Here is a 56559-nt window from a genome sequence, read left to right on the forward strand (position 1 = left end):
GCCGCCGTGGCCCGGCTTGGCGCCCTGGCTGAGCTTGAGCTCGATCATCTTGACCTGGGGGTCACAGGCATTGGCGGCGAACTTGTCGGCGTTGAAACTGCCATCGTCGTTGCGGCAGCCAAAGTAGCCCGAAGCGACCTCCCAAATCAGGTCGCCGCCATGGACGCGGTGGTGCGCCGAGATCGAGCCTTCGCCGGTGTCATGCGCAAAGCCACCGCGCCTGGCGCCCGAATTGAGTGCCAGGATGGCGTTGGCGCTCAAGGCGCCAAAGCTCATGGCGGAGATGTTGAACACGCTTGCGTCGTAGGGCTGTGCGGTGGTGGCGCCAATCGTGACGCGAAAATCATGCGAGGCCAGGCGCGTAGGTGCGATCGAATGGTTCATCCACTCGTAGCCGTCTGCGTACACCGCCAGCTGGGTGCCAAACGGGCGTTTGTCGGAATCGCCCTTGGCGCGCTGGTACACCAGTGAGCGTTGTGCACGCGAGAACGGTGTGGCCTCGCTGTCGCTTTCGATGAAATACTGGCGTATCTCCGGTCGCACAAACTCCATCATGAAGCGCAGGTGGCCAATGATGGGGTAATTGCGCAAAATGGAGCGCTTGCTTTGCCTCAGGTCATAAATGCCGATACCCACCAGGATCAGAGACAGCAGCCCCGTACCCAGCCCGACGCCGAAGCCCACCAGGGTGAAAAGGCTGAGCAGCAAGCTCATGACACTCAGGCCGAAAGCCGTGTAACGGACGGGGAAAATCGAGTTCAGGTGATGCAGCATGGGTAGGTTTCCTCGGGACTGACGATACCAGTCAGCCTGTGTTTTGCACAGGGGCGCGGGCTTGCGCGTTGTACCCGGTGAACGTTGCAGGGCAAAATACGGGTATTCCTCGACCACAACGCCAGGCCGCGACCATGAACCCAACTCCGCCCGCTGACATGACCCCACCTCCTGCCTCAGAGTCCCTGAGTCCTGACGAATTTGACGAAATCGACACCATCCTGGACGATTTGCGGACCCGGTATGACGAGACCCCGCAATGGGAATTCTGCGAGGGCTTCATGGCCGCCCTGATCTGCTGCCGCCGTGTCATTGCGGCCTCGGAGTATCTGCCGGTGTTGCTGGCGATCGGTCCGGATGGGGTGCAGGACGAAGGCTCGTTTGCCGACGCCAATCAGCAAATGCGTTTTTTTGAACTGTGGACTCGGCGCTGGAATGAAGTGGCGCAATCGCTCAATGCGGAAGTAGAGACGCTTGACGACGATGCAGCCTACCAACCCGAGGTCATGGATGTGCGTGGTGCCGTTGCAGCCCTGCCCGAGGACGAGCGTGCCGCCATGGCAGACGAGGACTTGCCTTCATTTGGTCAAGTCTGGGCCCTGGGCTTCATGTTCGCGGTGGAGGCGTGGCCGGATGAATGGGCCGCGCCTCGTGATAAAGAGGCGGTGAAATGGCTGAACGAAGCGCTGGAGGCGATCGTGGCACTGACCGAAGACGATGTCGATCCGCCCACGCTGTCCGTGTTCAGCGATGACGGCCCCCCCAGCATGAGTCTCAATCGTTTGAATGCGTTTGCCGATGGCATCTGGGCAGTCTACGATTTGCGCGAGCTGTGGCGCAATCTGGGCCCCCGTGTGGAAACGGTTCGCAAGGAAGCTACGCCCGGACGCAACGATTTGTGTGCCTGCGGCAGTGGCAAGAAATACAAGAAGTGCCACGGCGCCAACTGAGAAGAGCGTGCCACCCGCAGCGTGGCGCAGCTATGCAGCCAGACGGGAGACACTGCTGCGCAGTTGTCGCTCGCGCTTGCCCTCGCTGCCAATGGCGGTCACCAGCAAGGACAGTTCCTCCGACAGAATGTCCAGTACATCGTCCAGTGTCGCAATACCGATCAATTCATTTTGCGCGCCGACCACGGGAATGCGGCGTACGCCCTTGCGGCGCATAGACCGCACGAGGTCGATCAACGAGTCATCTTCGCGCGCCACAATCAGATCGATGCTCATCACGTCTTCCACGCAAAGCGTGGCGGGGACCAAGTCGGCGGCTACCACGGCGGTCACGATGTCCCGGTCGGTCAGCATGCCCACCACGGTGCGCAGGCCCCCCACCTCATCAACCACAACCAGGCAACCTACATGGTTCTCCCGCATGAGTCGCGCTGCGCCATTGATGGTGGTACGCCTGAAGGCGATGGTCACCTCGCGCGTGCAAATTTCACCCGTGGTCAAACGCTCTCCCATAGTGCTCTCCCGGTTGCATTGACATTGCAGTCCACCTGCTGTTTTGGCCACATCTCACGTGGTGCCATGCTTGCCCATGCTCACACGCTTGGCTTGGCGTCCCTCGCCGCCCAATTCCGGCAGAAACTGCACGGCACTGCCAGTCTGCATGTGTTCAAACGGTGTGCCAGCCACGTTGTCCCTGCTGAAATAGTATTCATCGCCCGCCGGTGTTCGGATGAATCCGAAACCCCCGCTGTCGTCGAGTCGGACCAACTCGCCGTGCAAGGGAGTCGCGTGCAGTTTTTCCTGCCGCTTGCGCCGTCGATTGACTTCCCTGAGTTGGCGCTTCATGCTGTCAAAGGCGTCCCTCAGTGCAACATAAGCATCCTCGTGCTGCACCCGGTTCACCACCAGTTCATGTCCCGGCAGCGTGAGATCAATGCGCACGCCGATCGGGCGGCCCTGGTGCTTGTGTTTTTGCTCCAGATCAATGAGCACGCGACAAGCCATGATGTCGCTGGCAAGCGCCTCCAGCTTGAGCACATGCTCCTGAACATTGGCCGCGAGCGCGTCAGACCCGTCCATGCCATGGAATTGGATTTGCACTGGTAACTTCATTCACACTCCTCTTAAACACCACATCACGGCATTCTTGAGGGCGCCAGAAAAAAGCAGTTGCGTTTTGTCAATGCAGGTCCTCGCCGCAGCGAAGGCGGTGCCGGGCTCACGCCGCTTTTGTCAGGAATTTCTGCAAGTTGGCGTCGGCTTGTGCCCGAACTTTGGTTTGCAGAAAAGGAGTCCAGCCCAGCAGCAAGCCAGGGGCACCCAGGGCCTGGCGTGACCAGCGCCAAAAATTGAAGTGATCACGGTGCACGCGAATGAGGCCTTCGGGGTTGAAGCTGAATTCGGCGTCGATGATGTTGTGCACCAGGCGGCCGGTGGCGCTGAACCGGTAGTGGGCTTCCCAGTGCGCATGCCCTTGCGTGGCGTCCGCTTCTACATCGCGGTATTCGAGTGCCCAGACGTCGCGCCCCTTGGCCTGGGTGACCGCGCACAGCATGCGCCACATGCCGCCGACCTGATGACGTCCCTGCAGCGAAAACGCCGGGTCCTCAAACACCGCATCTTCGGCGTAGCAACTGGCCATGGTGTCAGCGTCCAGCACCGCGAAGGCGGCATAGAACTTGTTCAGGGTCTGGGTGTTGGGGTGCATGCTGTGGTTCTCGCGATGGGGTGGACTGAATACGGAAAACTGTCTTGACAGGCCGCAGGGTAAAGCAAATTTTCAGATCATGTGCGTCAGTGTTTCCGCCAGAAAATCGTAGACCGCGCGAATGCGCCGGTTGGCGCGGATTTCACGATGCACTGCCAGCCACATGGGCAGGGGGTCACATCTTCAGCGCACCCGCAAGAACCTGCATCACATCGGGTTCGTTGTCGGCCATGTAGCTGGCACAAAAGCCCACGCCCAGTCCAGCCTGCACGGCCCTCCACTGGGCGATGAAATCATCCGTGCGCAACACAAAGTTCTCCCGCTTCACGGGGACCCCCATGGCCGAGAAACCCTGCAGAATGGATGTATCTGCATCGCTGCCGATCAGTTCGTGGTGCAGCAGGTCGGCCGGTTTTCGCAAGGCGCCCAGGCGCACATCGCCGATCTTTCTGGCCACCAGCGATGACTGATCGGACCAGACTCCAGTCAAAAACAGGTCCCGAAATGCTATTCATAAATGCATGTTTGTTATTTTTATTCATGCAATTGTGAAGTGAACGGCCCTAATTCTTGGCGCGCTCCGTCGTTTTAGGCAGGCTGCCGCCCGTGCCTTTGCCGATGCCGGTTGGCGGGTGCTGGTTCCGACCGGGCATGTTGTCTACAGATCGCCGGCTACTGAATCCAGCGCTGGTGCGTTGACTGGCAAGCGCAGCGTGAACACAGCGCCCTGGCCGGGATTGCTTCGCACGTCGATCGTGCCGCCCAGCACGCCAGTCACGATGTTGTGCACAATGTGCAGCCCCAGTCCCGAGCCGCCCTGGCCCAGCCGGGTGGTGTAAAACGGTTCGAAGATGCGTTTCAGGTTGGCCGATTCGATGCCCCGGCCTTGGTCGATCACTGCCAGTTCGACCTCGTCGATGCCTGCGGCGCGTGCCTGCATGGTGATGGTGCCGCCCTGCCCGTCGCCGTAGCCGTGAATGATGGCGTTGTTGATCAGGTTGCTCAGAACCTGCCCCAAAGGCCCTGGGTAACTGTCGAACCGGAGATTTGCGCTGATGTCCGTGACCACGGTACAGCCGGAATGGCGGATGGATGGGCTGAGCGTCAGCACGATCTCGGACACCACTTCCTGCAGTTCAAACTCGCGCCGTTTGGAGCTGGTCTGATCCACCGCGACCTGCTTGAAGCTGCGCACCAGATCTGCGGCACGCGTCAGGTTGCTGACCATGATGCTGGAGGCCGACCGGGCATCGGCCACATACTTGTCCAGGGTGGAGCGCGTCAAGCCGCCCGCCATCGACTTCGTGAACTCCGTGGTTTTGAACTCAAGCGAACTGGCCACGGTCAGGCCGTTGCCAATAGGTGTGTTGAGCTCATGTGCAACACCGGCGACGAGCGCGCCCAATGCCGCCAGCTTCTCCGATTGCACCAGTTGGTCCTTGGCCTGGCTCAAGGTGTGGAAGGTTTTTGACAGCTCGGTGTTGGCGTCCTGCAGCTGGCGGGTACGTTCGCTGACCCGGTCTTCCAGTTGGGCGTTGAGATCGAGAATTTCCTGCCGCGCGCGCAGTTGATCGGTAATGTCAATCAGCGTGCTCACCACGATTTTCCGATGGGGCTCCACAATGAAGCACGCGTAAAGAGAGACCCAGCGTCGTGAGCCGTCGCCGCACACCACCTCGACCACCCAGTTGCTCACCGCCTCTTCGTTGAGGCGTATTTGCTGCGCTCTTTCGGCATCCTCGGCGTGGGCCCATATGCCTTGCTTGGGCGGCAGTGTGCCGTGCTGCGCATCGCGCGAATAGCCAAAGGTCTTGTAGAACGCGTCGTTTCGGTGGTTGCTTGTGTAGTTGTCAGTGTCCACCGTATAGGACGTGGGAATTGGCGACTGCTCGAAAAGACTGGCGAATCTCGCCTCGCTTTCGCGGAGGTTTCTTTCTGTCTGAAGGGCATCGGTGATGTCCCGCAACACAACCAGCATGAAGCGTTCACCATGAGTTTTGTACAGGGCAGCGTTGAGCAATGTCACGCGCACCTGACCATCCCTTTTGCGCATTTCCACCGGGAATTCCCGCACCACGTCATGGGTCTTGAAAATATCGAGCACGGCTTGCCGTTGCGAGGCCTTGTTCCAAAGGCCCAACTCCAGTGAAGTTCGCCCAACGACCTCATCTCGTGTGTACCCGGTGAAGCGTTCGAAGGCTTCGTTGACTTCGACATACCGGCCATCGCTCACGCGTGTAATCGACATGAATTCGGGTGTCAGACGGAACGCTGCGACGAATTGCGCCTGAACTGCGTGCTCCCTGGTGACGTCCCGGGCAATCCACACGGCATGTGAATTCTGTTCCCCCTCAAGCGCGATCAGGGTGGCGTTCGCGATGCAGTCCAGCACACTGCCGTCCCGTCTGCGAAGCTGCACCAGCGTGTCGCTGACGGCGCCATCGCGCAAAAGCTTTTCGATGATGGCTGCACGCTGCTCGGGGTGAACCCAGATATCGAAGCTCCCCAGCGGCTGTCCAACGGCCTCACGGAAGTTGTGGCCACTGATGCGTTCAAAGCCCTCGTTCGCTTCCACCACGACACTGTCGCTGAGCCGGGTGATGACGATCCAGTCCGGACTGGCATGAAACACGCGGGCGAATTTTTCCTGGGACGCCGCCAGTTCGGTGATGTCGGTGGAGACCAGACCGACTCCAACAATCTGCTGGTCGGCGCCACGCAGCGGGAATTTGGTGGTTTCCAGTTGGCGCCATTGGCCCTGGCTCTGCACCATCGCCCGATAGGTCATCTTTTCACCACTCTCCAGTACCTTGAGATCGCTGGTGCGAAAGATGCGTGCAGTTTCCGCCGGGTGAACATCCACATCCCGGTTGCCGATGATTTGCTGCCTGGAAAAACCAAATTGCCGCTCGTACTCGCGGTTGATCATTTGGTAGCGGCCGTCCGCATCCTTGATGCCGATCATCAGTGGCGCGTTGTCGACCGCTGCCTGAAGCAAGGACTGCTGATGTTGCAGGTTCTCGCCAGCCTGGTCTGAGAGGTGCATGTGGCGGATGATGCCGTGCTGGTACATCCAGACCGTCAGTCCAATGCCGATCAAGGTGAGCCCCAGAAGCACGCCCCAGCTCGCCGAGAAAAAAATACCCAGACCCGCCAGGAAAAGCGGCGTCAGTCCGATCAACACCATGCGCAGCAGCAGACTCATCGGTAGGCAGGCCTGTGGGAATATTTTTCTATTGTGCGTCCACTTCGGCCGGATCAGCTCAGTAGTTCCACCAGCCGCGTCAACGCGTGTTGCAGGGTGGCCGTCCGAACTGCGGCGCGATCCCCGGGGAAGTGACATTTTTCGGTCACCACCTGGCCGGGCAAGGCGAACCCGAACCAGACCGTACCGACCGGCTTCGACGGGCTGCCGCCAGTCGGCCCGGCCACTCCGGTAACGGCCACCGCCACCTGCGCCTTGGAGTGCGCCAGTGCGCCTTCAGCCATGGCACGTGCGACGGCTTCACAGACCGCGCCAGCCCGACGCAGCACGCGGTCTTCAACGCCCAGCAACTCTGCCTTGGCATCGTTGGAGTAGGTGACGAAGCCACGCTCAAACCAGGCACTGGAGCCCGCCAGATCGGTGCAGGCGGCAGAAATCATGCCCCCGGTACAGCTTTCGGCAGTCACCAGCCGAAGCTGTTTCTTGAGGAGCAAATCGGCCAATTGTCCGCATAAATCATGCGCAGTCAGCGCTGGTTTTGATAGCGTTTCGGTCATTGAAAAAATCTCCATGCGGCGATCACGAACAGGGCGCAGGCGGCAGCCACCACATCGTCCAGCATGATGCCAAAGCCGGCCTTGCGCCAGGCGAAAGGGTCGGTACGGGCGTCCACACCATGAAACAGCGCATCAGCCCAGCCCACGGGGCCGGGCTTGACGGCATCAAAAAAGCGGAACAGGCAAAAGGCTGCAAACTGGGCCCACAGGCCGGCCGGGGTGACCAGCCACAACACCAGCCAGAAGGCGGCGATTTCGTCCCACACCACACTGCTGGGGTCGAGCACGCGCATGTTTTTGGCCGTGACGGTGCTGGCCCACCAACCCACTGGCAATGACGCTGCGATGAGCAAGGCCCAACGTGCATCGTTCATCCAGGGCTGCAGCGCGAGAAAGGCCAGCCACGCCCACAAGGTGCCGGCCGTGCCTGGCGCCACCGGGCTCAGCCCTGAACCAAAACCCATGGCAATGAAGTGAGCCGGATGCGAGAGCATGAAGCGCGCACTCGGACGCACAGGTGCCAGCCCCATGGGGCTGGGTGTCGCCGGACTCTGAAGAGGAAACTCGTTCTGAAGCATGGGGCGATTATCGTGGAGGGGCACTCGAAGCGCTTGAATGCCGCATGCCATTTCCGGCAGGTCACCAAGGCTGGGATCGGGCGTTCAGGCAAAGTGATCGAAAGAACAGAACGTGTTGTTCACCGTGTGACCGTGCTTATCCACCAGATGCAGGCCGCGTTCGGCATGGATGCGTCCGATGCGGGTTACAGGGGTCAGGCTGGCTTGGGCGGCGGCTGAGACGGTTTCGCGGGCCGCTGTCGGCGCGGTGAACAGCAGTTCGTAATCATCCCCCCCCGCCAGGGCCCATGCCAGCCACTGGTCCGGCGCGATCTGACTGAAAAATTGACCTCCGGCCCCCGAATAGTCAGCATGAGACGCTATTAAACCAAGAGCGACATCGGTGTCTACGGTAGCGCCCACGCCGGATTGCTTCAGCACGTGGCCCAAGTCGCCCAGCAGGCCGTCACTGACGTCGATGGCCGCAGTTGCAATGCCGCGCAAGGCCAGCCCCAGCGCCACGCGGGGGGTGGGCGCTTCCAGGCGCAGCCGGGCGGCCGCCAGCACCGGGGCGGGCACCGAGACCGTGCCACGCAAGGCTTCCAGCGCCAGCCGTGCGTCGCCCAGTGTGCCGCTGACGTACAGGTCGTCGCCGGCCCGCGCGCCCGAGCGCAGCAACGCCTGAGATCGGCCGTCCGTCACCGGCACTTCGCCAAACACAGTGATGCAGATAGTGAGCGGCCCCTGAGTGGTGTCGCCACCCACCAGTTCGCAAGCATGTGCGTCGGCCAGGGCCAGCAATCCCTGGGAAAACGGTGCCAGCCAAGCCGCCTCGGCCCGTGGCAGCGCCAATGCCAGGGTGAAGGCCAGTGGCTTGGCGCCGCAGGCCGCCAGGTCGCTCAGGTTCACGGCCAGAGCCTTGTGCCCGAGCAAACAGGGATCCACGTTGGCAAAGAAGTGACGACCCTCGACCAGCATGTCGCTGGAGATCGCCAACTGCGTGCCCGGCGCGGCTTGCAGCAGGGCGCAGTCGTCGCCCACGCCCAGCACAGCTTGCCTGGCCGGGCGTTTGAAATAACGCTCGATCAGGTCAAACTCACCCATTGCTTTCATGGGGCAAGGGTCAATGCAGGGTGCGCGTTCCGCCGCCGGCACTCAGGGCATCGAGCACAAACATGGGGATGTCGGTATCGAACTTTTCACCGTCCTCGGCGACACAAAAAAAGCTGCCGTGCATGGTGCCGGTGGGCGTGCGAAGACGTGTGCCGCTGGTGTATTCAAAGGTTTGCCCAGGCTTGAGCAGCGGTTGCTGCCCCACCACGCCCAGTCCCTTCACTTTTTCCGTGTGGCCGTTGGCGTCATTCACGTTCCATGTGCGGGAGATCAGCTGGGCCGGCACTTCACCGGTATTGGTGATGGAAATGGTGTATGAAAACACATACAAGTCCTGCTCGGGGATTGACTGATCCGCCAGAAATTGGGGCAATACTTCGACGCGAAATTGATACTTGGACATAGTGCAATGCTACCTGCGAAAATACCCATTCTGATGACCTCATCATTTCAATCCTGTTTTCCCCCAGACTTCTTCAATCCACTGCCATGACCTACCGAATTGCGCCTTCCATTCTCTCGGCCGACTTTGCCCGTTTGGGCGAGGAGATCAAAAACGTCATTGCCGCGGGCAGCGACTGGATTCACTTTGACGTGATGGACAACCACTATGTCCCCAACCTCACCTTCGGACCCATGATTTGCAGCGCGCTCAAACCCCACGCCAAAACGGCAGCGGGTGTGGCGATTCCCATTGATGTGCACCTGATGGTGCAACCGGTGGATGCTTTGGCTGCGGCCTTTGCGGATGCCGGTGCTGATTTCATCAGCTTTCACCCCGACGCCTCCGGCCACGTGCATCGCAGCATCCAGGCCATCAAGTCCAAGGGCTGCAAGGCGGGTCTGGTGTTCAACCCGGCGCAGCCGCTGGATGTGCTGGACTGGGTCATTGAGGATATCGACCTGATCCTGATCATGAGCGTCAACCCCGGCTTTGGCGGACAAAGCTTCATTGACTCGGCGCTGCGCAAGATTGAAGATGTGCGCCGGCGCATCACGGCCAGCGGCAAGGACATTCGTCTGGAGGTCGATGGCGGCATCAAGATCGACAACATTCGCCGTGTGGCCGATGCCGGGGCGGACACTTTCGTGGCTGGCAGCGCCATTTTCGGCAAGCCTGACTACAAGTCCGTGGTGGATGCCATGCGGGTGGCTTTGGGATAAGTATTTGCCGGCAGCGGAACAACTGGTTACACTGATTTTGACGTTGGTCAAAAGTGCTTGGCCGACACTTGTCAACGCTCTTGCAGGGAGCATTCCGTATGGTCTTTTGGTTGTCAGATGCGGTGAAGAAAATCCAGGGCGCTTTTGCCCCCGGATGCATCGTCCTTCTGTTGGCGCTGGGTTCAGCGTCCGGTGCGCGGGCCGACACTTCGCATGATGACAATGACGTTCAGGTGGATGCCGGCTTGACGGCTGACGACAATGTGACCCGTGCCAAGGACGGCGCTGACAAGCTCAGCGATTCGGCCGTCAGCGTCAATGTCAGCTTGAGTCGTGTCGTTGCGGTTTCCGAGCAATCCCGTTTGGTGTGGACAGGCTCAATCGGTGCGGAACGCTTTCAGAACTACCGGGGCTTGAGCCGTCTGGGTTTGACGGTGGAGGGTGAATACCAGTACCGTGAGTCGTCAGAGTTTGATGCACCCACTCTGGGCGTTTTTGCCAAATTCACCGCCGAGGACTTTGACTCTGACCTGCGGGATGGATACCGTTACTCGCTGGGCATCTCCATTCGGCAGCCCCTGACCGATCGCATTGGTCTGTTTGCGGCGCTGGCGCATAACCAGCGGTTCGGCCGAAGCGCGGTCTTCGACACCATGGATTCTTCGGTGCGCTTCAATCTCGACTACGCGTTGACTGCCAGGAGCACCCTCTATCTGGGAGCCGAGTATCGGCGTGGCGACATTGTGTCGACCGGCAGGGCGTCGCTCGAAAACGTCACGATTTCCAAAGTTTTTGTGGCGGACGATGCATTCACGGGTGGACAGTTCTTCAGCTACCAGTTGTACGGCACGACCTGGCTCGCCAACGTGGGCTACAACATTTCGCTCGGGCCGCGTTCAGGACTTGATTTTTCGTGGCGACGCGTGGAGTCCACGCCCGACCTGCGACCGAGTTGGGCGACATCGCCGAAAAGCTATGTCGCCAATCAGTTGTTCGCCAACTACCTGCTGCGTTTTTGAGAGGGGGAGAACCATGCACTGGCGCCGTCTGCTCAACCTGATTGGCTTGCTGGCCTCGACGCTGATCGTGACCGCGTGCGGTGGCGGCGGTGGTTCCACCGATGTTTTTCCCGGGGCGCCCCGAGTCTTCACGCCAACCAGCGGACCTGACAGTTTCTTGCTGTTTCCTAACCCGCAGAAGCAGGATGACGGTACGCTGCAGGTGGCCTCACTGGCTTATGCAACGGCATATTACGAGGCCATTGATCCCAATAACGACAGGGACACGCTGGCCAAGTTCAAGGCCTTCAACGGATTCGGGACGGCTGGCGGACCACTGGGCGAAGAAATGGTCATCGTGGGCGATCAGCGCGATTTGGGCTACGGTCGAAAAATGACAGCACGGCAGAACGCCGATGGCACCCTCGCGTTTGTGGTGGAGAACTATCTGGTGGGGGCCTACGGTGCTTATTCGTCGCTCAATCTGGATGCCGCCATCGTTTCAGAGTCCCGATGGCACCTGGGCACCAACGGCATTGAGTTCAGCCCCGGTCCGGGCGGCACGATCAAGTTTGTCAAGTTTTACACCTTCGATCCCGTCACCGGTACCCGCCTGATGATGGGCAATCTGGATGGCCGCGGCGCCAAGGCCCTGCCCACGGTCTGTGCGTCCTGTCACGGCGGTCGGGGCGACCCGCTGACACCCGCCACCGGCTCAGCGACAGGCAAGGCATTGTTTGCACGGTTGATGAATGCCGCATCCGCCACCGACGTGGTGCTGCCTGCGCAGGGGGGTGTGCGCGGCGATCTGGGCGCCCAGCTGCATCCCCTGGAGCCGGCGTCCTTTGATTTTTCAAGCACGCCGGGCTTTACCCGCGTCATGCTGGAGTCCAAGATCAAGACCATCAACAAGATGGTGCTGTGCTCCTTGCCCAATCCCGGGGCGGCTACCGGGGATGATGCCTGCCGGCGCACCGCCATCAATGACGAATACCAGGGTACTGTGGCCGCCCACCTGAAGGATATGTACGGTGGTGGGGCAGACACCCTGCAGAACGCCGCTGCCAACACCACGGATACCTATGTGCCAGCGGGCTGGGCTGCTCAGTCGGCGTTGTATCTGAATACCCAGGCCCAGGCTTGTCGGGTGTGCCACTTGCTGCGGGGTACGGGCAACCAGTCGGATATTGACTTTGAATCTTTTGCCAAGTTTGATGGCTATTCGGCCCGCATCAAGGCGCATGTGCTGGACCGTGGCAACATGCCGCTGGCCAAGCTGATCTACGACAAGTACTGGAGCACCCCCGGCATCTACGGCCCCATGGCCACCTACCTGAGCAGCAAGGGCTTTACCAGTACCAGCACCCAGCCCGGAGCCCCCGTGGCAGACCCCGGGCCTGACCGGGTGGTCAAGCAGCTTGGCACCACTTTGTCGGCGGCGATGAGCCTGTATTCCAGCACCTACCAGTGGTCGATTACATCGGGGCCGGTTGGCGCAACCTTGACCAATGCGACCACCTCCGCGCCGCTCTTCACGGCGCCAGGCAGCGGCACGTATGTCCTGCAGCTCATCACGGGCAATGGCACCACACAGAGTGCGCCCGCATCCCTCACCGTAGTGGTTGATGCCGCCCTGGCTTATGACCCGACAGCATTGCGTTTCTCACATATCAAGGCAATTTTGCAGGGTGCGCCGGGTTTTTGCAGCGGGTGCCACACGGCAGGCGGCGGTCCACCTATCTGGTATACCGACTTTGATCGCAATGCCGATGGTGTTGTGAATGCCACCGATGACAGCTGGTTCTACAGGGAACTCAGGGGGCGCATCAACTTTGCGGACATTGCAGGCAGCGCCCTGCTTCGCAAACCGACGGGTAACCACCATGGTGGGGCAACGGTGTTGAATATTGCGGGCTTGCCACCCGGCGACCCTGCACCCGATCGGGTGGCTTACGACAAGATTCTGGGCTGGATTCTGAACGGCGCACCGGAATAGCGTGCTGCAGGTGTGGGGTTGTTGCGGCTCCATTCCACGACCGCAGCGGGGCGCCGCAATCAGTAGCTGCGTCGCGGGCCGCTGTAAGCGTCTTTTGAAAAGATAAACGGGGTCTTGCGTCCGACCAAGGTCTCGATCAGGGACAGCTCCTGATCGGTGTGGTTAATGAACGGCGCGTTGCGGATTTTTTTGCCGGCATCACCCTCGGCCACGATATAAACCGGGCGATCGTGGTGCGTGGCATTGATGGTTTCCTTGCTGGCCGGGTCCTTGTTGGATTGAACCTCGGTGGAGCCATAGCAGGTGCAAAAATAGGTGAGGTCCGGCTCGGCTTCAATATAGAAGCCCGTGCCACGGATGCCTACCGTGGCTGTGGGCGTGTTGACCCGCATCGGCGTGTTGCGAGACACTGACAATAATTTCCCCGTCACCATGCGCAGTCCGGCAATGATGAGTGAACTGGCGGAGTTGTCCGGCGGCTCGATCACCAGTTTGCTGTCTGCACGCAGGATCATGGCATTGCTGTTGACCACGAAAACAATCTCGCTGTTTTTGGCCGTCTGCACGGTATCGCCCGGCTTGATGGGGGTGGCCAAAGTGGCGTCCTGGTTGTTGACCTTGACGTCACCGGAAAGGCCATAGATCGATTGTCCCGGGGGTAATTTACTTGGCTTGTTGCCGAAAATGCTGAAGCCAATCGCATGAGCATTGCCCAACCCGGAGGCAAACAGGCCGGCAGAGAGCGCCTGGATGAGCCAGAGGCGGCGCGGATCGTCGATGTCGTCGGTGTACTTCATGTTCGCTCCTCGCGTTGGGTATCGGCAAGCCTGGAATCAGCGGCGCCAAATTCCGCAATCATGCTATCACGGCTGAGCCAAAACGGGCAGTTCCAGATTGACAGATGCGGGTGCATCCAGACGGGTGGCCAAGGCGGCACTGCGGGTCGACACAGACTTCAGCACCAGGTTTTCATTCACCTGGGCACCCACCCGATAAGGCTTGGCCGGTTGGCCGTCGACGGAGATCAATGCGTGCCCGCTGTGGGTGCGATCCGCGACCACCCCCATCAGCTTGAACCGGTTGGCCGCGTTGTCGGGCGCAGGACCCGCGTCCACGGGCGTCGTTCCCGCGCTGGCTTGGCCACCGCCCAGCAGGCGTGCCACCACTTGCGGGTCGGACTGAACCGGCTCCGCAAAGACGACCGGTGCGATGGAGCCCGCAGGAGCTATGGCGACCCATTTCATGACCCAATACGCGGCACTGCCAGCGGCGATGGCGGCCAGCGAAAAAGTGGCGATTTTGGGCCACCACGTGCGATGTGCTTGAGTCTGCATGGCTCGATTATCATTGAACGGATCAAGATTGAAAGTGGTGCCTCCCCCCATGAAAGCAAACCCCGCAACTTCACGTCGTCGTTTTCACATCGGCTTTACGCTGATCGAACTGATGGTGGTTCTGTTGATCATCGGTGTGCTGGCCGCGCTGATCGTGCCCAATGTGCTGGACCGGGCCGACGACGCACGGGTGACCGCCGCCAGAACCGACGCCAATAACCTGATGCAGGCGCTCAAGCTCTACAAACTGGATAACCAGCGCTACCCCACCGCCGAGCAGGGTCTGCAGGCCCTGTTGACCAAGCCCGCGGCGGGCCCGGTGCCGCCCAACTGGAAGCCCTATGTCGACAAGTTGCCCAACGATCCCTGGGGCCGTGCCTATCTGTACCTGAATCCCGGCATCAAGGGCGAAGTCGATGTGATGTCTTTCGGCGCCGATGGCCAAGCTGGCGGCGAGGGTAAAAATGCAGACCTCGGCAGCTGGCAATAGCCCGGGACTTTCGGCCGGCTTCACTTTGCTGGAGGTGCTGGTGGTGGTGGCCATCATTGCCATGGCCTCGGCGGGCGTGGGCTTAGCCATGCGTGACTCATCCCAGGTGCAGCTGGACCGCGAGGCGCAGCGACTTGGCGCCCTGTTTGAATCGGCACGCGCCCGCTCCCGTGTGACAGGTGTACCGGTGCGTTGGCATGCTGCTCCTGACGGGTTTCGTTTTGAAGGCCTGGCGTCATCCGTGCTGCCGCAGCAATGGCTTGACAAGGACACAGGTGTGATGGGCTCTGCTGACGTTCTCCTGGGCCCCGAGCCCATCATCGGGCCACAAGAGGTGGTGCTGGTGTCGCTGAGTCAGCCGGGACGAAGCGTGCGTCTCGCCACGGACGGCCTTCGTCCGTTTGCCGTGCAGTCTGCCCCGCCGTGAGGCCTGCCGCCATGGCGTCAAGACGGATCGCAAAGGCAAGAGGGGAGGCGAAAGGCTTCACCCTGGTCGAGGTGCTGGTCGCGCTGGGCATTGTGGCCACAGCGCTGCTGGCGGGCTTGCAGGCCACATCCGCCCTGACCCGCCATGCCCAGCGCCAGGTGGATGTGCTGCTGGCACAGGTTTGCGCGGAAAACGAACTGATCAAGCTGCGTCTGTCCCGGCAGATGCCGGGTGTGGGTGACGCCAGCATGACTTGCGAACAGGCAGGGCGGGTGTTTTCGGTGGTTCTGGCCGTGCGGCCCACACCCAACACCAACTTTCGTCGCGTTGATGCGCAGGTGCTGGATGGCGAGACTTCGGTGCTGCGCCTGTCAACCGTCGTGGGGCGTTTCTGATGCCGGGCCGTCGCATCCTGATGGGCCGCAGCAAGGGCTTTACCTTGGTAGAGCTGCTGGTGGCACTGGCCCTGATGGCCTTGATGGCTACCCTGGCTTGGCGCGGCCTGGACGCCATGACGCGGACGCAAACCCAGACGCAAAAGCATGCGGACGATGTGCTCTCATTGCAGGCCGGTCTGGCGCAGTGGAGCGCTGACCTGGATGCTCTGGCGCAGCAGCCCTCATTGCCGGGTCTGGACTGGGATGGTCGTGCCCTGCGCATGTTGCGCCACAGCGCAGCGACACCTGCCGAGGGTTTGCGTGTCGTGGCCTGGTCGCAGCGCAACATTGGCGGGGCGGGCCAGTGGTTGCGCTGGCAGTCACCCCCCTTGCGAACACGAGTCGAGCTGCAGCAGGCCTGGGACAAGGCCGCCTTGTGGGCCCAGAATCCCGGCGATGAAGAGCGAAAGCGCGAGGTGCGCATTGTGCCGCTGGACCGTTGGCAAATCTACTACTACCGAGGCGGCGCGTGGAGCAATCCGCTGTCCAGCCAGGGCGCCGCCGCCGATGCCAGGACGGGGGCTGAATCCGCTGTGCCCGATGGCGTGCGCGTGGTACTGTCCCTGACACCCGGCCAGGCGATCAGCGGCACCTTGACGCGTGATTGGTTGCATCCCGGCTTGGGAGGCGGCAAATGAAGCAAGGCCGCTGGCGCAAACAAGGCGGCGCCGCCATTCTGCTGGCCATGCTCACCGTCGTGCTGGTCGCCACCCTGGCGTCGGCAGTGTTGTGGCAGCAGTGGCGTGGCGTGGAGGTTGAAACGGCAGAGCGCTCCCGCACCCAATCGTCGTGGGTACTGATAGGCGCGCTCGATTGGGCTCGACTGATCCTGCGCGAAGACGCGCGCAAGGGTGGCGCCGATCATCTGGCGGAACCCTGGGCGGTGCCGCTTGCCCAAGCCCGCTTGTCTTCTTTCCTGGCGGCCGACCGCAATGACGCGCCAGGTGCTGACGAAGCCCTGGACGCGTTCCTCTCGGGACAGATCGTGGATTTGCAGTCGCGCCTGAATGTATTCAATCTGGTGCAGGACGCCAAGATCCATGAACCCAGTCGCCTCGTGTTTTCCCGGCTGTTTGAGCTGCTGGATTTGCCTGAGCGCGAGTTGGCGCTCATGGCTGAAAATTTGCGTCTTGCGCAAGATACCGGCGAACAAGGCCGAGTCAACCCGGCGATGCCCTTGCTGCCCAACACGATCGAGCAGCTTGTCTGGCTCGGTCTGTCCCCTCAAACCCTGGCCGCGATCCGCCCCTACATCACATGGCTCCCGGTGCCAACGCCGGTCAATCTTAATACCGCTTCGGCAGAAGTGATTTATGCCAGCGTCGAGGCCTACAAGCTGGTCGATGCCCACCGGATGGTGCGTGTGCGCAATGCTGCCCATCTGACCTCCTTTGGCGATGCCAGCAAGGCTGGCGGCAATGCGGCGGCGCAATTCAATGATTCGCAGCACAGCGTGGCGTCACGCTTTTTTGAAATACGCGGAAGCCTGCGGGTGGGTGACACCACGGTGCAGGAGCGCTTCGTGGTCCAACGAGAGGGGCTTGATGTGAAAACCCTGTCGCGGCAGCGCGGGGTGGCGCAAGCGGCCACCCCCCTACAATGATCGAAGAGACCTGCGCATGACCACTCTTATCGTCACCCTTTCGCAAGCCCCCTGGGATGCGGCCACCTTGTACGACTATGTGCTGACACCCGATGGCAGCACGGTCGCTGAGCACTCGCGCGTGCCACTGGCGCTGTTGCCGCAGCTCGAGCGTGCGGGCGGTGTCGTGGTTGCCCTGGTGCCGATTCGCCAGTTGTCGTGGCATCAGGTGCAGTTGCCGGTGGGAGCACTGAGCCGCAGTTTTCTGCAGGAAGGTGGCGAACCCCGTTTGCGCGCCGTGCTGGAAGGTCTGCTGGAGGATCGCCTGCTGGATGAAACCGCCCAACTGCACTTTGCCATGGAACCCGCCGCGTCGGCCGATGGACCGGTGTGGGTCGCTGTGTGCGACCGTGCGTGGTTGCGTGGCGCGCTGCATGTGTTGGAGCAATCCGGGCGACCCGTCAGCCGTATCGTGCCGGAGTTCACGCCGCAGGCGCTGGCAGACGAGTTCCATGTGATTGGCGAACCGGGTGATGCCAGTGTGGTCTGCGCCAGCCGCGGCAGTGTGGTGGCATGGCCTTTGTCAGTGGTCAGTGTGGGGTTGCTGAATCCGCCCGATACCGCTGCCGTGGTGGCCGAGCCGGTCATGGCCGCTCTGGCGGAGCAGTTGTTCAAGCGACCGGTAACCCTGCAGCAGAGTGCGCAGCGGTGCGTGCAGGCACTGCAGTCCTCCTGGGATCTGGCGCAATTTGATCTGGTGAATTCGGGCCGCGCCAGAACTTGGAAGCGCCTGTCGGCCGGGATGCTCGGCTTTGCGCGTTCGTCGCGCTGGCGGCCTGCCCGTGTGGCCCTGCTGTCCTTGCTGGTGGTCAATCTGGTAGGCCTGAATGCATGGGCCTGGAAAGAGCAGTCCCGGATCAATGCCAAGCGCGCTGCCATCAACGAGGTATTGACGAGTACCTTCCCGAGCGTGCGGGTGGTGGTGGATGCCCCCATCCAGATGGCCAGGGAAGTGGCGCTGGTGCAGCGTGGCACCGGCGCGCCATCACGTCATGACCTGGACGTGATGCTGGATGCATTTGGCTCCATTGCCCCCGAAAACAGTGCTGTAAATGCTGTTGAATTTGTAGCTGGCGAATTGCGGCTGAAGGGCATCCAACTGGCACCTGAGTATGTGACGCAGGCGTCGTTCAAGCTTCAGCCTCTGGGGTACCGCCTCACGGTGGAGAAAGAGAGCCTTCTTCTCAAGCAGGAGGCCGTGCCATGAAGCTGCTGCCAGGCCTGCGGGCGCGCTGGGACGAGATTTCGGTTCGGGAGCGACGGCTCGTGCTGGGTGCGGTCGCGCTCATGCTGGGCGCCTTGCTGTGGTGGGTGGCCGTGGCACCCGCATTGGCCACCCTGCGCGGGGCCGAGGGTCAGCACCGGTTGCTGGATGCCCGGCTGCAGCAGATGCTGCGCCTGCAGGCGCAGGCCAAAGCGCTGCAAGCCCAGCCCCGGATGTCTTATGACGACACGCGACGCGCCATCGAAGCATCGGTCCAGTCCCTGGGGCCGGTGGCGCAACTGACGGTGGCGGGGGACCGCGCCACGGTGACGCTCAAAGCCATTGCACCGGACGCCATGGCGCAGTGGCTGATGCAGGCGCGTCTGAATGCACGCGTGGTTCCCGGCGAAGCGCGCCTGGTGCGCAATGCCACCGGCAACTGGGACGGTACGCTGGTGCTAAGTCTTGGCGCGCAGTAGCCCGGTCAACGCGTTACAACGGCTGCCCATGTCCCGCATCAAATTGTCTGCACCCATGTCGCCACCCTGGGCGTGGGCCGCTGCCGGAGCCCTGCTGGGGCTGTTGTTGATGACCCTGCTCAATCTGCCAGCGCGTTGGGTGACCGAGGCGTGTCAGGAATTCACGCAAGGACGCCTGATTTTCAAGGATGCGCGTGGCACCGCCTGGAATGGATCGGCCCAGCTCACGTTGGCTGGCGGTGCGGGAAGCACTGACGCCAGCACCCTGCCCGGACGCCTCGCCTGGCGCATTCGGCCGGCCTGGGGCGCCATACTGGCCGAGGTGAGCGCGGACTGCTGCATGCAGACGCCCTGGGGTGTCAGCCTGTTGCCGCACTGGGGTGGCGCCACCCTGTTGTTGAACGACAGCCAGTCGCAGTGGCCCGCCCAATGGCTCGCCGGATTGGGCACCCCATGGAACACGGTGCAGCTGGAGGGTACCCTCATGCTGGTCACGCAAGGCTTGTCAGTCCAGTGGGCGGCGGGACGCATGTCCGTGACCGGGCGTGCCCGGCTGGATGCCGAACGAATGGTCTCACGCCTGTCGACCCTGCGACCCATGGGAAGCTACCGCCTGACACTCCATGGAGGTGCCGCGCCAACGCTTGCACTGGAAACGCTGGAAGGCAGTCTCCAGTTGTCCGGCCGTGGCCAATGGGCAGGATCACGTTGGCGCTTTGAGGGCGAGGCCAGCGCCGCTCCAAACCGCCTGGAGGCCTTGTCAAATCTTCTGAACATCATTGGGCGGCGCGACGGTGCGCGTGCCATCATTAAAGTAGGTTGAACCCGTATGACACATCGTATCTTTCTGTCTCGTCAACATGCTCTTGGTTTGACGGCTGTCCATGTTCTGTTGACGCTGGTGCTGGGGGTTTTTGCCTCCATCTCGATGGCGCAGACTCCTGCGGAGTCGAGAAAGCCGGGTCAGCCCGTGACCCTGAATTTCAACAACGCCGACATTGAGGCCGTGGCGCGGACCATGGCCAGCATCACTGGCTTCAATGTGGTGGTGGACCCGCGCGTGAAAGGCACGCTGACCCTGGTAACCGAGAAGCCGGTGAGCAGCCGCATGGCCATGAACCAGTTCCTGGCTGCCCTGCGACTGCAGGGCTTTACCATGGTGGAGTCTGCCGGTCTTTACAAAGTGGTGCCCGAGGCTGACGCGAAATTGCAAAGCGGTGCCGTGGCCGTGGATGATGCCGGCGCCGGCAATCAGATCTCCACCCAGATTTTCCGGCTCAACTTCGAGTCGGCCAACAACCTGGTGCCCATTCTTCGTCCGTTGATCAGCCCCAATAACACCATCAACGCCAACCCGGCCAACAACTCGCTGGTGATCACCGACTATGGCGACAATTTGCGCCGCATCGCCCGCATCATTGCCGCCATGGATGTCTCCAATGCCACCGATGTGGAGGTCTTGCCGCTCAAGCACGCCATTGCGTCAGATCTGGCGCCACTGGTGTTGCGTCTGATGGATTCCGCAGGCACTGGCATCGGCGCGGTGGCGGGCCAGATTGATTCGTCATTCAAGACCCTGCTGGTGGCCGAGCCCCGCAGCAACACGCTCATACTGCGTGCGGCCAACCAGGCGCGGGTGGCGTTGGTGAAGTCTCTGGTGGACAAGCTGGACCAGCCGCCAGCGCAGGGCAGCAATGGCGCGGCAGGCAACATCTATGTGGTCTACCTGAAGAATGCCGATGCCACCAAGCTCGCTGCCACCCTGCGTGCCGCAATGGCCGGCGAGGCGCGCCCTGCAAGCGCAGCCACGGGTGCATCACCCGCCATGGCCCTGCCGGGGGCCAGCGCCACCACCGCGGGCGGACAAGTCCAGGCCGACCCCGCAACCAATGCGCTCATCATCACTGCGCCAGAACCCCAATACCGTCAGTTGCGTGCTGTCATTGACAAGCTCGATGCGCGGCGTGCCCAGGTGTTTGTCGAGAGCTTGATTGCCGAAGTCAGCGTCGATCGGGCCGCTGAATTTGGCATCCAGTGGCAAGGTGCCCTGGGTAAAAACGGCGATGGCGTCATTGGCCTGCTGGGCACCAACTTTGGTGCTGGCGCCAAGAACATCGTGAACCTCGCCACGCAGGGTGCCACCGGCACGGTGACGCCTGCCCGCGGACTGAACCTGGGCGCTGCCCAGCAGACCAATGGCGTTTATGTGCTCGGTTTTCTGGCGCGCTTTCTGGAGGAAAGTGGCAGCGGCAATGTCCTGTCCACACCCAACCTGCTCACGCTGGACAACGAGGAGGCCAAAATCGTTATTGGCCAGAACGTGCCCTTTGTCACCGGACAGTTCACCAACACGGGGAGCGGTGCCAACAACGGCACGGTCAACCCGTTCCAGACCATTGAACGCAAGGACGTTGGCCTGACCCTCAAGGTCAAACCGCAGATCAGCGAGAACGGCACCGTCAAGCTGGCCATTTACCAGGAGGTGTCCAGCGTGCTGGCCGCCACCGCCAATGCGGCCAATGGCCCCACCACCAACAAACGCACCATCGAATCCAATGTGCTGGTGGAAGATGGTGCCGTGGTGGTGCTGGGGGGCTTGCTGCAGGACGAGTATTCCGGCAACCAGGAGAAGGTGCCGGGCTTGGGCGACATCCCGTTTTTTGGCAACCTCTTTAAGAGCGAGGCGCGTGCCCGCAAGAAGACCAACCTGATGGTGTTCTTGCGCCCGGTGGTGGTGCGTGATGCCCAGTCCACCGAGCGGCTGTCCGTGGACCGCTATGACCTCATGCGCTCCGGACTCAAGGATGCGCAGCCCGTGCCGAGCACGATGGTGCCGATCAACGAGGCGCCGCAGTTGCCCGCTTTGCCTGTGGCCCGGCCGGCCTCGGCACCGGTTGCACCGGCTGCGAAACCCCAGCCTTGAGTCGGGGACAAGCCGCCATGCGTTACCCGCTACCTTACGCATTCGCCCGAACCAACCAGTTGCTGCTGGAGGACGAGTCGGGTGAGCTCACCCTGTGTGTGCATCCCGAATCGCTTGCCAGCGCGGTGAGCGAGGTCTTGCGCAAATACCCGGTTCAGGGGCTGCAGGTGCAGACGCCTGAACTGCTGATCCAACGCATCAGCACGGCCTATGCACAGGGCGAATCCAGTGCCGCTGCCGTGGTGAGCGAGGTGGAGAGCGATGTTGATTTGTCGCGCATGATGCAGGAACTGCCCGCCATCGAAGACCTGCTGGAAACCTCGGACGACGCGCCCATCATCCGCATGCTCAATGCGCTGCTTACGCAAGCCGCGCGAGATGGTGCCAGCGACATTCACATCGAGCCCTATGAACGCCACTCCAGCGTGCGGTTCCGGGTCGATGGCAACCTGCGCGAAGTGGTCCGGCCCAACCGGGCCTTGCATGCCGCGTTGATTTCTCGCCTCAAGATCATGGCCGAGCTTGACATTGCCGAACGACGTCTGCCGCAAGACGGGCGCATCTCACTGCGCATCGGCACGCGGGCCGTGGACGTGCGCGTCAGTACCCTGCCCAGCGCCCACGGCGAGCGCGCGGTGCTGCGTCTGCTCGACAAGAGCGAGAGCAAGCTGAGCCTGGAGTCGGTCGGCATGCAGGGCGCCGTGCTCAAGCGGTTCGAGCACCTGATTGCGCAACCGCACGGCATCATCCTCGTCACCGGGCCCACGGGCTCGGGCAAGACCACCACGCTGTACGCGGCCTTGCAACGGCTTGATGCCCGCGCCAGCAACATCATGACGGTGGAAGACCCCATCGAGTACGAACTGGCGGGTATCGGGCAGACCCAGGTGAACGCCAAGATTGATCTGACCTTTGCCAAAGCCTTGCGCGCCATTTTGCGGCAGGACCCGGACGTGATCATGATCGGTGAGATACGCGATTTCGAGACCGCCCAGATCGCCATACAAGCCTCGCTCACCGGCCATCTGGTGCTGGCCACGCTGCACACCAACGATGCGTCGAGTGCTGTGACGCGTCTGACCGACATGGGTGTCGAGCCGTTCTTGCTCAGCTCCTCGTTGCTGGGGGTCTTGGCGCAGCGCCTGGTGCGCAAACTGTGTACCCAGTGCCACGGGCCGGGTTGCGAACACTGCGGCCACACCGGGTACGCAGGGCGTACCGGCGTGTTTGAGCTGTTGGTTGCAGACGACGCCATCCGCGCGCAAATTCACAACCGCGCCTCCGAGGCCGACATCCGTGCCGCAGCCCTGGCCGGTGGCATGACCTTGATGCGCGACGATGGCACGCGGCTGGTACACAGTGGTGTGACCTCGCGCGAAGAGCTGGTGCGCGTGACGCGCGACTAGCCGCTACCACTGGAGCAGCGCCATGCCCGTTTATTCGTTTGAAGCCTTGACCGCGCTGGGGGAAACCCGCAAAGGCGTGATGGAGGCTGACTCCGCCAAGGCGGCCCGCAGCCTGCTGCGCGGCCAGGCGCTGGTGCCCATGAAGGTGGAAGCCGTTGGGGCCGGCACCGATCCGGCTTCAAACCAGGGCGCTGCAGCGCAGGGTTCACGCATCATGCGCCGCCGTGTCTTCAGCCCCACAGGGCTCGGTGTCTGGACGCGGCAATTGGCTGGACTGGTGTCCTCGGGGCTGCCCCTGGAGCGCGCGTTGACCTCGCTGGCCGATGAGTCCGAGGGGGAGGCCGAACATCATCTGGTGGCCACGCTGCGAGCCGAGGTGAACGGTGGCTCGACCTTTGCCAAGGCGCTGGCACAACATCCGCGCGAGTTCTCGCCGATCTTCATTGCGGTGATTGGCGCGGGCGAGCAAAGCGGCAACCTGGGGCTGGTGCTTGAACGCCTGGCGGACGACCTGGAGGAGCAGCAGGCGCTCAAAGCCAAACTCATTGGCGCAGCGCTTTATCCGGCCATCGTGACGGTGGTGGCCATCCTGATCGTGCTGTTTCTGGTCACTTATGTCGTACCGCAGGTAGCCCATGTGTTTGCCGGCAGCAAGCGCGCCTTGCCGCTGTTGACCGTGCTCATGATCGCCACCAGCGACTTCTTGCGGAGTTACGCCTGGGTCTTGCTGGGTGCTATTGCTTGCATCGCTGTCGGGGCAAGAATAGCGTGGTCTAGCGCCCTGTTTCGTGAAAAATTTGACGCAACCTGGTTGCGCCTGCCGATTCTGGGCAAGTTGTCACGCAGCTACAACACCGCGCGTTTTGCCAGCACCCTTGCCATGCTGTCGGCGGCGGGTGTCCCGATTCTTAAAGCGCTTCAATCGGCTGCCGAAACATTGTCCAACCGCGCCATGCGCACCGATGCGCTGGACGCGCTGGTGTTGGTGCGTGAGGGGGCTCCCCTGGCCTCTGCACTGGCGCAGAAGAAGCGCTTTCCCGGCCTGCTGGCCATGTTCGCCCGCCTGGGTGAGCAGACCGGTCAGCTGCCGGTGATGCTGGCACGTGCCGCCCGGCAACTCAGCACCGAAGTGGCCCGCCGCGCCATGCAGTTGGCCACCGTGCTGGAGCCGCTGCTGATTGTGGCTATGGGCGTGGTGGTGATGCTGATCGTGCTGGCCGTTCTGTTGCCCATTATTCAACTCAACCAGCTTGTGAAGTAGGGCCGGGCGCTTGATGTGCCGGTTGGTTCGATAGGCAGTTGATTTGCATGCGGGAGAGGAAATCGAGAGTTCGGTTCAGGCGTCTCTTTTAGGCCCAGAGCTGTCTTTGATCCATAACCCCATCGGACGCCTCGGCCTCTCGCTATCAATAAGCGCCCATGTAATCACGCTTGCCGATTTCCAGACCGTTATGTCGCAGGATGGCGTAAGCGGTGGTGATATGGAAGAAAAATTGTGGCAAACCGTAGTTCGATAGATAGACCTGACCACTGAGTTTTTTCTCTTTCGGCGTACCAGGTCGCAGCACAATCTCTTTGGACTCGCTGCCGTCGAAGGACGCGCTGTCCAAGCCATCCAGAAATGCCAAGGTCTTTGCCAGTAGCACGTCCAGATCGGCAAAGCTCTGCTCCTTGCCCTCAAAGGCAGGAACATCGGCACCGGACAGTCGAGCCGATATGCCACGCGCGAAGTCGGCCGCGATCTGCACTTGCTTGACCAGCGGGAACATATCCAGATACAGGCGTGCTTGCAACAACGCGTCCGGATCAATGGCCTTCCCGCCAAGGTGTGCATCGGCCTGGCCAAGAATGGTCTTGAGAGCTGTCAGCATTTGCTTGAAGACAGGAACGGAATTCGTATACATCGGGCTGGTCATGAGTACTTCTCTATTTGGTGAAATGGCGAGGATAAGTTGAAAGCGCTGCCACTGCACATGCCAGGGTCAATTCGGACCACAGATTCCGTAGTTGAATCACTGTCCAGGCTAGGTCAAAAGAAGGCGAATAGACCAGTACACGCCAATGCTCAGTTGCACGGCAAATGCCGAAAACCGAAGACTAACGGCGAAAGCCGACAGAGAACTGAGATGAATGATGGACTGAGCCATGCGCGCAGAGAGCAAGACGTAGGCTAAAGGGTCGGTGATGGAGGTTTTTCCTGCTACCACGGCAATGAGCATGAGACCTCCGAAGATGGGTAAGCCTTCGATGCAGTTGGCATGTGCCCGCGCCAGGCGCTGCATGAAAGGTGACAGGTTGGAGTTGTCCGGGTTGAACCCGTTTGCCGGCACGATTTTGGTGACGACCAGCTTGGAGCGAATGACTTCCATGAGCACCAAGAGGAAGAGGGACCAGGCAATGAAGCCCGTCAGGGCGGTGATGGTTGAGTTCATGTTTAATCCTGACGACTCATGAATGGATGGCGGTGGAACACTATAGCCCCGAAGTCAGACACATGACTGTTTGTTGGAGCTTGGGGCACTCTTGACCCAGCCTTGGTTGTAGACTGCAAATTTCCCGGAAATCTATGAAGTTGAACCAGTTTGATATTGACGCTGTGATGGTGGATTTGGACGGCACCATGGTTGACACACTCGGTGATTTTGTGGTGGCGCTCAACCTCATGCTGGGTGATTTGCCACCGCCGTACCGCCATGCCCGCATGGAGCGCGCCACAGTCGCCCGGCTGGTGGGCAAAGGGTCTGAGCACCTGATCAAGAGCGTGTTGTCGGCAGTCGATGCCGATGATCAGGAGCCCTTGTTTCAGCTCGCATGGACGAGCTACCAGCGCCATTACCTGGCGATCAATGGTCAGCATGCCTTGGTTTACCCCGGTGTCAACGCTGGCTTGGAGCAGCTCAAGGCGCGTGGCCTGAAGCTGGCCTGCCTGACCAACAAGCCCACTGCGTTTGCACGGGCTTTGCTGGAACTGAAAGGTCTGGACAAATTCTTTGCTGTGACCTATGGCGGTGACGCTTTTGAGCGAAAAAAGCCTGACCCTTTGCCTCTGCTGAAAGCGTGCGAGGCCTTGGGCAGCTTGCCGCACAGAACCCTGATGATTGGCGACTCCAGCAACGACGCCTCTGCTGCGCGCGCGGCAGGCTGCCCCGTGCTGCTGGTGACCTATGGCTACAACCATGGTCAGCCCATTCATGCTGTGGATGCGGATGGCTACGCCGACTCGCTGGAAGACTTGATCGCGCTCTAGCTCGCGCCGTTCCGCTGCGTGGCTTTAACCTTGCCCGGCGTCAGAACAGAAATTTCAGGCCAAGGCTGAAAAGCGTGTCAGTGCCGACGCGGCCCACCGTGCCATCTAGCTGCAGGTTCTTGTTCAACTGGGTGCGCAGCCCGATTTGAAACGTAGGGATGGACTGCTCCTGTCCGAAATATTCCAGGTGGGGCGTCAGAGCGCCGAATTCCCGCTCGATCGCCAGACCCCAGGTCAACAGCGTGGGACTGTCGGGCGGACGGTTGGCCCCCAAGTTGATGTGCAGCGAGCCTGCTTCGCCATTGCAACTGAGCAAACCATTGAGGTAGGTGGTGTTGGTTGTGTCGTTGTTGGGCTGCGATGCGCCGATCACGGCACCAACATTGCAGCCATCCTTACGCGAGGGTGTGAGGCGGAACTTGGCCTGCAGTGCGCTGGTGTTGACCTTGTTGGTGGCGTCGCGTGCGAGTGAGCCACCAATTTCCACACCTTCAATCAATCCGTAGGCTGGCGCCACCGTCCACACATTCACGCCGCCGGCAGTGCGCGCGTACCAGGCCTCCACATGACCCGCACCGACGTCGTTGACATTGGCATCGTCCACTGCCAGGGGCCGACCCGCCAGGCAGGCGCCGCCGGCAAGGGCTCCTGTGATAAGGACCAGGGGTGCGGTAAGCCGCTGTATGAAATTCAAAAGGTTTCCCAGTCGTCATCGCCACCTTTGGGTGTGACGGCCTTGGTCGTTGCGGTGGCCACGGTGGATTCCGCGGCCGTGGCGGGCTTTGGAGGTGCTGCCGCCGGCTTGGGTGGTGCACCTGCAGGGGAGCGGGCTGCCGCTCCCTGTGGTATGCCGCCGCCGCGTCGTTCAATTCCCTTGAACGGCGCAGCGCCTGGTTTATGGGACCGCACTGCGGCGGGCGATGCCGTGCCATGCAGGGCATCATTGGCGCTCAGCTTAAAGGCCACTACCACCTGCACCAGTTCCTGGGCCTGTGACTTCAGGCTGCTCGCTGCGGCAGCCATCTCTTCCACCAAGGCTGCATTTTGTTGCGTGGCCTGGTCCATCTGCGACACGGCCTCACCCACCTGGGCCACGCCGGAGGCCTGCTCGTTGCTGGCCGCGCTGATTTCACCCATGATGTCGGTCACGCGGCGGATGCTGCTCACCACTTCAGTCATGGTGGCACCAGCTTCATCCACCAGCGTGGTGCCCTGTTCCACCCGCTCCACACTGGCATTGATCAATGTTTTGATTTCCCTGGCAGCTTCAGCCGAGCGACCGGCCAGCGAGCGTACTTCACTGGCCACCACGGCAAATCCTCGGCCCTGCTCGCCGGCGCGGGCTGCTTCGACGGCAGCATTGAGTGCCAGAATATTGGTTTGAAAGGCAATCCCGTCAATCACGCTGATGATGTCGGATATCTTGCGCGAGGCGTCGTTGATGCCCCGCATGGTGTCGACCACCTGGCTGACCACTTCGCCGCCCTTGATGGCCACCGTCGAAGCACTCATGGCGAGCTGGTTGGCCTGGCGGGCACTGTCGGCGTTTTGCTTGACGGTAGAACTGAGCTGCTCCATTGATGCAGCGGTTTGCTCCAGAGCGCTGGCTTGGCTCTCGGTTCGTGCAGACAGGTCGTGGTTGCCAGAGGCGATCTCGGCACTGGCAGTGGCCACGCTTTCAGACCCCTGCCGTACGTTGGCGACCAGCCTGATCAGGCTGGCCTGCATATCCTTGAGCGCCATCAGTAACTGCGCGGTTTCATTTTTACCTTCGGCATTGATCTGCACACTCAGGTCACCCGCCGCCACAGAACGCGTGATGGCCACTGCCTGGTTGATGGGGCCTGTGATGGCGCGAATGATCCACAGGGCCGTCAGCACCGCTACCGCCAGGGCAATCAGAACGGCTGTGACCATAATCAGCTTCATGCCGTTGACCTCGCCGGTGGCCTCGTCCGCAGCGCTGCCCATCAGCTTCTCCTGGTACTTGATCATCGCGTCGATGGCGTCGAAGTAGGCCAGTTGTACGCCCAGCACCTCGCTCATCAGCACGGTTTTGGCTTCGTCAACCCTGGAGCCATCCACGAGTTCCATGAATTTATTTTGCTGCGCCACGTATTTGGTCCGCACGTCGAGAACCTTGGCCAGGCCGGCCTTGCCTTCGGTTGATTTGATTTGCTGGCCGAGTTTTTCCAGACGTTCAAGAATTCGCTTGCGCGTTGCCTCGATACGGGCAGCCTCCTTTTTGATGTCCGCCGGATCAGTCAGGATGACCATGTTGCCCAGCGATCGGGCGATCAGGTTGATGTCGCCTTTGACCTCAAAAAGGCTCACCACAATCGGGACGTTGCCATGAACCACCTTGTCGACACCATCGCTGACGGTATCGGTTTTGACGGCCGCGATGCCGCCCATGAGCATGATCAAAAAAGCCAGAACGCCGAAACCGAGCATGAGTCGGAGGGAAATTTTCATATCGCGGAGGTTCATGATGAACGCCTTTTCCAAATTGAATCTGGGCAGCAGTCTATCCTAGACTTTGTGCATCACCAGCTCCCTCAAATTCCCCGATGCAGGCGGTTTTTCCCTGTCATTGATGGCATCACGCTGACCGCGCATCCCGAACCTATTTGATATTCAGCAACGCGTCCTTGAGTTTCCAGTCTGCGGGTGACGGACCGAGCCAGATCGACATCAAGGCCATAAAGAATTCAGGTTCCTTGAAGGGCTCACCCTGGGCTTTGCCCTTGACGGTGATCACGCTGCCAGCCCCCGGAATCCACTCGATCATGAAGTTGTCCCCCGCCGCCAGCTTCTTTTGGTCCGAGAAGATCTGGCTCATGCGCATCAGACCCGGAATCAGTTTGGACATGGCCGCCTTGCCCATGTTGTCTTCCATGCCCCGGGTGAGCAGCTTGCCCAGCTCATTGGCGTCAAATTCCCGCAGCAGGGTGATGGTCATGCGTTTGGGGCCGGGTTGGTTGACAACTTCCTCCAAGCTACTGGCTTTCTTGCTCGAATACAGTCCAGCGACGTAGCCTTTGAAGGGCCCTTTGTAGCGTGTCCCTGCGCCGTTGAGTCCCAGTTTGACCCCGTTAACCGTTGCCGTATCTTCCACCTTGACGCCATTGATTTCCAGGGTGGCTGCCAGTGTGTTGAAGGCGAGCAGGCCGGTAATCACCGCAAAGGCCAGGCGTTTGATGTATTTCATGCTGTCTCCTGTTAATGGAACGATCGTGCTATTTAAACGAGGTGCCCATTTTGGGGTGGTTTCCACTTGCCCGCAAGAGGGTTTCCGATCAGCAGTTTGCTACACTGGCGCCATGTTCATTCACCGTATCAGCATCACAGGTTGTAGCGACCGGGGAGCCTGGCCCTGGCGTACGCTGCAAGAATCGATGGCTCGCGCCTGATTTCTCTCTCGTCTGAATGACCCGCAGCCCCGTGGGCTGCCCGCCAAACCTGCTGCATGCCTGGGGTGATAGCCCTGGCCACATGCCCAGGGTATGGCACTGAACTGAAAGAACATCCCTGTGATCTCTGAACTCGAATTCAAAAGCCTGAGTATCCAAGGCTACAACCGCATTCCGCTCATGGCGGAGGCCTTTGCCGATCTGGAAACCCCCTTGTCGCTGTACCTGAAGCTGGCGCACGCCAAGAACGGCGGCAAGTACAGCTTCCTGCTGGAGTCCGTGGTGGGCGGTGAACGCTTTGGACGCTACAGCTTCATCGGCCTGCCGGCGCGAACCCTGGTTCGCTCCAGCGGCTTTGGCGCCGATGTGCGCACCGAGGTCGTGACTGACGACGTGGTGCTGGAAACCTCCAGTGTCAATCCACTGGATTTCATTTCCGATTATCAGAAGCGGTTCAAGGTCGCCTTGCGCCCGGGCCTGCCCCGCTTTTGTGGCGGACTGGCGGGGTACTTCGGCTACGACGCCGTTCGTTACATCGAGAAGAAGCTGGCCAACTCCTGCCCGCCGGACACCCTGGGCTGCCCGGACATCTTGTTGTTGCAATGCGAAGAACTGGCTGTGATCGACAACTTGTCGGGCAAGCTGTACCTGATTGTGTACGCAGACCCGTCACGACCCGAAGCGTATGCCAACGCCAAGAAGCGCCTGCGTGAGTTGAAAGATCAGCTCAAATACTCGGTCAGCGCCCCGGTGGTCAAGCCCACGCAAGGCTACCCGGCCGAGCGGGAATTCGCCAAGGCGGACTACATCGCCGCCGTGGAGCGTGCCAAGGAGTTGATTGCCGGCGGGGATTTCATGCAAGTGCAGGTGGGCCAGCGCATCAAGAAGCGCTACACCGAGTCACCGCTCAGTTTGTACCGGGCCTTGCGGGCGCTGAACCCCAGCCCCTACATGTATTACTACCACTTTGGCGATTTCCACGTGGTCGGTGCCTCGCCAGAGATTCTGGTGCGCCAGGAACAGGTCACGCTGGAGGGCAAGACCGAGCAGAAAGTCACCATCCGTCCTCTGGCCGGTACCCGGCCGCGCGGTGCCAGTCCCGAGTTGGACAAGGCGGCCGAAGTGGAATTGATCAACGACCCCAAAGAGCGCGCCGAGCATGTGATGCTGATTGACCTGGCACGCAATGACATCGGTCGAATTGCCAAAATTGGCAGCGTGAAAGTGACAGAGGCCTTCAGCGTGGAGCGTTACAGCCATGTGATGCACATCGTGAGCAACGTCGAAGGCACCCTCCTTGATGGCATGACCAGCATGGATGTGCTCAAGGCAACCTTCCCTGCGGGCACGCTCACCGGTGCGCCCAAGGTGCATGCCATGGAGCTGATTGACCGCCTGGAGCCGAGCAAGCGCGGCCTGTACGGCGGCGCTTGTGGGTACCTGAGTTACGCAGGTGATATGGACGTGGCGATTGCCATCCGCACCGGCATCATCAAGGACCAGATGCTCTACGTGCAGGCGGCGGCCGGTGTGGTCGCCGACTCGGTGCCCGAGCTGGAGTGGAAGGAAACCGAAGCGAAGGCCCGGGCTTTGTTGCGGGCATCCGAATTGGTTGAAGAAGGGCTGGAGTGAGCACCATGAGTCAAAAAATCAAACTCCTGATGATCGACAACTACGACTCGTTCACCTACAACATCGTCCAGTACCTGGGCGAACTTGGTGCCGAGGTTGAGGTCTTTCGCAATGACGAAATCACGTTGGACGAGATGGATGCACGTCTGAAAGCCGGGCAACTGGACCGCCTGGTGATCTCGCCCGGCCCCTGCTCTCCTGCCGAGGCTGGCATTTCGGTGGCCGCCATCCAGCATTTCGCCGGCAAACTGCCGATTCTGGGTGTGTGCCTGGGACATCAGTCGATTGGCGCGGCCTTTGGCGGCAAAATCATTCGCGCGCAGCAGTTGATGCATGGCAAAACCAGTGTCATCACTACGACGCAAGAGGGCGTGTTTGCCGGTTTGCCGGCGCAGTTCACGGTCAACCGCTACCATTCGCTGGCGATCGACCGCCCGAGCTGCCCGTCCTGCCTCAAGGTAACGGCCTGGACGGACGATGGCGAAATCATGGGTGTGAAGCACACCACGCTGGACATCGAAGGCGTGCAGTTCCACCCCGAGAGCATCCTCACCGAGCATGGCCACGCCATGCTGAAGAACTTCCTGAAGCAAGACCGTCGCCATGCCCCACTCTAAAACCATTACCCCGCAGGAAGCCCTGCTGCGCACCATCGAACACCGTGAGATCTTTCACGATGAAATGCTGCACATCGTGCGTCAGATCATGAAGGGCGAATGGTCCCCCGTGATGATCGCCGCCTTCATCACCGGACTGCGCGTCAAGAAAGAGACGATCGGAGAAATCACGGCGGCCGCCCAGGTGATGCGCGAGTTTTCCACCAAGGTGCAGGTGGCTGACAAAACCCATCTGGTGGACATCGTGGGCACGGGTGGCGATGGCTCGCATACTTTCAATATTTCGACCTGCGCCATGTTCGTGGCGGCAGCGGCCGGGGCCAAGGTGAGCAAGCACGGTGGCCGCAGCGTCAGCAGCAAGAGTGGCAGCGCCGATGTGATGGAGTCGCTTGGTGTCAGTATCAATCTCGCGCCCGAAGCCATTGCGAAATGCATCGAGCAGGTTGGCGTAGGTTTCATGTTCGCCCCCAATCACCATCCGGCCATGAAGAACGTGGCGCCGGTGCGCAAAGAGTTGGGTATCAAGACCATTTTCAATCTGCTGGGCCCGCTGACCAATCCCGCCAACGCGCCCAACATTTTGATGGGTGTGTTTCACCCCGATCTGGTGGGTATTCAGGTGCGTGCGCTGCAGCGCCTGGGTGCCGAGCATGCGGTGGTGGTCTACGGGAAGGACGGCATGGATGAGGTCAGCCTGGGTGCCGCAACGCTGGTGGGGGAGCTCAAGCATGGCGAAGTGACCGAGTACGAAATTCATCCCGAAGATTTCGGCATGGTCATGGCCAGCAACCGCGCGCTCAAGGTGGAGACGCCAGAGCAGTCCAAAGCCATGCTGATCGGGGTGCTGGACAACGTGCCTGGTGCACCACGCGACATCGTGATCCTCAATGCCGGTGTGGCACTGTATGCCGCTAATGTGGCGGATTCGATGAAGGCCGGCGTGGATCTGGCGCGACATGCTATCGAATCAGGAGCGGCGAGGGCCAAGCTGGCGCAATTGGTGGTTGCCGCGCAAGCCTTGAGCGTCGCCTGATATGGCCGCACTGCTGCAAGGTGAAGGTGCCTGGATCGCTTTGGGTGTCTCGGCCTTGTTTATCGTGGTGGGTCTGGTGATGCACCGCATTTTTATCAACATTTTGAAAAATGGCTCCCAGGAGTCGCCCAAGCATGACTGATATTCTGGACAAAATTGTTGTTGTTAAACGCGAGGAAGTCGCGGCGGCCAGCAAGCGAAAGTCCCTGGACTTGGTGCGTGCAGATGCCGAATCTCGCGTGTTGACGCGAGATTTCCTGGCTGCCATGCGCGCCAGGATCGCTGCGGGGCAGCCCGCCGTGATTGCCGAAATCAAGAAGGCCAGCCCCTCCAAGGGCGTGCTGCGGGCTGACTTCATTCCAGCCGACATTGCGCAAAGCTATGCGGAGCACGGGGCCGCCTGTTTGTCGGTGCTGACTGATGTGCAGTTTTTCCAGGGCAGCATCGATTACCTCAAGCAGGCGCGTGCCTCCTGCCAGTTGCCGGTGTTGCGCAAGGATTTCATTGTTGACGCCTACCAGGTCTATGAATCCCGCGCCATGGGGGCCGATGCGATTTTGCTGATTGCGGCCATTCTGGATGATGGACAGATGAAGGACTTTGAGGCGATTGCCCGTAGCCTGGATATGGCTGTGCTGGTGGAAGTTCACGATGCCGCCGAACTGGCGCGCGCGCTGAAACTCAAAACCCCCTTGGTGGGCATCAATAACCGCAATCTCAAGACCTTCGAGGTGTCGCTGGATACCACGCTGGCCCTGATGCGTGATGTGCCCAAGGACCGTCTGCTGGTGACCGAGAGTGGCATTCATACCCGCGAAGATGTGCTTCGCATGGGGGCGGCTGGCGTCAACGCCTTCCTGGTCGGCGAAGCCTTCATGCGTGCTGCTGACCCGGGCATGGCGCTGGCGGAATTGTTTGGCGCTGCGTGAGCGTTGTCGATTGATCGATTAGCGGATGCGCTATCCATTTCATAGTAAATAATGCCGACTGCACGAGGGTTTCAGGCTGATTTCGGGTTTGCTTTGCCGGAAGGTACGCCCCCGGCCGGTGTATCGCGGCATTTGACCGAGTGGGCACCCGAGAGGTGGTCGGTCGCGCAGGACTGGCGTCTTGTTGTCGATCGCTTTTTGGCCAGCGACCCGGCGCAGCGATTAGGGGCGTTCCTGCGCAGCCGTCTCAGTGACGGTGCCATCATCTACCCCCCCGAGCCATTTCGCGCCCTGGCATTGACGCCCCTGACCCAGGTCAAGGTGCTGATCCTGGGACAGGACCCTTATCATGGACCGGGTCAGGCCGAGGGCCTGGCTTTTTCTGTGGCGCCGGGCGTCAAGCCGCCGCCGTCCTTGCGCAATATTTTCAAGGAAATTGCTCGGGATCCCGAATTGGGATGCCGGCCATTTGTGGCGAGCGGCAATGGCTCTCTGGCATCCTGGGCGACTCAGGGCGTTTTGCTGCTCAATACCTGCTTGACGGTTGAAGATGGAAAGCCAGCCAGTCATGCGCAGCGCGGTTGGGAAGCGCTTACTGATGAGATAGTCAAGGCCGTAGGGGTAAAAAATAGTCCGGTCGTGTTTATGTTGTGGGGCGCCCATGCCCAAGCCAAGCAGGGCCTGATTAGGGCAGAAGGTCAGAAGGACGAAGCTGCAAAGGCGGGCCATCTGGTGCTGACGGCCAACCATCCATCGCCTTTGTCGGCGATGCGGCCACCAAAGCCATTCCTGGGGTGCGGTCATTTCGGACAGGCAAATGCCTATTTACGCCAGCACGGATGCGCGCCGATTGACTGGTGACGACAAGTTACGCATTCAAATTGTTCACTGGTCATATTTTCATGGCATAATCCGGGGTTCACCAAGGAGAGGTGGCCGAGTGGTTAATGGCAGCAGACTGTAAATCTGCCCTCTTACGAGTACGCTGGTTCGAATCCAGCCCTCTCCACCAGTGAATAGTTAGATGGCCGTTGAGGCATTGTGAAGATGTATGCGAAACGGCTCATGGTTGCTTGCAATGCAGGCCTGTGCGGGGTTCGTATAGTGGTAATACCTTAGCCTTCCAAGCTAAAGCGAGGAGTTCGATTCTCCTACCCCGCTCCACAGTTGATGTGCATGGTCGGTTGGTTGTAAAAGTTTTTGCTTGATCTGCCGGTTGGCAGGTTGGGTTGGCCCATTTGGCTCAGTGGCAGAGCACTCCCTTGGTAAGGGAGAGGTCCCGGGTCCGATTCCCGGAATGGGCACCAGTTTGGGTGTATTGATTGGGTGTGCTGGCTGGATGTTGGTGCTGATTGATACGCGATGATTTTGATTTGATGGTCCTTTACTTTTCGGAGTCTGAAAATGGGAAAAGAAAAATTCACACGTACCAAGCCCCACGTCAATGTGGGCACGATTGGTCACGTCGACCACGGTAAAACGACGCTGACAGCGGCCATCACCACGATCCTGGCGGCCAAGTTCGGCGGTCAGGCCAAGGCCTATGACCAGATCGACGCGGCTCCTGAAGAAAAAGCACGCGGCATTACCATCAACACCGCCCACGTCGAGTACGAAACGGCCAACCGCCACTACGCTCACGTCGACTGCCCCGGGCACGCCGACTATGTGAAGAACATGATCACCGGCGCAGCCCAGATGGACGGCGCCATTCTGGTCTGCTCCGCAGCTGACGGCCCCATGCCCCAGACCCGCGAGCACATCCTGCTGGCGCGCCAGGTCGGCGTGCCTTACATCATCGTGTTCCTGAACAAGTGCGACATGGTGGACGACGCCGAACTGCTCGAACTCGTTGAAATGGAAGTGCGCGAGCTCCTCGACAAATACGATTTCCCTGGTGACGACACCCCCATCATCCATGGCTCCGCCAAACTCGCCCTCGAAGGCGACAAAGGTCCCCTGGGTGAAGAAGCCATCATGAAGCTGGCGGATGCCCTGGACACCTACATCCCCCTGCCCGAGCGTGCAGTGGACGGTGCCTTCCTGATGCCTGTGGAAGACGTCTTCTCCATCTCTGGTCGTGGTACCGTGGTGACCGGTCGCGTTGAGCGCGGCATCGTCAAAGTCGGCGAAGAAATCGAAATCGTCGGTATCGCTGACACCCAGAAGACCACCTGCACCGGCGTGGAAATGTTCCGCAAGCTGCTGGACCAAGGTCAAGCGGGCGACAACGTCGGCATCCTGCTGCGCGGCACCAAGCGCGAAGACGTGCAGCGCGGCCAAGTGCTGTGCAAGCCCGGCTCCATCAAGCCCCACACCCACTTCACCGGTGAGATCTACGTTTTGTCGAAAGACGAAGGCGGCCGTCACACCCCGTTCTTCAACAACTACCGTCCCCAGTTCTACTTCCGTACCACGGACGTGACCGGAGCGATCGAGTTGCCAGAAGGCAAAGAGATGGTGATGCCTGGTGACAACGTGTCGATCACTGTGAAGCTGATCAACCCGATCGCCATGGAAGAAGGTCTGCGCTTCGCGATCCGCGAAGGCGGCAAGACTGTCGGCGCTGGTGTGGTTGCCAAAATCATCGCGTAATTGTTTTTTGTAGGGGCGTAGCTCAATTGGCAGAGCGTCGGTCTCCAAAACCGAAGGTTGATGGTTCGATTCCTTCCGCCCCTGCCACCTGATTCAGCCAAAAGGTGGATTTCCGGCCCGTCATGAGAATGACGGGCTTCAGCGTCTAAAGAGCGCTGTGTTTGATTTGAAGTAGAGAAAGCGCGAGATAGAGAAAATGGCAACCTCACAAGTTCAAACAGTCAGTACCGGTGCCGACAAGGCCAAGCTCGCAGCTGCTGCGGTATTGGTGGTTGTGGCGTTGGCGGCCTTTTATTTGCTGGGTAAGCAGGGGCAGCTTGTTCAGTGGGCTGCATTGCTGCTGGGTTTGACTGCGGCTGTGGCGCTGTTTTTTACGGCGGAGTCTGGAAAGGCGCTGTTTGCATTTGGTCGCGATTCGTGGCGAGAGGTCAAAAAAGTTGTTTGGCCGGCGCGAAAAGAGGCGATCCAGATGACGGCGTACGTGTTCGTCTTCGTGTTGGTGATGGCCCTGTTCCTCTGGCTGACTGACAAGACGCTTGAGTGGCTGTTTTATGACTTGATTCTGGGGTGGAAAAAATAATGAATGATGTTGTAGAAACCCCTTCGTCTGATACGCCTCCTGCCCCTGCGCAGGTTTTGGCGACTGCGCCGAGCAATCCTGATTTGCGTTGGTATGTTGTTCACGCCTACTCGGGTATGGAGAAGGCGGTTGAGCGGAACATCATTGAGCGCATCAATCGTGCTGGTATGCAGGACAAGTTTGGCCGAATTCTGGTTCCGATGGAGGAAGTTGTCGAAATCAAGAATGGCCAGAAGAAGACGACCGAGCGAAAGTTTTTCCCGGGTTATGTGCTGGTCGAAATGATCATGGACGATGACACCTGGCACCTAGTCAAGCACACCAACAAGGTGACTGGTTTTGTTGGTGGGGCGAAAAATCGCCCGGCTCCGATTTCGGAGGCGGAGGTCATGAAGATCGTCAACCAGATGCAGGAAGGCACCGAGAAGCCGCGTCACAAAGTTGAGTTTGTGGTGGGTGAGTTTGTTCGCGTCAAGGAAGGCCCGTTCACTGATTTCAATGGATCGGTGGAAGACGTCAATTACGAAAAGAGCAAGGTTCGTGTGGCGGTCACCATTTTTGGTCGTTCCACGCCTGTGGAGTTGGAGTTTTCTCAGATCGAGAAAACCTGATTTAGGTTTTTGGTATTCCGCGCTTTTCGACTCGGCGCGGAATTGGATAGTGAGTCGTTAACCCCGGGGAGCCTGGGCCTGTTTATTTGAAAGCAGGATCCGGGCGCTATCACCCGTAAGGAGAAAAAAGCATGGCGAAAAAAATCGTCGGTTTTGTCAAGCTGCAAGTGCCAGCTGGTAAGGCCAACCCATCCCCCCCCATCGGTCCCGCATTGGGTCAACGTGGCTTGAATATCATGGAGTTCTGCAAGGCGTTTAACGCGCAGACCCAGGGTATTGAGCCAGGTCTGCCTTTGCCGGTGGTTATCACCGCCTTTGCGGACAAGAGCTTTACCTTCATCATCAAATCGCCCCCATCGTCGATTCTGATCAAGAAGGCTGTGAAGATCGACAAGGGTTCGGCGACGCCGCACACCGCCAAGGTTGGCAAGATCACGCGTGCCCAGCTCGAAGAGATCGCCAAGACCAAAATGAAAGATTTGACCGCCGCCGATATGGATGCGGCCGTTCGTACCATCGCCGGCTCTGCCCGCTCGATGGGCGTGAATGTGGAGGGTGTTTAAATGACCCAGCTCACCAAAAAACAAAAGTCCTTCCAAGGCAAGGTTGATAGCAACAAGCTGTACCCCCTGGCAGATGCTCTCGGTATCGTCAAAGAATGTGCCAATGCCAAATTTGATGAATCCATCGATGTGGCTGTGCAACTTGGCATTGACCCGAAGAAATCGGATCAGGTAGTGCGGGGTGCCGTGGTGTTGCCCAATGGCACAGGCAAGACCAAGCGCGTCGCCGTGTTTGCGCAAGGTGCCAAGGCGGAAGAAGCCAAGGCTGCTGGTGCGGACGTGGTTGGTATGGATGATCTGGCTGCCATGATCAAGGCTGGCGATATGCCCTTTGACATCGTGATCGCCGCCCCTGACGCCATGCGTATTGTGGGTACCCTGGGCCAGATTCTGGGTCCACGCGGTTTGATGCCTAACCCCAAGGTTGGTACTGTGACGCCTGACGTTGCGACAGCAGTGAAGAATGCCAAGGCGGGTCAGGTTCAGTTCCGCGTCGACAAGGCCGGCATCGTGCACTCCACGATTGGTCGTCGTTCGTTCGATACCGACAAGTTGCAGGGTAACCTGGCTGTTCTCGTGGATGCCTTGACCAAGGCCAAGCCAGCGACCAGCAAGGGTCTGTATTTGCGCAAAGTAGCAGTTTCGTCAACGATGGGTGTGGGTGTCCGTGTGGACATGCAAACCATCGGCGCGTAATTGTAGAAATTCCGGTCATCTGAGAGGATGACCTGATGTGGTGGGCTGTTCACGCAGAAATGTGCGAGCAGGCCATCCAAGACCGTTGGTGTGCAAGCTGCAGCGATGCGGTCAAGCACTTAATCATCGGGTATCGGGCCTGTCCCGGCACCCCGCCAACGCAGATGGCGATCCCGCTGCAGATGGAATCAGTTCCGAAACAGTTGGTCGCTGCAATGTGGCGTGTTTGAAGGCAATTTGCCGACGAGCACATTTTGAAGGAGTAGACCTTGAGTCTTAATCGCAGTGAGAAAGAAGCGGTCATCAGTGATGTGACTGGCCTCGCCGCAAAAGCTCAAACGCTCGTGATGGCGGAATACCGCGGAATCACGGTCGCTGATATGACCAAATTGCGTTCCACCGCACGCAGCAATGGTGTGAGTCTGAGTGTGTTGAAAAACACCCTGGCTCGCCGTGCTGTCAGTGGTAGCGGATTTGAAGTTGTGTCCGACCTGATGACCGGTCCGCTGATCTATAGCTTCTCTGAAGATGCAGTGGCTGCCGCGCGAGTGGTGGCTGACTTTGCGAAAACCAACGACAAGCTGGTGATTCGCGGTGGTGCATACGGTGGAAAAGCTCTGGACGTGAACGGCGTGAAGCAATTGGCAAGTATCCCTTCCAAGGAAGTGTTGCTGGCGCAGTTGCTGGGCTTGATGCAATCCCCGATTTCCCGCACGGCACGTGTGCTTGCGGCAATCGCAGAGAAAAAAGGCGCAGGCGCGACAGAAGCACCCGCTGAGGCAGTCGCGGCCTGATCGCCCGCTGCTTGTTGTAACCAATATTGTTAGGAAATAAAAATGGCATTCGATAAAGACGCATTTTTGACCGCGCTGGACAGCATGACGGTCATGGAACTCAACGACCTGGTGAAAGCCATCGAAGAGAAATTTGGCGTGAGCGCTGCAGCGATGTCTGCACCTGCAGCGGGTGGCGCTGCCGCCGCTGTGGCTGAAGAGAAGACCGAATTCAACGTGGTTCTGCTTGACGCAGGTGCCGCCAAGGTCTCCGTCATCAAGGCCGTGCGCGAAATCACGGGTCTGGGCCTCAAAGAAGCCAAGGACCTGGTTGACGGCGCTCCGAAGAACGTCAAGGAAGGCATCTCCAAGGCTGACGCCGATGCTGCCTTGAAGAAGCTGATTGAAGCCGGTGCAAAGGCCGAACTCAAGTAATTGAGTTCGTCAAAAAGGCTGGGTGCTCCCAAAGAGCTCCCAGCCTTTGGCGCTTGTAAGAGCGCACTGAAAAACGACCCTTTGGACGTTTTCGGGTGGCCCGAAGTGCCACCCAAAAGCCTAAAGGGGTTTTTCAGTGTCTTCTGACCCCGACTGCAGAAGATGCCTTGGTTCGGGTCACACGCAATGTGTGACCGTCCGCCAATGATTGGTAGTGGCCAATCACCAAGAAATGACACACCAGTCGCCTAGGACCCCCAGGATTCCTTAGTCTTTGCCCGGAGATCTCATGGCTTACACATACACAGAACGCAAGCGAATTCGCAAAAATTTCGGCAATCGCGACAGCGTGCTCGAAATTCCTTACCTGCTTCAGATGCAAAAAGATGCCTACACGGCGTTCTTGCAGGCAGATGTCGCGCCGAAGAAGCGGACCATAGAGGGCCTTCAAGCTGCTTTTGACGCGGCTTTCCCCATTGTTTCCCACAATGGCTTTGTCGAGATGAAGTATCTCGAATACAGCTTGGCCAAGCCTGCTTTTGATGTACGCGAATGCCAGACACGTGGCTTGACGTTTGCCTCGGCTGTTCGTGCCAAGGTGCAACTGATCATTTATGACCGCGAATCTTCGACCTCGCAGAACAAGGTGGTCAAGGAAGTCAAAGAGCAGGAAGTCTATATGGGCGAAGTGCCCCTGATGACCGGCAAGGGCTCCTTCATCATCAATGGCACTGAGCGCGTGATCGTCTCCCAGTTGCACCGTTCGCCCGGTGTGTTCTTTGAACACGACAAGGGCAAGACGCACAGTTCGGGCAAGTTGCTGTTCTCGGCTCGAATCATTCCTTACCGTGGTTCATGGCTCGACTTCGAGTTCGACCCCAAGGACATCTTGTATTTCCGCGTGGACCGTCGTCGCAAGATGCCCGTCACGATTCTGCTCAAGGCCATTGGTCTGAACCACGAGTCCATTCTCGCCAACTTCTTCGTCAATGACAATTTCCGTCTGATGGACAGTGGCGCCCAGATGGAGTTTGTGGCGGAGCGCCTGCGCGGTGAAGTGGCTCGTTTCGATGTCACCGACAAGAGCGGCAAGGTTGTTGTGGCCAAGGACAAGCGCGTGACAGCACGCCATACCCGTGAGCTGGAGCAGTCCGGAACCACCCATATCACCGTGCCGGAAGATTTTCTGGTTGGCCGCGTCGTTGCCCGCAACATTGTTGAAGCCGATACCGGTGAAATCATTGCCAAAGCCAATGAAGAGCTTACCGAGGCACTGCTCAAGAAGTTGCGCTTGGCCGGTGTGCAAGACCTGCCTTGCATTTACACCAATGAACTCGATCAGGGTGCGTACATTTCGCAAACATTGCGCAGTGACGAAACCGTGGACGAGTTCGCAGCGCGTGTGGCCATCTACCGCATGATGCGCCCCGGTGAGCCACCCACAGAAGATGCCGTGCAGGCACTGTTCCAGCGCTTGTTCTACAACCCTGACACCTACGACCTGTCGCGTGTCGGCCGCATGAAGTTCAATGCCAAGATGGGGCGTGCCGAATCGACCGGTCCCATGGTGCTGACCAATGAAGACATCCTGGCTGTGGTCAAGATCCTAGTCGACCTGCGCAATGGCCGCGGCGAAGTGGACGACATTGATCACCTAGGTAACCGCCGTGTGCGCTGTGTGGGTGAGTTGGCCGAGAACCAGTACCGTACTGGTTTGGCTCGTATCGAGAAGGCTGTGAAAGAGCGTCTGGGTCAGGCCGAGCAGGACCCATTGATGCCACACGACTTGATCAACAGCAAGCCCATTTCCGCTGCGTTGAAAGAGTTCTTCGGCGCATCGCAGTTGTCGCAGTTCATGGATCAGACCAATCCTCTGTCCGAGATCACCCACAAGCGCCGTGTTTCGGCACTTGGCCCAGGTGGTTTGACGCGTGAGCGCGCCGGCTTTGAGGTGCGTGACGTGCACGTGACCCATTACGGTCGTGTTTGCCCGATTGAGACGCCCGAGGGTCCAAACATCGGTCTGATCAACTCCCTGGCTTTGTATGCCCGCCTCAACGAATACGGTTTCATTGAAACGCCGTACCGTCGCGTGGTCGACAGCAAGGTGACGATGGACATCGACTACCTGTCTGCGATTGAAGAAGGCAAGTACGTCATTGCGCAGGCGAATGCGGCACTCGACAAAGAAGGCAAACTCACCGGTGAGTTGATTTCTGCGCGTGAAGCGGGCGAATCGATCATGGTCGGTGCCGAGCGTATCCAGTACATGGACGTGTCTCCGGCGCAGATCGTTTCGGTGGCTGCCTCTTTGGTGCCGTTCCTGGAGCACGATGACGCCAACCGCGCCTTGATGGGCGCCAACATGCAGCGTCAGGCGGTCCCGATCCTGCGTCCTGAAAAGGCGTTCGTTGGAACCGGTATCGAGCGCGTTTCCGCAGTCGACTCCGGAACCGTGGTTACCGCCACCCGTGGCGGTATCGTTGACTATGTGGATGCGACCCGTGTTGTGATCCGCGTCAACGATGCAGAAGCGCAGGCCGGCGAAGTCGGTGTAGATATCTACAACCTGATCAAGTACCAGCGTTCCAACCAGAACACCAACATTCACCAGCGCCCCATCATCAAGCGCGGCGACAAGCTGGCCAAGGGTGATGTGATCGCCGACGGCGCATCCACTGACTTGGGCGAACTCGCCTTGGGCCAGAATATGCTGGTGGCGTTCATGCCCTGGAATGGTTACAACTTCGAAGACTCGATTTTGATCAGTGAGCGCGTGGTTGCAGAAGACCGCTACACCTCCATTCACATCGAAGAACTGGTTGTGATGGCGCGTGACACCAAGCTGGGGTCTGAAGAAATCACCCGTGATATCCCGAACCTGAGCGAGCAGCAACTCAACCGTCTGGACGAGTCCGGCATCATTTACGTGGGTGCCGAAGTACAACCTGGCGATACGCTGGTGGGCAAAGTCACGCCTAAAGGCGAAACTACCCTGACGCCTGAAGAGAAACTGTTGCGCGCCATCTTCGGCGAAAAAGCCAGCGACGTGAAAGACACCTCCTTGCGTGTGGATCAGGGCTCGCAAGGGACCGTGATCGACGTGCAGGTGTTCACACGCGAAGGCATCGTGCGCGATCGCCGCGCCCAGCAGATCATTGACGACGAACTCAAGCGTTTCCGTCTGGATTTGAACGATCAGCTGCGCATTGTGGAAGCCGATGCGTTTGACCGGATCGAGAAACTATTGCTTGGCAAGGTTGCCAACGGTGGCCCGCAAAAGCTTGCCAAAGGCACCAAAATCGACAAGGCCTACCTGGCAGCGGTGGAAAAATTCCATTGGTTCGACATTCGTCCTGCTGAAGACGAAGTCGCGACTCAACTGGAGAGCATCAAGAATTCGCTGGAGCAGACCCGTCACAGCTTCGATCTCGCTTTTGAAGAAAAGCGCAAGAAGTTGACACAAGGTGACGAGTTGCCGGCTGGCGTGCTGAAGATGGTCAAGGTTTACCTGGCCGTCAAGCGCCGCCTGCAACCGGGTGACAAAATGGCCGGTCGTCACGGTAACAAGGGTGTGGTCTCCAAGATCGTTCCGGTTGAAGACATGCCTTATATGGCTGACGGCACACCGTGCGATATCGTGCTTAACCCACTGGGCGTGCCTTCGCGGATGAACGTCGGACAGGTGCTTGAAGTGCACTTGGGCTGGGCTGCCAAAGGCATTGGCCAGCGGATCGGCGATATGTTGCAGGCCGAATCGAAATTGGCTGACCTGCGCAAATTCCTCGACACGCTGTACAACGGCTCGGGCCGCAAGGAAGACATGTCCAAGCTGAGCGACGACGAAATCCTTGAGATGGCCGGCAATCTGGCCGCTGGTGCCACGTTTGCGACGCCCGTGTTCGATGGCGCTTCGGAAGAAGAGATCCGCGGCATGCTGAAACTGGCGTACCCGGACGATATCGTCAAGGCCAAGGGTCTGACGGCGGCACGTACACAGGCCAATCTGTTTGACGGTCGCAGCGGTGATCCGTTCGAACGTCCGACAACGGTCGGTTACATGCACGTGCTCAAACTTCACCACTTGGTTGACGACAAGATGCATGCCCGTTCCACCGGTCCCTACAGCCTCGTTACCCAGCAACCGCTGGGCGGCAAGGCTCAGTTCGGTGGCCAGCGTTTCGGCGAGATGGAGGTCTGGGCACTCGAGGCTTATGGCGCTGCCTACACGTTGCAGGAAATGCTCACCGTCAAGTCAGACGACGTGCAAGGCCGCACCAAGGTGTACGAAAGCATCGTCAAGGGCGAGCACTCGATCGAAGCCGGCATGCCGGAATCGTTCAATGTGCTGGTCAAGGAAATCCGCTCACTCGGTATTGATATCGAGCTGGAACGCAGCTAAGCACGGACAAGAAAAGGATTTAACATGAAATCATTACTCGACCTGTTCAAGCAGTTCACACCCGATGAGCATTTCGATGCCATCAAGATCGGTATGGCTTCTCCCGAGAAGATCCGTTCCTGGTCTTTCGGCGAAGTGAAGAAGCCGGAAACCATCAACTACCGTACTTTCAAGCCAGAGCGCGACGGTCTGTTTTGCGCCAAGATTTTTGGCCCTATCAAGGACTATGAATGCTTGTGCGGCAAGTACAAGCGTCTCAAGCATCGCGGTGTTATTTGCGAGAAGTGCGGCGTTGAAGTGACCCAGACCAAAGTGCGTCGTGAGCGCATGGGGCATATCGACCTGGCTGCGCCCTGCGCGCACATCTGGTTCCTGAAGTCGTTGCCGTCACGTTTGGGCCTGGTGCTCGACATGACTCTGCGTGACATCGAACGCGTGCTGTACTTTGAAGCCTATGTCGTCACTGATCCTGGCATGACGCCGCTGAAGAAATTCAGCATCATGTCGGAAGATGACTTCGATGCCAAGTTCAAGGAATACGGCGATGAGTTCCAGGCCAAGATGGGCGCGGAAGGCATCAAGGATTTGCTGCAAAGCATTGATATCGACGGATCGATCGAGAAACTCCGCAATGACCCAAGTGGTTCAGAGCTGAAGATCAAGAAGAACACCAAGCGTCTCAAGTTGCTTGAGGCATTCAAGAAATCCGGCATCAAGCCGGAGTGGATGGTGTTGGAGGTTCTGCCGGTATTGCCACCAGACCTGCGCCCACTGGTGCCGCTGGATGGCGGTCGTTTTGCCACCTCGGACCTGAACGATCTGTACCGTCGTGTGATCAACCGCAACAGCCGCCTGCGCCGTTTGCTGGAGTTGAAGGCGCCTGAAATCATTGCGCGCAATGAAAAGCGCATGCTGCAAGAAGCCGTGGACAGCTTGCTGGACAATGGTCGTCGCGGCAAAGCCATGACCGGCGCCAACAAGCGCGCGCTCAAGTCATTGGCCGACATGATCAAGGGTAAGAGTGGTCGTTTCCGCCAGAACTTGTTGGGCAAGCGCGTAGATTATTCTGGTCGCTCCGTGATTGTGGTGGGCCCAACGCTCAAGCTGCATCAGTGCGGTTTGCCCAAGCTGATGGCGCTTGAGTTGTTCAAGCCCTTCATCTTCGCGCGCCTCGAAGCCATGGGCATTGCCACCACCATCAAAGCCGCCAAGAAGGAAGTTGAATCCGGTACCCCGGTGGTGTGGGACATTCTTGAGGAGGTGATCAAAGAGCACCCCGTGATGCTGAACCGTGCGCCTACGCTGCACCGCCTGGGCATCCAGGCGTTCGAGCCCATCCTCATTGAAGGTAAAGCCATTCAGCTTCACCCGCTGGTTTGCGCTGCGTTCAACGCCGACTTTGACGGTGACCAGATGGCGGTTCACGTGCCTTTGTCTGTCGAAGCGCAGGTGGAATGCCGCACACTGATGCTGGCGTCCAACAATGTGCTGTTCCCATCCAATGGCGAGCCTTCTATCGTGCCGTCGCAAGACGTGGTGCTGGGCTTGTACTACACAACCCGCGATCGCATCAACGGCAAGGGTGAAGGACTGATTTTCTCCGACATCGGTGAAGTGCAGCGTGCGTTCGATGCGGGCGAGGTCGAGCTGACCGCGCGCATCAATGTGCGTCTGACGGAGTACACGAAAAACAAGGAGACCGGTGAATTGGTCCCTTCGACCAAGCTGTGGGAAACCACCGCAGGTCGTGCCCTGCTGTCAGAAATTTTGCCCAAGGGATTGCCCTTCTCGAACATCAACAAGGCGCTGAAGAAGAAGGAAATCTCCAAGCTCATCAACGTCTCGTTCCGCAAATGCGGTCTGAAAGAGACCGTGGTGTTTGCCGACAAACTCTTGCAGTATGGTTTCCGTCTGGCCACCAAGGCCGGTATCTCGATCTGTATCGACGACATGCTGGTGCCGACAGAAAAAGTCGGCATCATTGAGCGCGCCGAAAAAGAGGTCAAGGAAATTGCACAGCAGTACACCTCGGGTCTGGTGACTTCTGGCGAGCGCTACAACAAGGTGGTTGATATCTGGGGCAAGGCTGGCGACGAGGTCTCCAAGGTCATGATGGCCCAGCTGTCCAAAGAAACGGTCACTGATCGCCATGGCAAGCAGGTTCAGCAAGAGTCGTTCAATTCCATCTACATGATGGCCGACTCCGGCGCCCGTGGTTCTGCAGCGCAGATTCGCCAGGTGGCTGGTATGCGGGGTCTGATGGCCAAGCCCGATGGCTCCATCATTGAGACGCCTATCACGGCGAACTTCCGTGAAGGTCTGAACGTGTTGGAGTACTTCATTTCCACCCACGGTGCTCGTAAGGGTCTCGCGGATACGGCTTTGAAGACCGCCAACTCGGGTTACCTGACACGACGCCTGGTTGATGTGACGCAGGATCTGGTTGTCACCGAGCAGGACTGCGGTACGCACGGTGGCTACCTGATGCGCGCTATTGTTGAGGGCGGTGAGGTCATTGAATCCTTGCGTGACCGTATCCTGGGCCGCACCGCAGCGGACGACATTTTGCAGCCGGAAAATCGTTCTGTGCTGGCGAAGGCCGGCGAGTTGCTCGACGAAGACCTGATTGACGAACTCGAAGCCGCTGGCGTCGATGAAGTCAAGGTCCGTACTGCACTGACTTGCGAAACACGCTTCGGTATTTGCGCCAAGTGCTACGGCCGCGATCTGGGCCGCGGTGGTCTGGTGAACGGTGGTGAGGCTGTGGGTGTGATTGCTGCGCAGTCCATCGGTGAACCCGGCACGCAGCTGACCATGCGCACCTTCCACATCGGTGGTGCCGCATCGCGTGCCGCCATCGCCTCCAGCGTGGAAGCCAAGTCCAACGGTAACATCGGCTTCAACGCCACCATGCGTTATGTGACCAATGGCAAGAAGGAACTGGTGGTGATTTCCCGCTCCGGTGAAATCGTCATTCATGACGAGCATGGCCGTGAGCGCGAACGCCACAAGGTGCCTTACGGTGCCGTATTGGCAGTGAAGGCGGATCAGACCATCAAGTCGGGTGCCATCCTTGCCAACTGGGATCCGTTGACACGCCCCATCATTACCGAGTTTGCCGGTAAGGCCCACTTCGAAAATGTCGAAGAAGGTTTGACCGTGGCCAAGCAGGTGGACGAGGTGACGGGTCTGTCGACACTGGTCGTGATCGATCCGAAGCGCCGTGGTTCTGCCAAGGTCATTCGTCCTCAGGTCAAACTGATCGATGCTTCCGGCAACGAAGTGAAGATCCCTGGCACTGACCACTCGGTGACCATCGGCTTCCCGGTGGGTGCATTGGTTCAGGTGCGCGACGGACAGGATGTGGGCCCAGGCGAGGTGCTGGCCCGTATCCCCATCGAAGGTCAGAAGACCCGCGACATTACCGGCGGTTTGCCACGTGTTGCCGAGTTGTTCGAAGCCCGTTCACCCAAGGACAAGGGTGTGCTGGCCGAGATGACCGGTACCGTGTCGTTCGGCAAGGAAACCAAAGGCAAGATTCGTCTGCAAATCACGGATCCCGAAGGCGCCGTCTGGGAAGAGCTCGTGCCCAAGGAAAAGAACATCCTGGTGCACGAAGGCCAGGTCGTCAACAAGGGCGAGAGCGTGGTGGACGGCCCAGCCGATCCGCAGGACATCCTGCGTTTGCTCGGCTCGGAAGAGTTGGCTCGTTACATCGTTGACGAAGTGCAGGACGTGTACCGCTTGCAAGGCGTGAAGATCAACGACAAGCACATCGAAGTGATTGTTCGTCAGATGCTGCGCCGCGTGGTGGTGGAAAGCGCTGGCGATTCCCGTTACATCAATGGGGAACAAGTCGAGCGTTCAGAGATGCTCAACACCAACGACGCATTGCGTGCCGAAGGCAAGATTGCAGCGACTTACACCAATTTGTTGCTCGGTATCACCAAGGCTTCCTTGTCGACAGACAGCTTCATCAGCGCGGCCTCCTTCCAGGAGACTACCCGTGTTCTGACCGAGGCTGCCATCATGGGCAAGCGCGACGAATTGCGTGGTTTGAAGGAAAACGTGATTGTGGGCCGATTGATTCCTGCCGGTACCGGTCTGGCGTATCACGAAGCTCGCAAGGTCCGCGAGAACATGGACGATGCAGAGCGCCGGGCCATTGCCGAAGCCGAGGCCGTCGAATTGGCGGGTGACGCTGATGCCAGCCAGGCGAGCGAAGGAGCAGCAACCGAGTAATACTCGGCTTGCTATCTAATGAATAGCGCCCCAAAGCCTTTGCAAGAGGGCTTGGGGCGTTTTTCATTGTGAATATGGATAACTTCTGTTCATCTGATCCTGGAGAATTCTGGCAATGAGTGACTCCCTCATCGTTTGGTTTGCCATCGCACTGGCGCTGTTCTGGTCAGTGGGTGCCTACAACCGCCTCATGCGCCTTCGCTCCCAGAGCATTCTTGCGTTTGCGACCCTGGAGAATTTTTTCAACCAGTACGTCTCGTTGGTCAAGACCCATTTTGAGCAGGCCGATGCCGTTCATTTCGTGCCCGACCCCGACCGCGGAGATGATGAATTTGTGACGGCGTGGGCCGGACTTGCCGCTGCGGCTGAGCAATTCAATGCTTCTTTGAAAGTGGCCCACGTCCAGCCTTTGAATGGACCGACCATGAGTGCCCTGAAGACCGCGTATGAAACTCTGCATTTGTCATGGGTACGCCTTCGCGATCTGCCGCACGATCTTGCAGGCTCCGCGCTGCCGGTAGCGCTGCAATCGGAATGGGAGCATGTGGCGATGCAGGAAAAAGCAGCCCGTGCGGAATTCAACCGCCTGGTGGCGAGCTACAACGAAGGGATTGAACAGTTTCCGGCCATGTGGCTGGCGTGGGTCTTTGGATTCAAGCCGGCGCTGCCACTGTAGAGATGACGATGAATACCCACGAACCGCAAATTCCCTTGTGGCGACAGCTTCAGGCCGTCGCCGCCGTATTGATGGCCATCCGTTCGGGCGTATCGGGTACGGCCGCCCTGGCCAATGTGTCCGCTGATCTGCGACCCGGCGTTCAGGCGCTGGTCTTTCATGTTCTGCGTTCCTTGGGACGGGCCGAGGCCTTGCGCCAACTGCTTGCCGGTCGCGTTCCGCCGCCGCCCGCTGACGCCCTGTTGTGCGTCGCACTGGCGCTGGCGTGGCATGAGCAAGACGCACCTTATGAAGTGTTCACCCTCGTCAATCAGACCGTGGAGGCAGCCAAGAGAGGTTCTGCAACCAAGGCCCAGGCCAGCTTCATCAACGCGTGCTTGCGCCGCTTCCTGCGCGAGCGGGACGCGCTGGTTGCTTCGACTGACCCCAAGCCGGTTGCATTCTGGAATCATCCGAAGTGGTGGATTGACAGACTGCAGCGAGATTGGCCGCAACAGTGGCAGGCCATTCTGGCCGCCAACAACCGCCATGCTCCGATGACCTTGCGGGTGAACGCGCGGCGTTCCGGCGTATTGCCGTATCTGGGCCTTCTCCGGGAGGCGGGGCTCATGGCCGTTGCCGCGGGCGAGTGGGGCCTTACTTTGGCAAAGCCCCAGCCTGTGCAAGCCCTACCTGGTTTTGATGATGGTGTGGTCTCGGTGCAGGATGCCGCCGCGCAACTTGCCGCTCCGTTGTTGCTGTCGGGTTTACCGTCGGATGAGCCGCTGCGTGTGCTGGACGCCTGTGCCGCGCCAGGCGGCAAGACAGCGCATTTGCTGGAGTTGGCAAACTGCGAGGTCACTGCGCTGGACGTGGACCCATTGCGCTGCGAACGTATTCTCCAAACCCTCGCTCGGCTGGACCTGCAGGCCCGGGTGCTGACGGCTGATGCGGCCGACGTGTCCGTCTGGTGGGATGGGCGGCTTTTTGACGCTGTCTTGCTGGATGCGCCGTGTTCTGCATCGGGTATTGTGCGGCGCCATCCGGATGTGCGTTGGCTGCGCAGGGAAACCGATATCGCCCAGTTGGCACGGATTCAGGCGAAACTGCTCAAGGCCTTGTGGCCCGTGCTCCGCTCGGGTGGGCGGCTGTTGTATTGCACGTGCTCGGTTTTCAAGGCGGAGGGGGCAGATCAGATACAAACGTTTCTTGCGCACAACAAAGATGCCGTATTACTGCCTTCACCCGGCCATTTATTGCCCATTGGCGAGGCAAATGATGGCTGTGTCCCGGACAATTCAGTCGGTGACCATGACGGCTTTTATTACGCATTGCTTGAGAAACGCGCGGCTTGACCTGATCGGGCTGTTGGCCTGCGCCTGCTGGCTGGGGGTGCACCCCGAACTCGCGCATGCCGAAGCGTCCGTGACGGAGGTCTCCCAAGCGCAACTTGAGCGCACGGGCGACGCCATACTGTTGTCAGCAACCGTCAAATTTGAACTGTCGGCTGTGGTTGAGGATGCTCTGCTCAAGGGCATTCCCATGATTTTCGTGGCCGAAGCGGACGTGTTTCGCGAACGCTGGTACTGGACCAACAAGAAGGTGCTCAGCGCTGAGCGCCATATGCGGTTGGCCTACCAGCCGCTGACCCGTCGCTGGCGGCTCAATGTCGCGTCGGGGCTGATTACCAATGCCGCCATGGGTGTGGCCCTGAATCAGAATTTCGAGAACCTGTCGGATGCCTTGGCGGCCCTGAGGCGCATTTCGCGCTGGAAAATCGCTGATGCGTCGGACATCGAACCTGGACAACGTCACTTCGTTGAGTTTCGTTTCCGTCTTGACGTGGCGCAACTGCCGCGTCCCTTGCAGATTGGCACGCTGGGCCAGACTGACTGGAACATCGTGGCCTCCTCCAGCCAGCCTCTGTTGCTGGAGAGTGGCAAGTGAGTCTGGCGAAGGCCGCCGCTGAAGCGGCAATCCGTGGCGCTTCCAGCAACTCCCGTGCCCTGCGCTGGACGGTAGGTGCCGGGCTTGCTGCCATGGTGGCTGTCGGGCTGGTGTTGCTGTTCCTGCTGACGCAAGCCACCACCAACCGCGAGATGTATGAGCGTAACTACGCCCGCCTATTCGTGGTCAACGTCGTGGTGGCCGGTCTGCTGATGATTGTGATTGGCTGGATTGCCTATCGACTGATGATGCGGCTGCGGCAGGGTAAATTTGGCAGTCGCCTGTTGGTCAAGCTGGCCGCGATTTTTGCGCTGGCAGGCTTTGCTCCGGGGGTTTTGATCTATGTGGTGTCCTACCAGTTCGTCTCGCGCTCTATCGAAAGCTGGTTTGACGTCAAGGTGGAAGGGGCTTTGGAGGCCGGCCTCAATCTGGGGCGCGTCACGCTGGAGACCCTGTCGAAGGATCTGGCCAGCAATGCGCGTGCTGCGGCCTCGCAGTTGGCTGATGCGCAGGATGTCAGTGCCGCAGTGCCGCTGGAGCGGGTCCGTGAACAATTGGGTGCCACCGACCTGTTGTTGTGGAGTGCTTCTGGGCAACTGATCGCCGCGACAGGTCAATCCCGGTATCAACTCAATCCGGAGCGGCCAAGCCAGCAGCAGTTTCGCAGTGCGCGGTCGCAACGCTACGTCACCTGGATCGAAGGGCTTGATGATGCCGTGCCTGGCGTGGCCACGACTGCGCGAATCAAAGCGCTCGTCCTGGTGTCCAGCAACAGTCTGGGCTTACTCGGTGAGTCGCGTTTTTTGCTGGTGACGCAGGCATTGCCGCCCACGCTGGTGGCCAATGCCCTGGCCGTGACAGAGGCCAATCGCGAGTACCAGGAGCGGGCCCTGGCGCGTCAGGGCCTTCGCCGCATGTATATCGGTACCCTGACGCTTTGCCTGTTCCTGGCGGTGTTTGGCGCTGTGCTGCTGGCGGTGATACTGGGCAACCAGATTGTGCGTCCGCTGTTGCTGCTGGCCGATGGTGTGAGTCAGGTCGCCGCAGGTGATCTGACGCCCAAAGCATCTCTGCAGGGTAAGGACGAACTGGGCGGTTTGACCCGGTCGTTTGCCCAGATGACGCAGCAACTGGCCGATGCGCGTCATGCCGTGCAGACCAGCATGGAGCAAGTCAATGCGGCGCGTGCCAATTTGCAGACCATCCTTGATAACCTTACGGCTGGCGTCATGGTGCTGGATGCACAGGGCGTCATTCTGTCGTCCAATCCAGGTGCTACCCGCATTCTTCGTGTGCCCCTGGCGGCCCACGAAGGCCATCGCCTCGCCGAGATTGAAGGTTTGCAGACATTTGGCGAAAACGTCCAGAAACAATTCGATTCATTTTTTACTGCACGCGACGAACACGGCCTGGAGCATTGGCAACAATCCTTCGAGCTTGGCAATGCTGCTTCAGGGCTGGCGGGCAGGCAGGCAGAGAATGTGGTGAGTCTGGTGGCGCGTGGGGCGGAACTGCCGGGTGCGGCGCGACTTCTGGTGTTTGATGACATCTCTGAAATCGTCTCCGCACAGCGCTCACAGGCCTGGGGTGAGGTTGCCCGACGGCTGGCGCATGAGATCAAGAATCCTTTGACGCCCATCCAGCTGTCAGCCGAACGGCTGGAGATGAAGCTCACAGGCAAGGTGGCACCACCCGAGCAGGCCATCCTGACCAAATCGGTCAAGACGATTGTGGACCAGGTGGACGCCATGAAGCGTCTTGTCAATGAATTCCGGGATTACGCCCGACTGCCGGCGGCCGAGCTGAAGCCGGTTGATTTGAATGCACTGGTTGTGGAAGTTATGCAGCTGTATGCGAGCGAAACTGCCGACGTACCCGTGCAGATGGAGTTGGACCCGCGCTGCCCCAATGTCATGGGAGATGCCCAGCAGTTGCGCCAGGTCATGCACAACCTGCTCCAGAATGCGCAGGATGCAACGGAGGCCGCATGCGCCAGTGATGATGAGCGAGGGGTAACGATCAAGACCCAGTGGCAGGAGGCCTCCCGGCGAGTTCGCCTGAGTGTGCTGGATTGCGGTGCTGGCTTCCCCGAACACATACTCAAACGAGCGTTTGAACCTTATGTCACAACCAAAGTGAAGGGTACAGGGCTTGGATTGGCCGTTGTCAAAAAGATTGCCGACGAGCATGGTTCCCGGGTTGATATTGCCAACCGTCTGGCAGACGGCAAAGTGGTCGGTGCGCAAGTGTCGTTATCATTCGCCATTGAGAACGTTGTGCCGGTTTAGCCGGGCAACACAGCATACCCGAGGGACGAGACAAATCATGGCAAACATTTTGGTGGTCGACGACGAGCTGGGCATCCGCGACCTGTTGTGGGAAATTTTGAATGACGAAGGCCACAACGTTGAAGTAGCTGAAAACGCCGCGCAAGCCCGCGCCGCCCGTCTGCGTGATCGCCCGGACCTGGTTTTGCTGGATATCTGGATGCCGGATACCGATGGGGTGACACTTCTCAAGGAATGGTCGACCACCGGCGCATTGACCATGCCCGTCATCATGATGAGCGGGCACGCCACCATTGACACAGCCGTCGAAGCCACAAAAATTGGAGCGCTGGCGTTTCTTGAAAAGCCGATTACGCTGCAAAAGTTGCTCAAAGCCGTCGAGCAGGCCTTGGCACGGGGCACCCAACGCAAGGCTGTGGCACCCTTGATGGCGTCGATTGCCGCGACAGAGGTGGATATAGCTGTCACCGTGGCCCCGTCGGGTGCGGTCGTGGTCGAGACGGGTCCTTTGTCCCAGCAAAGCTTCATGCTGGACAAGCCTTTGCGCGAGTCCCGGGACGAGTTTGAAAAGGCGTATTTTGAATACCACCTGGCCAAAGAAAACGGCTCCATGACCCGCGTGGCAGAGAAGACGGGGCTTGAGCGCACGCACCTCTACCGCAAGTTGAAACAACTGGGGGTTGACTTGACAAGAGGCAAACGCGGCTTGACCTGACAGTGCGTTTTCGAAAGCCCAAGAGATGCTGCTATAATTTGCGGCTCAGGCCCGGTAGCTCAGTCGGTAGAGCAGAGGATTGAAAATCCTTGTGTCGGTGGTTCGATTCCGCCCCAGGCCACCATCTTTTCTTCTCAAACGATCCCAAGTTAGCTCAGAGTCCTTGTAAATCAAGGACTTAGCCTGAAAAGGCGGCTCAAGCGGTATCGTTTGATTCCACAACGTCCCGTTCTTGCGTGTACCCAACGGTGTACCCCAGACTGCTGTTTTTCATCAGTCTATTTTGGGTACACCATGGGACAACTCAACGATCTCCAGATCAGGGCGGCGCAGTCGCTCGATAAAGAATATTTGCTTGCGGACGGAGAGGGTTTGTACCTTCGCGTGCGACCAACCGCCAAGGTCTGGGTTTACCGTTACAAGCAGCAGGGCAAGGAAGCCAAGCTGAGCCTTGGACACTATCCTGTCGTATCACTGGTGACGGCGCGCAAGAAGGCGCGTGCTGAAGCTGAAAAGCGAGCTGGTGGCGTTGACCCAAGGGAAGCGCGCCGTGAGGACGAGGAGCGTGATCGTGTCGCCCGGCTTAACACCTTTGAACTCTTGGCGCGTGCATGGCATGGCCAGGCGAAAAAAGACCGGCAGTGGTCTGCCGGTTATGCTGAAAAGGTGATCCGGCATCTGGAACTGCACATTTTTCCCTGGATTGGTCACTTGGCGGTGGAAGCCATCAAGCCCACCGAACTTGTTCGCTGCCTGCACCGCATCAAGGAGCGTGGCAACCTTGAGACCGCACAGCGCGTGCGCGAGGCCGTACAGCACGTGTACCAGTATTCTGTCGATAACGGAACGCTGGAGCCCGCCCGGAATTTCGTCAATGCCCGTACAGCGGGCCTCCCGTCGCCGCGCAGCCGACATTACGCGGCCATTACTGATCCCAAGCAACTGGGACAGCTACTGCGCGATATCCAGGCTTACAAGGGCAATGTTCTGACGCGCGCCGCGCTGCAACTGTCCCCCATGCTGTTCCAGCGGCCCGGGCAACTGCGGCTGGCCCATTGGGAAGACATCAGCTTTGAGCATGAGATATGGCGCTGCCCGCCTGAGAAGATGAAGCTGCGGGAGTGGCAGAAGCGTGACAGCCGGACACCGACCCATCTGGTGCCGCTGCCACGGCAAGCGTTGGAGATTCTTCAGGACATTCAGCCGCTGACGGGGCCGACCGGCCCGATTTTTCGCAGCATGGCGAAGCGCTCGGAGGCGACGCGGTACATGAGCGACAACACGATCAATAGCGCGCTGCGCACGCTCGGTTACGACACGAAGGAACAGATCACAGGGCACGGCTTTCGGGCGACCGCCCGGACAATGATCCGGGAATACCTGGGTTGGGACCGGGATGTCATCGAAAGGCACCTTGCCCACGTCTCCGACGAAGAACTGGGCGGCAGCTATGACCGGACTACGTTCTTGGCGCAGCGGCGCGAGATGGTGCAGCTGTGGGCGGATTTTCTGGATGATCTTGCGAAGGGCAAGGAACCTGTCCTGGCTGACGAGGTGCGCCATTTGAAAGAAAAGAGGCGCGCAACCTGATCATTGACGCTGCAGCGGCCTTTGATGAGGTCGGTCGCAGGCGTGCTGCCCGCCTCAGTTTTGTAAAGCTGATGTTCGATATTTTTCGGGATTGTCGATCCACAGCTGCAATGAGGAGCAGGGCCAGGCGGAGGCCCGCCCACCCAGGTGGACGGGTGCCGGGAAGCGGCCTTCAGCAATGCGTCGATAGATCGTTGACCGGCTGAGCGCCGAAATGCGCATCACATCGCGC

Annotated in this window: 55 protein-coding genes and 5 tRNA genes (1 of these 60 only partly in view); 42 read left to right on the forward strand and 18 right to left on the reverse strand. The window is 59.5% G+C overall.

The window, feature by feature from the left end; translation table 11 throughout:
- The coding region (locus IV109_RS17145) for a glutamate synthase-related protein (protein ID WP_296699576.1) at positions 1 to 774 on the reverse strand (774 nt) is incomplete at its 3' end.
- Positions 775 to 932: 158 nt separating this feature from the next.
- On the opposite strand from IV109_RS17145, the gene IV109_RS17150 reads away from it, so the two are divergent.
- A complete protein-coding gene (locus tag IV109_RS17150) occupies positions 933 to 1724 on the forward strand; it encodes a UPF0149 family protein (RefSeq protein WP_296699581.1) in 792 nt (263 codons plus the stop codon).
- Positions 1725 to 1754: 30 nt separating this feature from the next.
- Here IV109_RS17150 and IV109_RS17155 read toward each other — a convergent pair whose 3' ends face one another.
- The 9 genes from IV109_RS17155 to apaG all read right to left on the reverse strand — a co-directional run bounded on the left by IV109_RS17155 (position 1755) and on the right by apaG (position 9267).
- Entirely contained in the window at positions 1755 to 2237 is a 483-nt protein-coding gene (locus IV109_RS17155) for a CBS domain-containing protein (protein WP_296699584.1), read from the reverse strand.
- 54 nt (positions 2238 to 2291) lie between these two features.
- The gene (locus tag IV109_RS17160; protein ID WP_296699588.1) at positions 2292 to 2837 is read right to left on the reverse strand and encodes an HPF/RaiA family ribosome-associated protein; all 546 of its coding nucleotides are present in this window, start codon (positions 2835 to 2837) and stop codon (positions 2292 to 2294) included.
- Between the two features lie 106 nt (positions 2838 to 2943).
- Positions 2944 to 3432: a nuclear transport factor 2 family protein gene (locus IV109_RS17165; RefSeq protein ID WP_296699591.1), complete on the reverse strand. Its 489-nt coding sequence runs from the start codon at positions 3430 to 3432 to the stop codon at positions 2944 to 2946.
- A 175-nt stretch (positions 3433 to 3607) separates the two neighbouring features.
- Complete coding sequence (locus IV109_RS17170) at positions 3608 to 3922, reverse strand: LysR substrate-binding domain-containing protein (protein ID WP_296699593.1); 315 nt, start codon at positions 3920 to 3922, stop codon at positions 3608 to 3610.
- Between the two features lie 168 nt (positions 3923 to 4090).
- Positions 4091 to 6637 (reverse strand): PAS domain S-box protein, encoded by a 2547-nt coding sequence (locus tag IV109_RS17175; RefSeq protein WP_296699595.1) that lies wholly within the window; start codon positions 6635 to 6637, stop codon positions 4091 to 4093.
- 53 nt (positions 6638 to 6690) lie between these two features.
- A complete protein-coding gene (locus IV109_RS17180; RefSeq protein ID WP_296699597.1) occupies positions 6691 to 7194 on the reverse strand; it encodes a CinA family protein in 504 nt (167 codons plus the stop codon).
- Complete coding sequence (locus IV109_RS17185; protein WP_296699808.1) at positions 7191 to 7724, reverse strand: phosphatidylglycerophosphatase A; 534 nt, start codon at positions 7722 to 7724, stop codon at positions 7191 to 7193. Before IV109_RS17185 ends, IV109_RS17180 begins: the two co-directional genes overlap by 4 nt.
- A gap of 132 nt (positions 7725 to 7856) precedes the next feature.
- The gene (gene thiL / locus IV109_RS17190; RefSeq protein WP_296699810.1) at positions 7857 to 8855 is read right to left on the reverse strand and encodes a thiamine-phosphate kinase; all 999 of its coding nucleotides are present in this window, start codon (positions 8853 to 8855) and stop codon (positions 7857 to 7859) included.
- A gap of 19 nt (positions 8856 to 8874) precedes the next feature.
- Positions 8875 to 9267 (reverse strand): Co2+/Mg2+ efflux protein ApaG, encoded by a 393-nt coding sequence (apaG, locus tag IV109_RS17195; RefSeq protein ID WP_296699599.1) that lies wholly within the window; start codon positions 9265 to 9267, stop codon positions 8875 to 8877.
- Positions 9268 to 9353: 86 nt separating this feature from the next.
- Here apaG and rpe point away from each other — a divergent pair, with 86 nt between their 5' ends.
- From rpe to IV109_RS17210, 3 genes are all read left to right on the forward strand, one after another.
- The gene (gene rpe / locus IV109_RS17200; RefSeq protein ID WP_296699600.1) at positions 9354 to 10028 is read left to right on the forward strand and encodes a ribulose-phosphate 3-epimerase; all 675 of its coding nucleotides are present in this window, start codon (positions 9354 to 9356) and stop codon (positions 10026 to 10028) included.
- A 98-nt stretch (positions 10029 to 10126) separates the two neighbouring features.
- Positions 10127 to 11047 carry a hypothetical protein gene (locus IV109_RS17205; protein ID WP_296699602.1) on the forward strand — a complete coding sequence of 307 codons (921 nt, stop codon included), beginning with the start codon at positions 10127 to 10129 and terminating at the stop codon, positions 11045 to 11047.
- Between the two features lie 13 nt (positions 11048 to 11060).
- Positions 11061 to 13022 (forward strand): hypothetical protein, encoded by a 1962-nt coding sequence (locus IV109_RS17210; RefSeq protein ID WP_296699606.1) that lies wholly within the window; start codon positions 11061 to 11063, stop codon positions 13020 to 13022.
- 59 nt (positions 13023 to 13081) lie between these two features.
- Here the strand turns inward: IV109_RS17210 and IV109_RS17215 are convergent, their stop codons facing one another.
- Positions 13082 to 13819 (reverse strand): FecR family protein, encoded by a 738-nt coding sequence (locus tag IV109_RS17215; protein ID WP_296699609.1) that lies wholly within the window; start codon positions 13817 to 13819, stop codon positions 13082 to 13084.
- Positions 13820 to 13885: 66 nt separating this feature from the next.
- Positions 13886 to 14356: a type II secretion system protein N gene (locus tag IV109_RS17220; protein ID WP_296699614.1), complete on the reverse strand. Its 471-nt coding sequence runs from the start codon at positions 14354 to 14356 to the stop codon at positions 13886 to 13888.
- Between the two features lie 49 nt (positions 14357 to 14405).
- Here IV109_RS17220 and gspG point away from each other — a divergent pair, with 49 nt between their 5' ends.
- Genes gspG through gspF form a run of 11 tightly spaced genes read left to right on the forward strand, consistent with a single transcriptional unit; the run spans position 14406 to position 24625 of the window.
- Positions 14406 to 14846, forward strand: coding sequence for a type II secretion system major pseudopilin GspG (gene gspG / locus IV109_RS17225; RefSeq protein WP_296699619.1), 441 nt, complete (start codon positions 14406 to 14408; stop codon positions 14844 to 14846).
- Complete coding sequence (locus IV109_RS17230; protein ID WP_296699623.1) at positions 14821 to 15273, forward strand: prepilin-type N-terminal cleavage/methylation domain-containing protein; 453 nt, start codon at positions 14821 to 14823, stop codon at positions 15271 to 15273. Before gspG ends, IV109_RS17230 begins: the two co-directional genes overlap by 26 nt.
- A gap of 11 nt (positions 15274 to 15284) precedes the next feature.
- The gene (gene gspI / locus IV109_RS17235; protein ID WP_296699630.1) at positions 15285 to 15668 is read left to right on the forward strand and encodes a type II secretion system minor pseudopilin GspI; all 384 of its coding nucleotides are present in this window, start codon (positions 15285 to 15287) and stop codon (positions 15666 to 15668) included.
- Entirely contained in the window at positions 15668 to 16348 is a 681-nt protein-coding gene (locus IV109_RS17240) for a prepilin-type N-terminal cleavage/methylation domain-containing protein (RefSeq protein WP_296699634.1), read from the forward strand. Before gspI ends, IV109_RS17240 begins: the two co-directional genes overlap by 1 nt.
- Positions 16345 to 17313 (forward strand): type II secretion system minor pseudopilin GspK, encoded by a 969-nt coding sequence (gspK, locus tag IV109_RS17245; protein WP_296699638.1) that lies wholly within the window; start codon positions 16345 to 16347, stop codon positions 17311 to 17313. The genes IV109_RS17240 and gspK overlap by 4 nt, the downstream gene beginning before the upstream one ends.
- Before the next feature lie 16 nt (positions 17314 to 17329).
- Positions 17330 to 18559 (forward strand): type II secretion system protein GspL, encoded by a 1230-nt coding sequence (gene gspL / locus IV109_RS17250; RefSeq protein ID WP_296699642.1) that lies wholly within the window; start codon positions 17330 to 17332, stop codon positions 18557 to 18559.
- Positions 18556 to 19035 (forward strand): type II secretion system protein GspM, encoded by a 480-nt coding sequence (gspM, locus tag IV109_RS17255; RefSeq protein ID WP_296699645.1) that lies wholly within the window; start codon positions 18556 to 18558, stop codon positions 19033 to 19035. Before gspL ends, gspM begins: the two co-directional genes overlap by 4 nt.
- Before the next feature lie 28 nt (positions 19036 to 19063).
- Positions 19064 to 19858 (forward strand): type II secretion system protein N, encoded by a 795-nt coding sequence (gene gspN, locus IV109_RS17260; protein WP_296699649.1) that lies wholly within the window; start codon positions 19064 to 19066, stop codon positions 19856 to 19858.
- Positions 19859 to 19864: 6 nt separating this feature from the next.
- A complete protein-coding gene (gene gspD / locus IV109_RS17265; RefSeq protein ID WP_296699653.1) occupies positions 19865 to 21958 on the forward strand; it encodes a type II secretion system secretin GspD in 2094 nt (697 codons plus the stop codon).
- A 17-nt stretch (positions 21959 to 21975) separates the two neighbouring features.
- Positions 21976 to 23364 carry an ATPase, T2SS/T4P/T4SS family gene (locus IV109_RS17270; protein WP_296699656.1) on the forward strand — a complete coding sequence of 463 codons (1389 nt, stop codon included), beginning with the start codon at positions 21976 to 21978 and terminating at the stop codon, positions 23362 to 23364.
- A 22-nt stretch (positions 23365 to 23386) separates the two neighbouring features.
- Positions 23387 to 24625, forward strand: a complete 1239-nt coding sequence (gene gspF, locus IV109_RS17275; protein WP_296699659.1) for a type II secretion system inner membrane protein GspF — start codon at positions 23387 to 23389, stop codon at positions 24623 to 24625.
- Positions 24626 to 24770: 145 nt separating this feature from the next.
- Here the strand turns inward: gspF and IV109_RS17280 are convergent, their stop codons facing one another.
- Together IV109_RS17280 and IV109_RS17285 are read right to left on the reverse strand one after the other, a co-directional pair.
- Positions 24771 to 25280: a DUF1993 family protein gene (locus tag IV109_RS17280; RefSeq protein ID WP_296699661.1), complete on the reverse strand. Its 510-nt coding sequence runs from the start codon at positions 25278 to 25280 to the stop codon at positions 24771 to 24773.
- 108 nt (positions 25281 to 25388) lie between these two features.
- A complete protein-coding gene (locus IV109_RS17285; RefSeq protein WP_296699665.1) occupies positions 25389 to 25796 on the reverse strand; it encodes an MAPEG family protein in 408 nt (135 codons plus the stop codon).
- Between the two features lie 134 nt (positions 25797 to 25930).
- Here IV109_RS17285 and gph point away from each other — a divergent pair, with 134 nt between their 5' ends.
- Complete coding sequence (gph, locus tag IV109_RS17290) at positions 25931 to 26611, forward strand: phosphoglycolate phosphatase (RefSeq protein WP_296699668.1); 681 nt, start codon at positions 25931 to 25933, stop codon at positions 26609 to 26611.
- 40 nt (positions 26612 to 26651) lie between these two features.
- On the opposite strand, the gene IV109_RS17295 is transcribed toward gph, so the two are convergent.
- The 3 genes from IV109_RS17295 to IV109_RS17305 all read right to left on the reverse strand — a co-directional run bounded on the left by IV109_RS17295 (position 26652) and on the right by IV109_RS17305 (position 29822).
- Positions 26652 to 27305: a hypothetical protein gene (locus tag IV109_RS17295; protein ID WP_296699671.1), complete on the reverse strand. Its 654-nt coding sequence runs from the start codon at positions 27303 to 27305 to the stop codon at positions 26652 to 26654.
- Positions 27302 to 29101: a methyl-accepting chemotaxis protein gene (locus IV109_RS17300; RefSeq protein WP_296699674.1), complete on the reverse strand. Its 1800-nt coding sequence runs from the start codon at positions 29099 to 29101 to the stop codon at positions 27302 to 27304. Before IV109_RS17300 ends, IV109_RS17295 begins: the two co-directional genes overlap by 4 nt.
- A 136-nt stretch (positions 29102 to 29237) precedes the next feature.
- The gene (locus tag IV109_RS17305; RefSeq protein ID WP_296699677.1) at positions 29238 to 29822 is read right to left on the reverse strand and encodes a chalcone isomerase family protein; all 585 of its coding nucleotides are present in this window, start codon (positions 29820 to 29822) and stop codon (positions 29238 to 29240) included.
- 322 nt (positions 29823 to 30144) lie between these two features.
- Here IV109_RS17305 and trpE point away from each other — a divergent pair, with 322 nt between their 5' ends.
- The 26 genes from trpE (at position 30145) to IV109_RS17435 (ending at position 56327) form a co-directional block, all read left to right on the forward strand.
- The gene (gene trpE / locus IV109_RS17310) at positions 30145 to 31656 is read left to right on the forward strand and encodes an anthranilate synthase component I (protein WP_296699680.1); all 1512 of its coding nucleotides are present in this window, start codon (positions 30145 to 30147) and stop codon (positions 31654 to 31656) included.
- Positions 31657 to 31661: 5 nt separating this feature from the next.
- Positions 31662 to 32273, forward strand: coding sequence for an aminodeoxychorismate/anthranilate synthase component II (locus IV109_RS17315; RefSeq protein WP_296699683.1), 612 nt, complete (start codon positions 31662 to 31664; stop codon positions 32271 to 32273).
- The gene (gene trpD, locus IV109_RS17320; RefSeq protein WP_296699687.1) at positions 32260 to 33306 is read left to right on the forward strand and encodes an anthranilate phosphoribosyltransferase; all 1047 of its coding nucleotides are present in this window, start codon (positions 32260 to 32262) and stop codon (positions 33304 to 33306) included. Before IV109_RS17315 ends, trpD begins: the two co-directional genes overlap by 14 nt.
- A gap of 1 nt (position 33307) precedes the next feature.
- Positions 33308 to 33448: a hypothetical protein gene (locus IV109_RS17325; RefSeq protein WP_296699690.1), complete on the forward strand. Its 141-nt coding sequence runs from the start codon at positions 33308 to 33310 to the stop codon at positions 33446 to 33448.
- Positions 33441 to 34235, forward strand: a complete 795-nt coding sequence (gene trpC / locus IV109_RS17330) for an indole-3-glycerol phosphate synthase TrpC (RefSeq protein WP_296699693.1) — start codon at positions 33441 to 33443, stop codon at positions 34233 to 34235. Before IV109_RS17325 ends, trpC begins: the two co-directional genes overlap by 8 nt.
- 51 nt (positions 34236 to 34286) lie before the next feature.
- Entirely contained in the window at positions 34287 to 35096 is an 810-nt protein-coding gene (locus IV109_RS17335; RefSeq protein ID WP_296699695.1) for a uracil-DNA glycosylase, read from the forward strand.
- A gap of 65 nt (positions 35097 to 35161) precedes the next feature.
- Positions 35162 to 35247, forward strand: a tRNA-Tyr gene (locus IV109_RS17340).
- A gap of 78 nt (positions 35248 to 35325) precedes the next feature.
- A tRNA-Gly gene (locus IV109_RS17345) sits at positions 35326 to 35399 on the forward strand.
- Between the two features lie 68 nt (positions 35400 to 35467).
- Positions 35468 to 35542 (forward strand) — tRNA-Thr (locus tag IV109_RS17350).
- Positions 35543 to 35639: 97 nt separating this feature from the next.
- Positions 35640 to 36830 (forward strand): elongation factor Tu, encoded by a 1191-nt coding sequence (gene tuf / locus IV109_RS17355; RefSeq protein WP_296698071.1) that lies wholly within the window; start codon positions 35640 to 35642, stop codon positions 36828 to 36830.
- Between the two features lie 11 nt (positions 36831 to 36841).
- Positions 36842 to 36917, forward strand: a tRNA-Trp gene (locus IV109_RS17360).
- A gap of 109 nt (positions 36918 to 37026) precedes the next feature.
- Positions 37027 to 37410: a preprotein translocase subunit SecE gene (gene secE / locus IV109_RS17365; protein WP_296699698.1), complete on the forward strand. Its 384-nt coding sequence runs from the start codon at positions 37027 to 37029 to the stop codon at positions 37408 to 37410.
- Positions 37410 to 38021: a transcription termination/antitermination protein NusG gene (gene nusG / locus IV109_RS17370; RefSeq protein WP_296699700.1), complete on the forward strand. Its 612-nt coding sequence runs from the start codon at positions 37410 to 37412 to the stop codon at positions 38019 to 38021. The genes secE and nusG overlap by 1 nt, the downstream gene beginning before the upstream one ends.
- A gap of 131 nt (positions 38022 to 38152) precedes the next feature.
- A complete protein-coding gene (rplK, locus tag IV109_RS17375) occupies positions 38153 to 38584 on the forward strand; it encodes a 50S ribosomal protein L11 (RefSeq protein WP_296699703.1) in 432 nt (143 codons plus the stop codon).
- The gene (gene rplA, locus IV109_RS17380) at positions 38585 to 39280 is read left to right on the forward strand and encodes a 50S ribosomal protein L1 (RefSeq protein ID WP_296699711.1); all 696 of its coding nucleotides are present in this window, start codon (positions 38585 to 38587) and stop codon (positions 39278 to 39280) included.
- 269 nt (positions 39281 to 39549) lie between these two features.
- Positions 39550 to 40074, forward strand: a complete 525-nt coding sequence (gene rplJ, locus IV109_RS17385) for a 50S ribosomal protein L10 (RefSeq protein ID WP_296699714.1) — start codon at positions 39550 to 39552, stop codon at positions 40072 to 40074.
- 42 nt (positions 40075 to 40116) lie between these two features.
- On the forward strand, positions 40117 to 40488 hold the full coding sequence (gene rplL / locus IV109_RS17390; protein WP_296699717.1) for a 50S ribosomal protein L7/L12: 372 nt from the start codon (positions 40117 to 40119) through the stop codon (positions 40486 to 40488).
- A gap of 289 nt (positions 40489 to 40777) precedes the next feature.
- A complete protein-coding gene (gene rpoB, locus IV109_RS17395; protein ID WP_296699720.1) occupies positions 40778 to 44890 on the forward strand; it encodes a DNA-directed RNA polymerase subunit beta in 4113 nt (1370 codons plus the stop codon).
- Between the two features lie 24 nt (positions 44891 to 44914).
- Complete coding sequence (gene rpoC / locus IV109_RS17400) at positions 44915 to 49132, forward strand: DNA-directed RNA polymerase subunit beta' (RefSeq protein ID WP_296699723.1); 4218 nt, start codon at positions 44915 to 44917, stop codon at positions 49130 to 49132.
- Positions 49133 to 49247: 115 nt separating this feature from the next.
- Positions 49248 to 49808: a LemA family protein gene (locus IV109_RS17405; RefSeq protein ID WP_296699726.1), complete on the forward strand. Its 561-nt coding sequence runs from the start codon at positions 49248 to 49250 to the stop codon at positions 49806 to 49808.
- An 8-nt stretch (positions 49809 to 49816) separates the two neighbouring features.
- Positions 49817 to 51142, forward strand: a complete 1326-nt coding sequence (gene rsmB / locus IV109_RS17410; protein WP_296699729.1) for a 16S rRNA (cytosine(967)-C(5))-methyltransferase RsmB — start codon at positions 49817 to 49819, stop codon at positions 51140 to 51142.
- A complete protein-coding gene (locus IV109_RS17415; RefSeq protein ID WP_296699732.1) occupies positions 51099 to 51734 on the forward strand; it encodes a DUF4390 domain-containing protein in 636 nt (211 codons plus the stop codon). The genes rsmB and IV109_RS17415 overlap by 44 nt, the downstream gene beginning before the upstream one ends.
- Positions 51731 to 54022, forward strand: a complete 2292-nt coding sequence (locus IV109_RS17420) for an ATP-binding protein (RefSeq protein ID WP_296699735.1) — start codon at positions 51731 to 51733, stop codon at positions 54020 to 54022. Before IV109_RS17415 ends, IV109_RS17420 begins: the two co-directional genes overlap by 4 nt.
- 37 nt (positions 54023 to 54059) lie before the next feature.
- The gene (locus IV109_RS17425; RefSeq protein ID WP_296699737.1) at positions 54060 to 54737 is read left to right on the forward strand and encodes a response regulator; all 678 of its coding nucleotides are present in this window, start codon (positions 54060 to 54062) and stop codon (positions 54735 to 54737) included.
- Positions 54738 to 54785: 48 nt separating this feature from the next.
- Positions 54786 to 54861: transfer RNA gene (locus IV109_RS17430), tRNA-Phe, on the forward strand.
- Between the two features lie 170 nt (positions 54862 to 55031).
- Entirely contained in the window at positions 55032 to 56327 is a 1296-nt protein-coding gene (locus tag IV109_RS17435; RefSeq protein ID WP_296699740.1) for an integrase arm-type DNA-binding domain-containing protein, read from the forward strand.
- Positions 56328 to 56381: 54 nt separating this feature from the next.
- On the opposite strand, the gene IV109_RS17440 is transcribed toward IV109_RS17435, so the two are convergent.
- Positions 56382 to 56559, reverse strand: partial view of an AlpA family phage regulatory protein gene (locus IV109_RS17440; protein ID WP_296699744.1) — the 3' portion only. It continues 83 nt past the right edge of the window; the window shows 178 of its 261 coding nt (coding positions 84-261); its start codon lies beyond the right edge, outside the window — the gene reads right to left on this strand; the stop codon is at positions 56382 to 56384.

This window comes from Rhodoferax sp., from assembly GCF_018780565.1.
Taxonomy (GTDB): Bacteria; Pseudomonadota; Gammaproteobacteria; order Burkholderiales; family Burkholderiaceae_C; genus Rhodoferax.

Excerpts from the sequence above, each read along its gene's own strand:
- gspM (WP_296699645.1), top strand. The coding sequence starts at position 18,556 with ATGAAGCTGCTGCCAGGCCTGCGGGCGCGCTGGGACGAGATTTCGGTT.
- gspD (WP_296699653.1), top strand. The coding sequence starts at position 19,865 with ATGACACATCGTATCTTTCTGTCTCGTCAACATGCTCTTGGTTTGACG.
- nusG (WP_296699700.1), top strand. The coding sequence starts at position 37,410 with ATGAATGATGTTGTAGAAACCCCTTCGTCTGATACGCCTCCTGCCCCT.
- IV109_RS17325 (WP_296699690.1), top strand. The coding sequence starts at position 33,308 with ATGGCCGCACTGCTGCAAGGTGAAGGTGCCTGGATCGCTTTGGGTGTC.
- gspG (WP_296699619.1), top strand. The coding sequence starts at position 14,406 with ATGAAAGCAAACCCCGCAACTTCACGTCGTCGTTTTCACATCGGCTTT.
- gspF (WP_296699659.1), top strand. The coding sequence starts at position 23,387 with ATGCCCGTTTATTCGTTTGAAGCCTTGACCGCGCTGGGGGAAACCCGC.
- tuf (WP_296698071.1), top strand. The coding sequence starts at position 35,640 with ATGGGAAAAGAAAAATTCACACGTACCAAGCCCCACGTCAATGTGGGC.
- trpD (WP_296699687.1), top strand. The coding sequence starts at position 32,260 with ATGCCCCACTCTAAAACCATTACCCCGCAGGAAGCCCTGCTGCGCACC.
- IV109_RS17155 (WP_296699584.1), bottom strand. The coding sequence starts at position 2,237 with ATGGGAGAGCGTTTGACCACGGGTGAAATTTGCACGCGCGAGGTGACC.
- IV109_RS17285 (WP_296699665.1), bottom strand. The coding sequence starts at position 25,796 with ATGAACTCAACCATCACCGCCCTGACGGGCTTCATTGCCTGGTCCCTC.
- secE (WP_296699698.1), top strand. The coding sequence starts at position 37,027 with ATGGCAACCTCACAAGTTCAAACAGTCAGTACCGGTGCCGACAAGGCC.
- IV109_RS17425 (WP_296699737.1), top strand. The coding sequence starts at position 54,060 with ATGGCAAACATTTTGGTGGTCGACGACGAGCTGGGCATCCGCGACCTG.
- gph (WP_296699668.1), top strand. The coding sequence starts at position 25,931 with ATGAAGTTGAACCAGTTTGATATTGACGCTGTGATGGTGGATTTGGAC.
- IV109_RS17435 (WP_296699740.1), top strand. The coding sequence starts at position 55,032 with ATGGGACAACTCAACGATCTCCAGATCAGGGCGGCGCAGTCGCTCGAT.
- IV109_RS17270 (WP_296699656.1), top strand. The coding sequence starts at position 21,976 with ATGCGTTACCCGCTACCTTACGCATTCGCCCGAACCAACCAGTTGCTG.
- IV109_RS17240 (WP_296699634.1), top strand. The coding sequence starts at position 15,668 with ATGCCGGGCCGTCGCATCCTGATGGGCCGCAGCAAGGGCTTTACCTTG.
- thiL (WP_296699810.1), bottom strand. The coding sequence starts at position 8,855 with ATGGGTGAGTTTGACCTGATCGAGCGTTATTTCAAACGCCCGGCCAGG.
- gspN (WP_296699649.1), top strand. The coding sequence starts at position 19,064 with ATGTCCCGCATCAAATTGTCTGCACCCATGTCGCCACCCTGGGCGTGG.
- IV109_RS17210 (WP_296699606.1), top strand. The coding sequence starts at position 11,061 with ATGCACTGGCGCCGTCTGCTCAACCTGATTGGCTTGCTGGCCTCGACG.
- gspL (WP_296699642.1), top strand. The coding sequence starts at position 17,330 with ATGACCACTCTTATCGTCACCCTTTCGCAAGCCCCCTGGGATGCGGCC.
- IV109_RS17280 (WP_296699661.1), bottom strand. The coding sequence starts at position 25,280 with ATGACCAGCCCGATGTATACGAATTCCGTTCCTGTCTTCAAGCAAATG.
- rplL (WP_296699717.1), top strand. The coding sequence starts at position 40,117 with ATGGCATTCGATAAAGACGCATTTTTGACCGCGCTGGACAGCATGACG.
- rpe (WP_296699600.1), top strand. The coding sequence starts at position 9,354 with ATGACCTACCGAATTGCGCCTTCCATTCTCTCGGCCGACTTTGCCCGT.
- gspK (WP_296699638.1), top strand. The coding sequence starts at position 16,345 with ATGAAGCAAGGCCGCTGGCGCAAACAAGGCGGCGCCGCCATTCTGCTG.
- IV109_RS17220 (WP_296699614.1), bottom strand. The coding sequence starts at position 14,356 with ATGCAGACTCAAGCACATCGCACGTGGTGGCCCAAAATCGCCACTTTT.
- IV109_RS17230 (WP_296699623.1), top strand. The coding sequence starts at position 14,821 with ATGCAGACCTCGGCAGCTGGCAATAGCCCGGGACTTTCGGCCGGCTTC.
- IV109_RS17305 (WP_296699677.1), bottom strand. The coding sequence starts at position 29,822 with ATGAAATACATCAAACGCCTGGCCTTTGCGGTGATTACCGGCCTGCTC.
- IV109_RS17300 (WP_296699674.1), bottom strand. The coding sequence starts at position 29,101 with ATGAACCTCCGCGATATGAAAATTTCCCTCCGACTCATGCTCGGTTTC.
- trpC (WP_296699693.1), top strand. The coding sequence starts at position 33,441 with ATGACTGATATTCTGGACAAAATTGTTGTTGTTAAACGCGAGGAAGTC.
- rsmB (WP_296699729.1), top strand. The coding sequence starts at position 49,817 with ATGAATACCCACGAACCGCAAATTCCCTTGTGGCGACAGCTTCAGGCC.
- rpoC (WP_296699723.1), top strand. The coding sequence starts at position 44,915 with ATGAAATCATTACTCGACCTGTTCAAGCAGTTCACACCCGATGAGCAT.
- IV109_RS17215 (WP_296699609.1), bottom strand. The coding sequence starts at position 13,819 with ATGAAGTACACCGACGACATCGACGATCCGCGCCGCCTCTGGCTCATC.
- apaG (WP_296699599.1), bottom strand. The coding sequence starts at position 9,267 with ATGTCCAAGTATCAATTTCGCGTCGAAGTATTGCCCCAATTTCTGGCG.
- rpoB (WP_296699720.1), top strand. The coding sequence starts at position 40,778 with ATGGCTTACACATACACAGAACGCAAGCGAATTCGCAAAAATTTCGGC.
- gspI (WP_296699630.1), top strand. The coding sequence starts at position 15,285 with ATGGCGTCAAGACGGATCGCAAAGGCAAGAGGGGAGGCGAAAGGCTTC.
- IV109_RS17180 (WP_296699597.1), bottom strand. The coding sequence starts at position 7,194 with ATGACCGAAACGCTATCAAAACCAGCGCTGACTGCGCATGATTTATGC.
- IV109_RS17150 (WP_296699581.1), top strand. The coding sequence starts at position 933 with ATGACCCCACCTCCTGCCTCAGAGTCCCTGAGTCCTGACGAATTTGAC.
- IV109_RS17205 (WP_296699602.1), top strand. The coding sequence starts at position 10,127 with ATGGTCTTTTGGTTGTCAGATGCGGTGAAGAAAATCCAGGGCGCTTTT.
- IV109_RS17165 (WP_296699591.1), bottom strand. The coding sequence starts at position 3,432 with ATGCACCCCAACACCCAGACCCTGAACAAGTTCTATGCCGCCTTCGCG.
- IV109_RS17185 (WP_296699808.1), bottom strand. The coding sequence starts at position 7,724 with ATGGGGCTGGCACCTGTGCGTCCGAGTGCGCGCTTCATGCTCTCGCAT.
- IV109_RS17415 (WP_296699732.1), top strand. The coding sequence starts at position 51,099 with ATGACGGCTTTTATTACGCATTGCTTGAGAAACGCGCGGCTTGACCTG.
- rplA (WP_296699711.1), top strand. The coding sequence starts at position 38,585 with ATGACCCAGCTCACCAAAAAACAAAAGTCCTTCCAAGGCAAGGTTGAT.
- IV109_RS17335 (WP_296699695.1), top strand. The coding sequence starts at position 34,287 with ATGCCGACTGCACGAGGGTTTCAGGCTGATTTCGGGTTTGCTTTGCCG.
- IV109_RS17315 (WP_296699683.1), top strand. The coding sequence starts at position 31,662 with ATGAGTCAAAAAATCAAACTCCTGATGATCGACAACTACGACTCGTTC.
- IV109_RS17160 (WP_296699588.1), bottom strand. The coding sequence starts at position 2,837 with ATGAAGTTACCAGTGCAAATCCAATTCCATGGCATGGACGGGTCTGAC.
- IV109_RS17175 (WP_296699595.1), bottom strand. The coding sequence starts at position 6,637 with ATGAGTCTGCTGCTGCGCATGGTGTTGATCGGACTGACGCCGCTTTTC.
- IV109_RS17405 (WP_296699726.1), top strand. The coding sequence starts at position 49,248 with ATGAGTGACTCCCTCATCGTTTGGTTTGCCATCGCACTGGCGCTGTTC.
- rplK (WP_296699703.1), top strand. The coding sequence starts at position 38,153 with ATGGCGAAAAAAATCGTCGGTTTTGTCAAGCTGCAAGTGCCAGCTGGT.